A 57,671-nucleotide genomic window follows, 5' to 3' on the forward strand; every position below is an offset into this window, starting at 1 on the left:
GAAAAGTGGGCTTTTTACACTGTCTACTTAGAGGGGATAATATCACAGCTCCGGTCTTTATTCAGCCATTATACTTCCATAATAATTGGGATGATCATCGGTTTACGTTTCGTTTTTTCATACAGGAATTGGTTCAGAGCATCTCGCATTGCCTGCTTCAGCGTTGACCATTCAACATTTGATGTTTCAGTCGCTTCTGTCACAATGGAACGAACAAGCTCAGTAGCCTGTACGATAAGGCCTTCAGACTCTCTTACATAAACAAAACCGCGAGTGATAATTTCTGGTCCTGATACAAGATGTTTCTTTTGTTTATCAAGTGTAATGACAACAATTAAAATCCCATCCTGTGAAAGCAAACGGCGGTCTCTCAATACGATATTGCCGATATCACCGACACCCAAACCATCAATTAAAATATTGCCATACGGAACTTTATCCCCGATTTTTACGTTTTGGCCGCGGAATTCAACGACGTCTCCTTTTTCAATTAAGAAGATATCACTGCGCTTCATGCCGATTTCTTCAGCGATTTTTGAATGGGCTTTTTGCATTCTGTATTCGCCATTTACAGGAATTAAATATTTTGGTTTAAGCAGATTGATCATCAGCTTTAACTCTTCTTGTGAGCCGTGGCCAGATACATGGACACGCTTTTGTGCAAAGATGACTTGTGCACCGGCCCTCGCAAGAAGATCTACTGTTTTAGAATAAATGAGTTCCTGCCCAGGGATTGGAGTTGACGCAATGACAACAGTATCCCCTTCTTCAATGTTCAGCTGTTTGTGGGCTTTGTTTGCCATTCTTGTCAGTGCAGCTAACGGTTCACCTTGGCTGCCTGCTGTAATAATGGCCACTTCGCGCTTCGGATATTTCTTTACATCCTGTACAGAAATAAACAATTCATCATCTGCTTCAATATATCCGAGCTTTCTTGCCAGTTGCAGGACAGACTGAAGATTTTTTCCGGCAACGGCAATTTTTCTGCCATTTTGAGCCGCTGCATGAATGACTTGCTGGATCCGGTTAATATTGGATGCGAAAACAGCAATAATCACCCGGTTCACTGAATTATACAGCGCGTCCGAAATTTCTCCGCTGACAGCAGCTTCCGAAGGTGTATAGCCCGGGCGCTCCGCATTTGCACTGTCGGAAAGCAGGGCAAGTACGCCGCTATTTCCGATCTTGGCGATCTCGCCAATGTCGCACGTTTGGTTAAGTGCAGGCGTTTGGTCAAATTTGAAGTCTCCCGTGCATACAATAGATCCAAGTGATGTTTTAAGACTCACACCTACAGAATCAGGGATGCTGTGAATCGTCCTAAAGAACGATACTTTTGTCGATTCAAATGTAATGACAGATTTGGAGTGAATTTCTCTTAAATCAGTTTTTCGGTTATGTCCGTATTGTTTTAATTTTTCTCTCAATAGCGCAAGCGTCAGTTTTGTTCCGTACACTGGGACGGACAGCTTGTTCAATAAGTAAAAAACGCCGCCGATATTTTCATCGTGCCCGTGCGTTAAAAAGATTGCCTTGACGCGGTCAGCCCGTTCAATCAAATATGATATGTCAGGAATCACCACATCAATACCGAGCATTTCGTTTTCTGGATGCATAAGGCCGGCATCTACAACAAATATGTCTGAGTCAATCTCGATGACATAAAGGTTCTTCCCAATTTCTCCGACACCGCCAAGGGCGATAATTCTAACGTTTTCTGTATTTTTCTTTTTCAAAATCTATATCCTCCTAGTCTCATACCCGTCCATCATCACTTGTTCCTATTATAACTGAAAGTAAATTTAGAAAACAAGATAAAGCAGCAGGTTTAGGGAAAACCAATATGTATAAGAAACGGTCAAGCTCAGCTGAATGTGAGATTGACCGCGTTTGTTTCACTGTATGAAATGTTTCTTACAGTTCGCTGATCGTGCTGCTTAAGCTAAGCCGTTCATCCTCGGTTAAAGGGACGAGAGGAAGACGCACTGAACCAACATCAAGGCCTCTCAGCTGAAGCGCTGTTTTGACAGGAGCAGGATTAGGCGCTTTAAACAGTTCCTTCATAATCGGCAGCAGTTTCTGATGAATCAGTGCCGCATTAGCTGTTTGCCCATTCGTATAATTTTTGATCATTTGCTGCATATCAGAGCCTGCAATATGGCTCGCCACTGACACAACTCCTCTTCCTCCGACTGAGAGAATAGGAAGCGTCAGGGCGTCATCCCCTGAATAGACAGAAAAGTCTTCCGGCGTTTCTGCAACAATTTTTGTAATTGCTTCGAGGTCTCCGCTTGCTTCTTTTATCGCAACTATATTCGGAATGTCTGCCGCCAAACGGATCGTCGTTTCAGGTGCAAGAGAAGCAACTGTACGGCCCGGCACATTATAAAGCATAACCGGAAGAGACGTTTCGGCCGCAATTGCTTTAAAATGCTGGTACATTCCTTCTTGAGAAGGTTTATTGTAATAAGGCGTAACAAGCATGACTGCGTCTACGCCTGCTTCCTCAGCTTTTTTTGTCAGCTTGATGGAATCTTTCGTGTTGTTGCTTCCAGTACCCGCTATAACCGGCACCCGGCCGTTCACTTCTTTTACCGTATATTCAAAAAGCGCAATTTTTTCTTCAGTTGAAAGGGTCGGAGATTCTCCAGTTGTTCCCGCTACTACTAAAGAATCCGTTCCGTTTTTCAACAAGTAATCAATCAGTGTAGACAGTTTTTGAAAGTCTACGTTCCCTTTATTGTCAAAGGGTGTAATCATCGCTGTAGACACATTTCCGAAATTCATTTTATTCACCTCATCATGATTCAATCACATTTACTTGGAAAGTTCAAACACTTCATGCAAAGCGTTTACAGCAGGTCCCATATCCGATTCATGGACAAGCACCCATATCGTCGTATGGCTGTCAGCCGACTGAAGAATCGGAATTTCTTTTTCTGAAAGAGCCGAAACAATTTTTGACGTGACACCAGGAACACCCATAATGCCCGCTCCGACCGCCGATACCTTCGCGCAATTTCTGGTTATCATCGGATCATAGCCCATATCCATTAAAATACGCTGAGCTGTTTCTGTTTTATTCCCGGCCACCGTATATACGATTTCACTAGGTGTAATGTTAAAGAAATCGACACTGATTCCCGCATTCGCCATCGCCTTGAACACTTCAGTCTGGACATTATACTGGCCAATTTTGGCAGGCACTTTGAACTGGCTGACATCTTTGACATGGGCAATTCCCGTAATCAGCCTTTCAAAAACATCGCTTCCGACTTTGGAAGAGTGATGCGATGTCACCAATGTGCCTTTATCTTTCGAATAAGTCGAACGAACGCGGATCGGAACCTTGGCCTGCATCGCAATTTCCACAGCCCGCGGATGAATGACCTTCGCCCCTTGATACGCCAGGTTGCAAATTTCTGTATAAGTCACGACAGGAAGCGGTTTCGCATTTTCCACTACTCTAGGGTCAGCAGTCATCACACCTTCTACATCAGTAAAAATATCGATGTATTCCGCGTCAACTGCTGCTCCAAGTGCGGCTGCGGACGTGTCGCTGCCCCCTCTGCCGATCGTTGTTGTATCACCTTTTTCAGTTGCGCCCTGGAATCCTGCGACGACTACAGCGTCATGATTCGCAAGCACACCGAATAAACGCTCCGGTCTCATTTCAATGATTTTCGCATTGGTATGCTGATCATTCGTTAAAAAGCCAGCCTGAGCCCCTGTCAGCGCAGCTGCTTTCACACCGTTATCAAGCAGCATGCTTGTAAAGACGACAGAGGAAATGGTCTCTCCGCAAGATAAAAGCAAATCCTGCTCCCGTGGAGAGATCGCTGACTGATCGCCGTAAAGCAGCCCAAGCAAAGAATCTGTAGCGTACGGGTCTCCTTTCCGGCCCATCGCTGAAACGACAACGACAACCTTATATCCTTCACTGATTGCTTCTTTAATATGCTCTAAAGCCAGTTTGCGGCCTTTATCATCTTTTACAGATGTTCCGCCGAACTTTTGAACAATTATCTTCACTGTTTTCACTCCAAATTATTCGGACGTAACAGAAGAGAGCAGGCTGATAGTGCCTTACTCTCTTCTATTCGTCTTTAGGAAATTCTCTCTATTATACGAGGTTTAGTTTTTTCAGGCTTTCTGCAATTTGAACAGAGTTCCATGCCGCGCCTTTTAATAGGTTATCAGAAACAACCCATAAATGAAAACCGTTTGCTCTGTCCAAGTCTTTGCGGATGCGGCCAACAAATACATCGTTTTTGCCGACGGCATCAGAAGGCATCGGATAAAGCTGTTGGCTTGGGTCATCTTGAAGTGTCACGCCCGGAGCTTCTTTTAATAGATTTTTAATATCTTCAACTGTAGCGTCATCACGGTCTACCTCAATGTAGACTGACTCTGAGTGCCCAGTTTGAATTGGCAGTCTCACACATGTAGCCGCTACTTGAAGCTCTGGCATGTGCATAATTTTTTTCGTTTCATTTATCATTTTCATTTCCTCAAACGTATAGCCGTTATCTTGGAATTTATCAATTTGCGGAATCGCGTTGAAGGCGATTTGATAGTGTTTTTTGTCACCTTTTACAGGCATGATCGCAGGCTCTATTTCTTCTTGGTTCAAAACCGCCTGTGTTTGGCTGTAAAGCTCTTTTACAGCTTCATTTCCAGCTCCTGATACCGCCTGGTAAGTGGATACGATCACTTTGCTTAAGCCGTATGCTTTGCGGATCGGTTCAAGAGCCGCAACCATTTGGATCGTAGAGCAGTTAGGATTGGCAATGATGCCGTTGTGTTCATGCAAGTCTGCCTCATTCACTTCAGGCACAACAAGCGGTGTATTTTCGTCCATACGAAACGCACTCGTATTATCTATAACAATAGCGCCGCGTTTTACAGCTTCTGGTGCCAATGCTTGTGATACGCTTCCACCAGCGCTGAACAAAGCAATATTTACCCCTTCAAAGCTCTCAGGAGAAGCTTCCTGAACTGTCAGCTCTTCGCCTTTAAACGTGACTTTTGTCCCCGCAGAGCGTTTTGAAGATAGCAATGTAAGTGTATCCATTTCAAAGTTTCTGTCTTCAAGTGTTTTAAGCATTTGTTGCCCTACAGCTCCTGTCGCTCCGACAACAGCTACGTGTAAACCTCTTCCCATCTGTAAAACTCCTTCCGCCAATCAGCCTCATTGAATTGATTTGACTATGATTTTACGTTTTATTTTACCATAGAATATGCGGGTGATGACCGAATTTTTTAGTTTGGGAAAGATTTTCTGTAAATTTAGTCATTTCCCTGATAATTTTCAACAAGAACCGGCTGAAGCTGCTGATGCATTAGTGCCTTTTCAATAGTTTGCGGAAGCAGATCCATTTTGGCTACCATTGAATTCGGTTTTTTAAATGGATCGTCTTGCCCGAATGGAATAAAAAAGATATTTTTTGTTGACATGAGCCTCATTAAATTTGTTCCGTTTAAACCGAGAGCATCATTTGTCGAGATGCCAAGAACGACCGGCCGATTGTTTCGGATTGTCGCTTTTGCCGCCATCAGCACCGGACTGTCCGTCATGGCATTTACCAGCTTGCTCATTGAATTGCCGGTTAAAGGAGCAATGACCATACAGTCAAGGGGCAGCTTCGGCCCAAGGGGCTCTGCCTTTACAATTGAATCAATGGCCTCATATCCAGTCAGGTCTTCGATTTTTTTCACCCACTCTGCTCCCTCTCCAAATCGGGTATTTGTGGATTTTACGTTAAATGTGACAACCGGACGAACTTCCGCTCCTTCGTTGACCAGCGCCTCAATTTGCGGGAAAACCGCTTCATATGTGCAATGCGATCCGGTCAGTCCAAACCCGATCCTTTTTCCTTGTAATGAAGACATCCTTATTTTCCCTCCTTAGCTTGTATTTCAGCTAAAAGCTTGCTCAAGACGTTTGCGAGGATTTGCCCGGCTGTTTTAGGTGCGACAATCCCTGGAAGGCCAGGGGCAAGAAGCGCTTTAATCCCCTGTTTTTCGGCATATTTAAAATCCGTTCCCCCGGGACGTGAGGCCAGATCCAATATTAAAGTTTTTGGTGTCATGCTAGAAAGAACCGATTGATTTAAAATCATACTCGGTATTGTATTAATACAAATATCTATATCTTTTACATGCTCTTTCAGCTCATCGGTATGAAAAGGGACGAGCCCCATTTCAGTGATGCGTGCCAGATGCGCTGAGCTTCTTGCCCCCACTTTTACATTCGCCCCAAGTGCGGCAAATGTACGGGCAATCGTCATCCCGGTGCGTCCTAGACCAAGAACTACCACCTGAGATCCGTGTATCGTATAATCCGTGTGCTGAATAGCCAGCATGATCGTTCCTTCTACTGTCGGAATAGAATTGTATATCGCAATGTCATCCCGCTCAAACAGCTTAACAAGTTTTCTGTTTGCTTGAGCTGCAATGTTTTCTAAATATGCGTTAGAAATTCCTGAGAAAATGACACAATGTCCAGGCGTTTTGTCGAGATGGTCCTGTTTTAAAACAACCTCTTCATTCGAAAATACCGTCGATACGACACCTTCTCCTGTTGTTGCAGACACTGGAAGAATAATGCTGTCTATTTGCTGAAAAGGAATTTCATCAATGTTGCATTTTACTGCTCCGGTAAAACCGTGATCCAATTGGTCAAAACCGACAAGATAGATGTCAGCCTGCTGTTCAGTGAGCTTTCTTATAATTTCGAGCTGTCTTGCGTCACCGCCGATAATTGCAATTTTCAATCCGGTTAACATACTAAACGTTCACCTTCTTTGTATATACTGGATCTCTAGTTGTTAAGCTCCCCTTCATCTTATGATCAAAAGGAAATACCGGTGAATTAAATCATGCGCTTTTTTCATATAAAAAAACATCGGCTGCCAAAAGCCGATGTTTCAGATGTTTACTTAGAGCCCGCACCACAGTCATCAGGGGCTTTTTTCATTTACTCTTGTCGAGGAGCCATTTCCTCAGGTACGTCTAATATGATCATATCTGATCCGATCTTTTGAATATGATGCCAGGGGACACGAATGTCATGACCGTGTTTTCTCAAACCAAACCATTTAACTGTAGGAATGAGGAGTGCTGTAATTTGCCCATCCTGTTCATTGATTTCTAAATCGGTCTGGCCAAGCACTCCCAGCCGTTCAGCTCTTTTGATGTCTACAATTTCCTTTCCTGATAATTCACTGAGCCGCATGTCTGTCACCCCCTTGTACTATGTATGATCAAAGGGATAAAAAAATGCCTGCTCCGTTATGGGGCAGGCATTTTTTTAAGACGGCATATTGCCGGAAGGGCTGATGAGTGCCAGTGCATAATCATCAGTAAACAATTGTCTGGCAAGGCCATTGACACGCTCTAAGTTCACGGCGTTTAATTCATTGATAATCTCATCTAAAGTTTTATGTTTGCCGAGCAGCAGTTCATTTTTCCCGTTCCGGCTCATTTTGCTGTTTGTGCTTTCTAAGCTCAGCATCAGGTTTCCCTTCATTTGCTCTTTGCTGTTTTCCAGCTCTTTTGAGGTAATGCCGTCGCGTTTTAATGTGGCAAGGGTTTCTTGAATTGTTTCTGACAGCTGCTGAAGCTGATTTGCACCCGTTCCTCCGTAAATGGTCAGCATTCCGCTGTCCTCATAAGAGCTGTGATAGCTGTAAACAGAATAAGCGAGACCTTTATCTTCTCGTACATCTTGGAACAGCCGGCTGCTCATGCTGCCTCCGAGGACATTATTAAGGACGATTAAATCATAAATGCGTTCATGGCCAACCTGAAGGCCCTTAAATCCAAGGCACAAATGAGCCTGCTCTGTTTCTTTTTTTCTCGTCAGTTTTTCCGTGTAGAAATCGGGTGTTTCAAGGCCTGTTGCTTTGCCTTTCGCCTCATATGACCCGAACCATTTTTCTACATCTTTGATAAAACTGTCAGATATATTGCCCGCTACCGAAATGACCACTCGGTCCGGCGTATAATAATCATGCATGTATTGTCTGAGGGAGTCACCGTTGAAGGAAGCAAGCGTTTCTTCCGTGCCTAGAATTGGGTAGCCTAAAGAATGGTTGCCGTAAGTGGCTTTGCTCAGTAAATCATGCACAATGTCGTCTGGCGCATCTTCGTACATTTTAATTTCTTCATATACTACATTTTTTTCTTTTTTCAGCTCGTTTTCATCAAACGTTGAATGAAAGAACATATCTGCTAATACGTCCAGCGCGTAATTCGCATGCTCGTCAAGCACCTTAGCATAGTAGCAGGTATATTCCTTTGAGGTAAACGCATTGACCTGACCGCCAATACGATCAAAAGATTCTGCTATTTCGCGTGCAGATCTTGTGCTCGTCCCTTTAAAGAACATATGCTCTAAAAAGTGCGAAATCCCGTTTATCTCTGGCGTCTCGTGCCGCGAACCTGTGCCAATCCATACTCCGATCGCAACAGAACGGACTGTCGGGTTATTTTCCAGCACAACTCTTACACCATTTTGACACGTATATCGTTTAATCAAATTTGTTCCTCCTATTCAAAGACAAGCTGCCTGCATCTGTTACTTCAACAGTCTTGTTTCATCCATTAGTTCAGTGACTGTTCCAAGCGCGTATCCTTTATCTTTTATCTTTGTAATCAGCACTTCAAGACTTTCCGCCGTGGAGTCAGTCGGATGCATTAAAATCATGGCACCATTATGTATTTTGCTTAACACTCTCGTTTGAAGTGCAGACGGAGCCGGCTTTTGCCAATCAATTGTATCAACTGACCACATCACTGTTCCCATCTGTTTTTCAGCTGCAATGTCGACAACCTCTTTTCGGAAACTTCCGCTCGGCGGAGCGAACCACTTCGGCTTAACGCCGATCGTTTGTTCTATTTGCTCATTTGTCTTGTCGAGCTGCTCGGAAATTCTTCCTGTAGTCAGTTTGCTCATATCTGGATGATTGTATGAATGATTTCCGATTTCATGTCCGTCTTCCGCAATCTTCTTAGCGAGCTGTTCATTGTTTCTCACCCAATTGCCTTCTAAAAAGAAGGTAGCCTTGACTTGGTGCTTTTCCAGGATAGGGAGCATTTTTTCCAAATACTCATTTCCCCATGCCACATTAATTAATAAAGCCACCATCGGCTTTTCAGGATTTCCTTTATAAATAGGCTCAGGCTGAAGAGACTCAAGATGAACGCTTGGTTTTACTTGGCTGTATACCAGATCGTTTTCTCGAAACTCGCCGTGTTTTTTCATTTTTTTATATGATTGTTCAATATTGACCTTCAATCCATTGTAGCCGGGAATGCTTTTCCACACTTTATCGATTCTGGCATCCTGGGGCTTGACTTCGTACTCAGGCGCTTTTTGAAGCAATTCTTCATATAACGGGTCTTTGGACGCCGTGACAGTCACCGTATCTTTTTTCATTGCCCCTATATAATCAAGTGTGTGCGGATTTTTCATCATCTCAAATGAGACAAAAAAAAGAAATAGAAAAACGGCAAACGGCACAAATTTTTTGTACATGTTCTGTCCCCCCTCACCTCACATTATGAAAGAGAAGGACAAGGTAGAACCCGCCTGCTTTTTAAAAGCTTCAAAATAAAGAAGCCGGGTCTCCCAGGCTCCTTTTTATGTTTTCATTTAAGATTGTTGTTTTTCTTTCTCTTCACGGAGCACCGCTTTACGGGACAAATTGACTCGTCCTTGTTTATCAATTTCAGTGACCTTAACAAGAATCTCGTCTCCGATTTTCACAACATCTTCAACTTTTCCTACACGTTCAAGCGCAAGCTCTGAAATGTGCACCAAACCGTCTTTTCCGCTGAAAATTTCAACGAAGGCTCCGAATTTTTCGATTCGTTTTACTTTACCTAGGTAAAGTTGGCCGACTACAACCTCTCTGACAAGGTCTTCGATGATTTTTTGCGCTTTTTGGTTGCTGCTTTCATCTGTTGACGAAATAAAGATTGTGCCGTCCTGCTCAATATCAATTTTAACACCGGTTTCTTCGATGATCTTATTGATTTGTTTTCCGCTTGGCCCGATGACATCGCGGATTTTATCAGGATTAATGGCCATTGTTAAAATTTTAGGCGCATATTGAGAAAGCTCTTTTCTTGATTCGCTTAATGTCGCAAGCATGCTATTAAGGATTTCCATTCTTCCTTTTTTCGCCTGCTGAAGCGCTTCTTCAAGGATCTCTCTTGAAAGGCCTTCAATTTTAATGTCCATTTGCAGCGCTGTTACGCCTTTTTCGGTTCCGGCTACTTTAAAGTCCATATCTCCAAGCGCGTCTTCCATGCCTTGAATGTCAGTCAGAACAGTATAATGTTCGCCTGATTTGACAAGACCCATCGCGATACCCGCAACAGGGGCTTTGATTGGTACACCGGCATCCATCATTGCAAGTGTGCTTGCGCAAATACTTGCTTGAGAGGTAGAACCGTTTGATTCAAGCACTTCTGATACAAGGCGGACAGTGTAAGGGAAGTCTTGCTCAGACGGAATAACTGGCTCAAGCGCACGCTCACCCAGTGCTCCGTGCCCAATTTCACGGCGTCCCGGCCCACGCATTGGTCCTGTTTCCCCAACGCTGAATTGCGGGAAATTGTAGTGATGCATAAACCGTTTTGACTCTTCAACTCCTAAGCCGTCAAGAATTTGCACATCTCCCAGCGCACCTAGCGTACATACGCTGAGGGCCTGTGTTTGTCCCCTTGTAAACAGACCTGACCCGTGCGTTCTTGGCAAGAGACCGACCTCAGAAGAAAGCGGGCGGATTTGATCGACACCACGGCCGTCCGGTCTTACTTTCTCTTCAGTAATCAGGCGGCGCACTTCATTTTTCACCAGCTTGGATAAAATCTGCTTCACTTGCTTGATTGTGTCTTCATCATGCTCTTCATCCTCGAATTTTGCCACAACTGTGTTTTTCACTTCATTAATGGCATCTTCGCGGGCATGCTTTTCATGAACTTGGATGGCTTTCAGCAGATCTTCTTCTGCTAAAGCTTTTACTTTATCACTAAGCTCTTCATCAATTTCATAAAGCACAATTTCTGATTTCTCTTTGCCGACTGCTGCTACAATTTCTTCTTGGAATGCAATCAGGCGTTTAATCTCTTCATGGCCGAACATTATGGCTTCAAGCATGGTTTCTTCAGGAACTTCGTCCGCTCCAGCTTCTACCATGTTAATGGCATCTTTCGTGCCGGCAACGACAAGATTGATGTCGCTTTTCTCAAGCTGATCGACTGTCGGGTTAATGATAAATTGATCATCAATGCGTCCGACAGTAACCCCTGCAATCGGTCCTTCAAACGGAATATCGGATACGGATAGAGCAAGAGATGAACCGAACATGGCAGCCATTTCAGAAGAGCAGTCTTGGTCAACACTCATGACAATGCTGATGACTTGAACCTCATTACGGAATCCATCTGCAAACAAAGGACGGATCGGACGGTCGATTAAACGGCTGGCAAGAATCGCTTTTTCACTTGGACGTCCTTCTCTTTTAATAAACCCGCCCGGAATTTTCCCTACCGCATATAATCTTTCCTCATAGTTTACAGTAAGCGGGAAGAAATCAAGCGGTTTTGGTTCTTTTGAAGCGGTTGCTGTACTAAGTACTGCGGTATCACCGTAGCGGATCATCACAGCACCGTTTGCCTGTTTGGCAAGCTGGCCGGTTTCAACGGTAAGCGTTCTTCCGGCCCAATCTATGGTAAAGACATGTTTTTCTTGTCCCATACGATTACGAACTCCTCTCTTCGTTGTGTGAAATAATCAATTACTCCTATTATGAACGAAATGAATTGAACATATCAATGTCAAAGTAGTATGTAAAAGGATTTCAATGATTTGTTATAAGAATTTTCGCTTTAATACGATAAAAAAGCGGGAATCCTCCCGCTTTTTACGATTATCGACGTAAGCCTAGTTTGTTAATTAACTCACGGTAACGAGTTACGTCTTTATTACGTAGATACGTAAGAAGATTACGACGCTTACCTACCATTTTAAGAAGACCGCGACGTGAGTGGTGGTCTTTCTTATGAGTACGTAAATGCTCGTTCAAGTTGTTAATTGAGTCAGTTAGGATAGCGATCTGAACTTCTGGAGATCCAGTATCAGATTCGTGTGTTTTGAACTCGTTGATGAGTTGGTTTTTACGCTCTTGAGTAATTGCCATCCTGTTTCACCTCCAAATCATATTTAGCCCCAGTTACCTAGCAACCGTCGGTGACTTCGGATTGCCAAGCAATGGTTTTAAGACTACGAAAACTATAATACTAAAAATCGTGCCCAGATGCAAATATTTTAGAATAAAATTTGTGTACGTTGCATGTTATTTCCGCAAATTGCTGAAATAACGGATGGCTTCCTGCTTATCCTTCTCAATTTGCTCTGTTAATTCTTTGATGCCATTGAATTTTCGCTCGCTCCGAATCCGTTTATACCATTCGATTTTTATAGCGGCTCCGTATACTTCCTGATTAAAATCAAACAAATTGACCTCGATTGAAGGCTGCTCCGGACGTTTTTCATAAAACGTCGGCTTATAGCCGATATTGCAAACGCCATTGTAAACTTTGCCGTTCATTTCCGCTTTTACGGCATATACACCCGTCGGCGGAACGATATAGCTGTTATTTAAACCGACATTTGCTGTCGGAAACCCGATGGTCCGCCCTCTTTTATCACCGTGAATGACAATTCCTTTTATAAAATAAGGCTGTCCGAGCAAGATTCTCGCCAATTCAACGTCTCCGTTTTGAAGCGCGGTACGAATATACGAGGAGCTAATTTTTTTATCCTGCTCCGTTAATTTTTCTACCATTGTGCACTCTGCTTTTCCGTCTAAATCAAGCGGCATGGTTTCCATTGTTCCCTTGCCATATTTGCCATACGTAAAGTCAAAGCCAGCCACTGCGTGTTGTACATTAAGGCCAATTATATACTGATCCACAAACTGCTTAGGAGAAAGAGAAGCAAATGCTTCATTAAATTTAACGACGTACAGAATCTCTGTGCCTAATTGTTCAATTTGGTTTATTTTGTCTTCAAGAGGCGTAATCAGATCCTTTGGCTCCTGATCCCTGCCCAAAACATGAGAAGGATGAGGGTGAAAGGTCATCACAGCTAATGCCAGACCCTTTTCTTCGGCTATTTGCTTCGCTGTGCTGATTACCTTTTGATGCCCAAGATGAACGCCATCAAAATAACCTAACGCCATCACAGACTTTGCCTGCTCCTCTTTGAATAAATGATGAGGATGTGTTATATGTATCGTCTTCACAGAACGGTCACCTTTTTTCTATTGTTCGCTTTTTTGCATCAATACTTTTGCCGGCTTTAACAGCCCTTTTTTTGCAGGATGGGGGAAATAAATCGCCAAACAGCTTCCGGATTCAGTAAAAACGGCTATGCGGTCTTCGCTTGCCATTTCAGAAAACTGCTCGGGCGTCTCAAGCAAGGCCCCATTTTCTACTTTCTTAGCTAATGTATCACTTATGATCCATTTCGGCAAATGATTGAGCGCACGTTCAATAGGAACTGTATGCTCTCCCACGGTTCCGGACTGGACCTGTGCTTCCAGATCTTCAAAGGTAAAGCATTCATCGAGAGAGAAATCTCCGGATGCTGTGCGAATTAAATGAGACATATGAGCCGGATATCCGAGTTTTTCCCCGATCATGACCGCCAGCGTCCTTACATAGGTCCCTTTGGAGCATGTCACTGTAAATCGAAAGCTTGCGGTTTCTCCGTTATGTTTAATCTCTGTCGTCAGTGCGATGTCTTCAATATTAATCATGCGTTTCGGACGTTCTACTTCAATCCCTGCTCTTGCGTACTCGTATAATTTTTTGCCGTTTACTTTTACAGCGGAATACATGGGAGGAATTTGCTCCTGTTTACCCTTTAAACTGTTTAACACCTTTTCTACTTCCGCTTTATCAATGTCTTGATTGACGGGCTTTGTTTCAACCGTTTCGCCGGTTTGATCCTCAGTTGTCGTTGAAAAGCCAAGCGTTATTTCCGCATCATACGTTTTAGACTTTTCAGTTAAGTATTCGACAATTTTTGTCGCTCTTCCCACACAAATCGGAAGCACGCCTGATACTTCTGGATCGAGCGTCCCCGTATGTCCTACTTTTTTTGTTTTTAACAGTTTGCGGATCTTCATGACACAGTCATGCGATGTCATGCCGACTGGTTTATGTAAAAGGAGAACTCCGTTAACCATTTGTCTTTCACTCCTTCTTTTGAGCTTTTCTCTTTAAACGCAGAAAAGAGGACAGACGATATACGCCTATCCTCTCCCTTTTTATTCAGATGGTTTCTCTGAATGTATTTCGTGAATCAGAGTTTCGATGCGATTTCCGTAATCGATTGATTCATCGAATTCAAATTCAATTTCAGGTGTTTTTCGAAGTCTGATGCGGCTGCCAATTTCGGATCGGATAAATCCTTTTGCTTTTTCCAGCCCTTTCAGCGCTTCCTCCCGTTTTTTCTCGTCACCGAGAACCGAGATATACACCTTTGCAATTTGCAAATCACCTGATACACGTACATCCGTTACTGTCAGAAAACCAATTCTCGGATCTTTCAGCTTGCGGCTGATAATATCACCGAGTTCTTTTTTCATTTGCTCGCCGACACGGTTTGCTCTCATACTCAATTCAATCACCTCTAAGTTAAAACCATTCTGTCCTAGTGATCGTCCGTTCAATTTCAGGAAAAGAATCGATAAACGCTAGGACGCGCTGCAGCTCTTTTTCTGTTTGAACGCGAGAGGAAGAAACAGCGGCGATTCCGAAGCTGGTCCTTTGCCATGTGTCCTGATAGCCAATCTCCGAAATCGAAACATTGAACTTGTTTTGAACTCTGGTTAGAATCCGCTTCAGAACGGCACGCTTCTCTTTTAGCGATCCTGCATCATAAATGATGCATTCACACTCCGCAAATCCGATCACGTTCTTTTAATTTCTTGCATGACAAACGCTTCAAGAATGTCACCTTCGCGAATGTCATTGTATTTCTTAATTGTAATACCACATTCATAGCCTTGTGAAACTTCTTTCACATCGTCTTTAAAACGTTTCAGAACGTCTACTTCGCCTTCGAAGATGACGACGCCGTCACGAATTAAACGGAGGCCGCTGTCGCGCGTAATGGTTCCTTCAGTAACATATCCGCCGGCAATTGTACCGATTTTAGATACTTTGAATGTTTGGCGTACTTCTACTTGACCAATTACTTTTTCTTCATATTCAGGATCAAGCATACCTTTCATGGCAGCTTCAATCTCGTCGATTACTTTGTATATGATACGGTGAAGGCGAATATCTACATTCTCGGCTTCAGCCGTACTCTTAGCATTTCCGTCCGGTCTCACATTAAACCCGATAACAATTGCATTGGAAGCAGATGCCAAGATAATGTCAGATTCGGTAATTGCACCAACGCCTGTATGGATGATTTTTACTTTAACGCCCTCTACTTCAATTTTTTGAAGTGCGGCTGTTAAAGCTTCAGCAGATCCTTGAACGTCAGCTTTAACGATGATGTTGATGTCTTTTACATCACCCTGTTTAATTTGCTCGAATAAGTCATCAAGACTCAGCTTCGCTTTATCGCTGCGCTGCTCTTCAAGCTGTTTCGAAGCACGGGCTTCCCCAACAGAACGAGCTGTTTTTTCATCTTTAAAGACAAGGAATTGGTCTCCCGCTTGAGGGACATCATTCAAACCGGTAATTTCAACCGGAGTTGACGGACCGGCAGTTTTCACACGGCGTCCAATGTCGTTAACCATTGCACGGACACGGCCAAATGTGTTGCCGACTACGATCGGATCACCGACATGCAGTGTTCCAGTCTGTACGAGCAATGTCGCAACTGACCCTCTGCCTTTATCGAGTTCTGCTTCAATAACCGTTCCTTTTGCCTGGCGATTCGGATTCGCTTTCAATTCTTCTACTTCACTGACAAGCAAAATCATTTCAACGAGTTCATCAATGCCTTTTCCAGTTAAAGCGGAAAGCGGAACAAAAATTGTTTCCCCACCCCAAGCTTCAGGGACAAGTCCGTATTCCGTCAGTTCTTGCATCACACGGTCAGGATTTGCAGATTCTTTATCGACTTTATTCACAGCAACGATAATTGGAACCTCAGCAGCTTTTGCATGGTTAATCGCTTCTACTGTTTGCGGCATTACACCGTCATCAGCAGCAACAACGAGAATTGTAATATCAGTTACTTCCGCACCGCGTGCACGCATCGTTGTAAATGCGGCGTGGCCCGGAGTATCCAAGAACGTAATTTTCTTGCCGTTCTCTTCAATTTGATAAGCACCAATATGCTGAGTGATCCCGCCTGCTTCTCCCTCAACAACCTTCGTTTTACGGATGCTGTCAAGAAGCGTCGTTTTCCCGTGGTCAACGTGACCCATGATCGTAACGACCGGAGGACGAATTTCAAGATCCTCTTCATTATCAGGCTCTTCGTATTTTTCCAGCTCTGTTTGTTCAAGCACAATAACTTCTTCTGTTTCAACACCATATTCTGATGCAATGAGTTCAATTGTGTCTTTATCAAGCTCTTGGTTAATGGTTGCCATTACGCCAAGGAGCATCAGCTTTTTAATGATTTCTGAAGGCTCTTTACCAAGCTCTTCAGCCAGTGCGCCGACTGTTAATGTGCCAGAGAATGTAATTTTCTCAGGAAGCTCTTTTTTCGGCTTTACAGGCTTTTGCTGATGTTGGTTTTTATTGTTATGGTTGCGTTTATTTTTTTTGTTGTTGTTATTCTTCTTGTTTTTGTTAAATTGATTATTCTGCACGTCATTCTTCTTTCCGTCTCGAATTTTATTTGGTTGATTTCCAGCTGATTGCTGATTGATCCCTTGCGGCTGTTTGTTTTTGTTCGTTTCTGCTGGCTTTTGAGATTTAGCGGCTGCGCCGCCTTTTTTATATTTGGCATCAAGCTGTTTAATGGCCTTTTCCTCAAGCATGGCCATATGATTATTCACTTCTAAATCCATGTTTTTCAGTGCGGTCAAAATTTCCTTACTTGAAACATTTAACGCTTTTGCATATTCGTATACTCTCATTTTAGCCATTCGTTCACCCCCAAAAATATTAATCGAGCAAGCTGATCAGCTTATTCGCAAAACCTTGGTCAGTGACGGCGACAACGACACGGGCTTCTTTACCGATAGAGCGTCCAAGAACCGCGCGACTCTCGACTTTTTTATAAGGGACTTTATAATAATTGCACTTGTCGGTTACTTTTTTCGCTGTGTTAGATGATGCATCCTCTGTAAGCAGGACAAGCTTTGCACGCGCATTCCTGATTTCTTTTATTACCAAGTCTTCGCCTGACACGACCTTACGAGCTCGATTGGCCAGACCCAGCAAGGGAAACCATTCCATTCCAGACATTTTATTTTTTCACCTTTTCCGCCAGTTCCAGCAATTCATCGAAAATCTGGTCATCGATTTGTGATTGAAATTGATTTTGCAAAGTGTTTTTCTTTTTTGCTGTTAAGATGCACTCTTTATCCAGCGTTAAATACGCACCCCGCCCGTTCTTTTTTCCGGTCGGGTCTACTGAGACTTCGCCTTCTTTCGAACGTACAACTCGGATCAGTTCCTTTTTAGGCTTCATTTCACCAGTCACTACACATTTGCGTAGCGGGATCTTTTTGTGTTTATTCACCTAAGGTCACCTCTTATTCATCCGATTCAGCAGTTTCAGGCTCCGTAAAGAGCGGCTCATCGTCTTCTTCAAGTTCTCTCGGATAGATTCCAAGTTCCCTTGCGTCCGTTTCGCTCTTAATATCAATCTTCCAGCCTGTCAGTTTAGCAGCTAAGCGTGCGTTTTGTCCTCTTTTACCAATCGCCAGGGACAGTTGGTAATCAGGAACAATCACAGTTGTCGCTTTTTCTTCTTCATTAACAATGACATCCAGCACTTTCGAAGGGCTGAGCGCATTCGCGACAAATTCTACAGGATCACTGGACCAGTTGACAATGTCAATTTTTTCGCCTTTTAATTCATTGACGATCGCCTGAACACGCTGGCCTTTAGGGCCTACGCATGAGCCGACAGGGTCCACGTCAGGATCGTCTGTTCGAACAGAAATTTTTGAACGGTCGCCAGCTTCTCTGGCAACAGATTTCAGCTCGACAGTTCCATCATAAATTTCAGGCACTTCAATTTCAAACAAACGCTTTAACAGGCCTGGATGTGTTCTTGACACATAAATCTGCGGGCCCTTCGTCGTTTTTTCTACTTTTGTGATGTATACCTTAATGCGATCATGAGGCTTGTAGCTTTCATTCGGCATCTGCTCATTAACCGGCAGCAAGGCTTCAATTTTGCCTAAAGACACGTAGATAAACTTATTGTCCAGGCGCTGAACGATACCTGTCATGATGTCTTCTTCACGGTCGATAAATTCAGAATATATTACACCGCGCTCAGCTTCGCGCACACGTTGTGTGACGACCTGCTTCGCTGTTTGAGCAGCTATGCGCCCGAAATCCTTAGGCGTTACTTCGATTTCAACGACATCGCCGACCATATATTCCGGATGGATGCCCTGCGCCTCTTCAATAGAGATCTCCAGCCTTTGGTCGTATACTTCGTCAACGACATCTTTTCTTGCAAATACACGGATGGAGCCTGTTTCACGGTTTAAATCCACCCGTACATTTTGCGCTTGATTAAAATTCCGCTTATAAGCAGAAATTAACGCAGCTTCGATTGCTTCAATGATAATTTCTTTGCTGATGCCTTTTTCTTTTTCAAGAATCGTGAGAGCATCTAATAATTCACTGCTCATTTAACGGTCTCCCCCCTTAAAACATTTGTATTCATTAGAATGTAACAGCTAATCTTGCATTAGCTATCTTTTCATACGGAATATTAATCCGTTTCTTTCTTGTTTTGATCGTGATCTCAACTGTCACTGTTTGTCCATCAAATTCAGCCAGTTCACCTTCAAACACTTTTACGCCCTCAATAGGCTCATAAGTCTTAATATACACATTTTTTCCAAGTGATTTTTCGAAATCGGCTTTTTTCTTTAGCGGACGCTCAGCTCCCGGAGATGAGACTTCAAGAAAGTAATTTTGGCTGATTGGATCTGCCTCATCAAGCTTTTCGCTTAAAGCTTCGCTTACTTTGGCACATTCCTCAATATCCACACCGTCATCGGAATCAATAAACACGCGAAGGAACCAGCTTTGACCCTCTTTGACAAATTCAATGTCAACGAGTTCCAGCTGAAGGCTGTCTACGATTGGCTGAGCCATTTCTTGAACGGTGTCAGTCACTTTTTTGCTCATGTTCTTCCTCCTTGTGCTGTCGATATCATATTCGTCTCGTCACTCTGCATAAAAACCCTGCTTCAGGAGAGCAGGGGCTAAAAAGTAAACGATGAACATGTCGAGACAAAATTCTCTTGTTCAATACAAAAGAGCGGGTTTCCCCACTCTTTGCCTCGGTAATCGTTAGCATTTCCAATAAAACTATACCATAACCATATTTTTATTGCAAATGAATATACGCTTACCTTCATACCTAAGCAAATGACAGAAACTCTAATATTACGATGGCACTTTTTGTGGATATATATGCATAGAAGCAGAATTCCGAGAGAAATTCTGCTTCTATGTTAGAACAATGACAATTGGTTTTGATCAGGCAGTGATTCGAGGCAGCCGTGACGATCTAAATACTCTAGAATCGTTTTTGACACTTTCCCTCTCTTTTGCAAATCTTCTTTTGAGAGGAATTCGCCTTCTTCACGAGCCTTTACAATGTTTAGAGCGGCGTTCGTCCCTAATCCAGGAATGGAGTTAAACGGCGGGATAAGACTGTTGCCGTCAATAATGAACTCTGTAGCGCTGGAGCGATATAAATCGACTTTTTGGAATGAATAGCCTCTCTCACACATTTCAAGCGCTAATTCTAAAACAGTCAGAAGGTTTTTTTCCTTCGGTGAAGCATCAAGCCCTTTAGAATTAATATCCTCCATTACCGCCTTGATTGCCGTAGAGCCCTTGATCATTGTATCGATATCAAAGTCGTCTGCACGGACGGTAAAATAAGCCGCATAATACAGAAGCGCATGATGTACTTTAAAGTAAGCAATGCGGACTGCCATTAATACATAAGCCGCGGCGTGGGCTTTCGGGAACATGTATTTAATCTTTTTACAAGAATCAATATACCAGTCTGGGACATTGTTATTTTTCATTTCTTCTTCCCATTCAGGCGTTAATCCTTTTCCTTTACGCACAAATTCCATGATTTTAAAGGCAAGGGACGGCTCAAGACCTTGATAGATTAAATAAACCATTATGTCGTCACGGCACCCGATAACCTCACTCAGCTCACAAATATTATTGTGGATGAGCTCTTGCGCATTGCCGAGCCATACATCAGTTCCATGAGACAAGCCTGAAATCTGAACGAGCTCGGAAAAAGTTGTCGGCTTTGTGTCTTCAAGCATCTGCCGGACAAATCTTGTTCCGAATTCAGGGATTCCAAGAGTTCCTGTTTTACAGCCGATCTGTTCTTCTGTAACACCGAGTGATTCGGGTCCCTGGAAAATCTTCATCACTTCAGGATCATCGGTTGGAATTGTTTTCGGATCAATTCCGCTTAAGTCTTGAAGCATCCGAATGACGGTCGGGTCATCGTGTCCGAGAATATCCAGTTTTAACAGGTTATCATGGATGGAGTGGAAATCAAAATGAGTCGTTTTCCACTCTGAACCCGTGGCATCTGCCGGGAACTGAATCGGTGAAAAATCATAAATATCCATATAATCCGGAACTACGATAATACCCCCAGGGTGCTGTCCAGTTGTACGTTTTACACCTGTACATCCCTGTACGAGCCGATCTACTTCGGCCCCGCGCATATGGAGGTTATGGTCTCCGGCGTAGCCTTTTACATAACCGTAGGCTGTTTTTTCTGCAACTGTGCCTATTGTTCCCGCTCGATATACATTGTCTTCTCCGAACAATACTTTTGTGTAATTGTGTGCTTGGGGCTGATATTCCCCTGAGAAGTTCAAATCGATATCAGGTACTTTGTCCCCTTTAAATCCTAAGAACGTTTCAAACGGAATATCATGGCCGTCTTTTTTCAAAGGTGTTCCGCAATGAGGACATAGCTTGTCGGGCAAGTCAAAACCGGAACCGACAGAACCGTCATTAAAGAACTCAGAATGCTGGCACTCAGAGCAGACATAGTGCGGCGGCAGCGGGTTAACCTCAGTAATCTCAGTAAGCGTCGCAACTAATGAAGATCCTACGGAACCACGGGAACCTACGAGATACCCGTCATCTAGTGAACGTTTTACAAGTTTGTGAGAGATCAAGTAAATAACAGCGAAGCCGTGTCCAATGATACTCTTTAATTCTTTTTCAATCCGCGCTTCGACAATTTCAGGCAGCTGTTCGCCGTAAATGCTTCTTGCACGCTGATAGCTCATTTCTCTGATTTCTTCATCGGCGCCTTCAATTTTCGGTGTATACAAATCATCTTTAATCGGCTTGATATCATCGATTAAAGAAGCAACCTTTTGGGTATTGGTAACAACGATTTCCTTCGCTTTTTCTTCGCCTAAAAAAGAAAATGCTTCAAGCATTTCGTCTGTCGTTCTGAAATGCACTTTCGGGAGTTCATGTCTGTTCAACGGATTGGCGCCGCCTTGAGAAGATATTAAAATCTTCCTGTAAATTTTATCCTCATCATTCAAGTAATGTACATTTCCTGTAGCAACAACCGGTTTATTAAGCTTTTCACCCAATTTCGTGATATTCGTAATAATTTCTTTCAGCGATTTTTCATCGCGGACCAGTTCAAGCTCCAGCAAGTGACGGTACACTTCAGGCGGCTGAACCTCAAGATAATCATAGAATGACGCCACATCTTCAACCTCTTCAGGCGATTTTTGCATCATCCCTTCAAAAACCTCTCCCCTGTCACAGGCTGAACCGATCAGAAGCCCTTCCCTGTATTTCTCAAGCTGAGACCTCGGGATACGTGGCACTCTGTAAAAATAATGAATATGCGAAAGTGACACAAGCTTAAATAAATTTTTAAGCCCCGTGCTGTTCACAGCGAGTAATGTTGCATGATACGGTCTAGATCTTTGATAAGCATTGGACTGACCCATATTTTCATTCAGCTCATCATGGTATTGAATGCCTTTTTCAGCTGCGTCCTTCAGCATTTTCAGAAGTAAGTAAGCAGTCGCCTCAGTATCATAGATCGCTCGGTGATGCTGTGTCAGTTCGATATCAAACTTTTTACAAAGTGTGTTCAAACGGTGGTTCTTAAATTCCGGATAGAGAAAACGGCCAAGCTCAAGCGTATCAATGACTGGATTTTTAGCTTTTTCAACTTCAAGAAGCTTTTTATAAGCTACGTTTAAGAATCCCATATCAAAGCTCGCATTATGAGCGACAAGGATATCATCGCCAATCCATTCTCTGAAATCTCTTATCACATCTACGACATCAGGAGCGTCGCGAAGCATATCATCGGTGATGCCAGTCAGCTCTATGATCGTGGCTGAAAGCGGACGGTGCGGGTTCGCAAACGCCTCAAATTTATCAATAATTTCTCCGCCTTTTACTTTTACTGCAGCCAGCTCAATAATAGTATCGTATACAGCAGACAGTCCCGTCGTCTCGACGTCAAAAACAACATATGTTTCTTCCTCAAGCAGACGGTGTGCAGCGTTATAAGCAATTGGCACGCCATCATCAACGAGATTCGCTTCCATTCCGTAAATCATTTTAATTCCATGCTTTTTGGCGGCAGCATACGCATCAGGGAAGGATTGAACGACAGCATGGTCCGTCAAAGCGATGGCCTCATGCCCCCATTTTTTCGCCTGTTCGACAAGCTTTCCAATACCTGTAACAGCATCCATTTGGCTCATCGGAGAATGCAAATGCAATTCCACTCTTTTTTCTCCTTCAGGAGCCGAATCTTCCCGGGTTTTTGCTTTTATTTCGTTTACATCATTTGCGATCATGACGAGATCTCTGACGAAAGTGTCATTTTGAATGCTTCCGCGTGCTTTTACCCACATTCCTTTTTTCAGAGACTTCATTAGTGCCGCATCTTCTTTTTCACGTGCAAACATTTTGATTAAAATACTATTTGTGTAGTCTGTAATTTTGAAGATACACAGCGTACGCCCGCTTTTCAGCTCGCGGGTCTCCACGTCAAACACGTAACCTTGGACTGTAATTCTCCGTTCTTCGTCCATGATGCTGTCAAGCGTCCTGATTTCTTCGTTATCTTTAATTTGGTAACCGATGACAAGAGGCCCAGATGGCACTTGATCTTCATCACTTTCTTTATCTTTCTTCTCCATTTCAATCAGCGCCTGCATGGCCCGCTCTTGGTCTTCTGCAAGCTTTTGCTCCCGAAACTTTTGAACTTCTTGCTCGGATACAAATATTTCAGCGTCAAGCTGAAGGTCTGGGAACCCAAATTGACGGTAGCCGGCTTGTATCATGGAACTGTATTTGTTCTTAAGAGCAGCTGCTTCTGTATCCGTTTTTGTTTTGACAATTAGTTTATTTCCCTTCAGCTTCGGTTTTTGCTGGTTTAAGAGACTGATAATCGGCGGCGAAATGCCTTGCAATTCTTCAATGCATCGTGACCAGTAGTCTTGAACGATACTTTCACTAACCTCGGCATCCTGCACTTCAATTGAAGATGTCACTTTTGCTATGTGGGCAAACGATTGCGTCAGCCTCGTTGTTAATGTGTCATATATTTGAAAAGGCAGCAAAGATTTAAATTGAAAATGAAAATGCCAAGACTTAGAAGCTTTGTGTATTGTCAGCTTTTTAATCTCGCCATCTTCCAAGTATGTCATGAAGGTATCATCTGTCATATTAATCTGCTGCAGAAGAATTTGAAACTGCCTTCTGTTTACTGATAACTGTTCCATTAAGACAGTATCCCTCCCTAAAAACATCATAAGTGAAGGTACCTCAGGCAATGAGGTACCTTCTATTATTTCTATTTTAACATGTTTTTTGATAAATCGTTATGGTGATTACTGCTTGCAGATAAAAGCAGATAATTCGTCTACTGAAACCTCAGTTGACTCACCTGTTTGACGGATTTTCACTTCGACAATTCCTTCGTCCGCACGTTTTCCGACAGTGATGCGGATTGGAAGGCCAATTAGATCTGAATCAGCAAATTTTACGCCGGCGCGTTCAGCACGATCGTCATAGAGCACTTCATAGCCTTCTGCTTTTAAATTAGCATACAGCTTTTCAGCAAGCTCTCTTTGCGAATCGTTTTTCATATTCAAAGCAAGAATATGAAGATCGTACGGCGCAACGCTTTTTGGCCATATTAATCCTTTTTCGTCGTGATGCTGTTCAGCAATAGCTGAAAGCGTTCTTGACACACCTACTCCGTAACAGCCCATCAGCATTGGCTGTGCGCGTCCGTTTTCGTCTAAGTATGTCGCATTCATCGCTTCAGAATAGCGTGTTCCGAGTTTAAAGACTTGTCCAACCTCAATTCCTTCCGCAAAACGGATCGTGCCCTTACCATCTGGTGAAGGATCACCTTCTTTAATGAAACGAAGATCAGCGAATTCTTTAATTTGCGCATCACGGTTCACGTTGACATTTTTATAATGATGATCTCCTTCATTCGCACCGGCAACAGCATTGACCATTGCTTTCACAGCCTGATCGGCATATACTTCAACATCTTGATTGACACCGACAGGACCGACAAAGCCTGGCTCTGTTCCGAGCTGCTGAATGACCTCTTCAGATGTGGCAAGCTCCACAACTTCTGCTTGAAGCAGGTTTTTCACTTTAATATCGTTGACTTCATGGTCGCCTCTTACAAGCACTAAGACAAAACGGTCATCTGCTTTAAACAAGACCGATTTAATACAGGTTTCAGCGGAAACCTGTAAAAACGCAGTCAGTTCTTCAATTGTTTTCACGTTAGGCGTTTGGACTTTCTCTAAAGCTTTAGGCTCTTCATCAGAAGGTACTTCTTGGTAAAGAACTTCAGCCATTTCGATATTAGCCGCATAGTGTGATTCATCTGAATATGCAATTGTATCCTCACCGATTGCAGAAAGTGCCATAAACTCGTGCGTATCCTTTCCTCCCATTGCACCTGAATCGGCAATGACAGGTCTTACATTAATGCCGCAGCGGGCAAAAATATTAGAATAGGCCTCGTACATTTTTTGATACGTTTCATCCAGACTCTCTTCAGATGCATGGAAAGAATACGCATCCTTCATAATAAATTCGCGGCCTCTTAACAAACCGAAGCGAGGACGTTTTTCATCTCTGAACTTAGACTGAATTTGATACAGAGTCAGAGGGAGACGCTTATAAGATTTAACCTCATCGCGAACAAGTGAAGTGATAACTTCTTCATGCGTAGCCCCTAAAGCAAACTCACGGCCATGACGGTCTTTTAGTCTCATCAGTTCAGGACCATACGTATACCATCTGCCTGATTCCTGCCATGTCTCAGCCTGCTGCAATGCGGGCATAAGCATTTCAACGGCATCAATTTTCTCCATTTCTTCACGAACAATCTGCTGAATGTTTTGAATCACCTTATACGCAAGAGGCATATAGCTGTATACCCCGCTCGTATTCTGTCTGATAAATCCTGCTCTCAGAAGAAGCTGATGACTTTTTGCTTCGGCATCAGCTGGAACTTCACGGAGCGTAGGAATAAGCGTCAAGCTTTGTCTCATTTCTTCGCACCTCTGATTGATTTACTTTTCGTTTACAAGAACAGCCGCTGGATATCATTCCATGTGACGACCAGCATAAGAAGCATTAAGAAAGCTACCCCGATAAACACAACAAATGCTTCTTTTTCCCTGTTAATCGGCTTGCCCCGAATTGCTTCAATAAATAGGAATAACAGTCTTCCTCCGTCAAGTGCCGGAATTGGAAGCAAGTTGACAATCCCAAGGTTAATGCTTAAAAACGCAGCAAACTGGAATAAGTTCACTAACCCTGTTTTCGCCACTTGGTCTGTCATGTCATATATGCCGACCGGACCTGACAGCATATCAAGTTTAAATTGGCCTGTTACTAATTTGCTTAAGTTGGTTAAAATGGCTTTGGTGACATCAACTGTTGATGTCGCGCCGTAAGCAACTGCTGATAGAACACCTTTTTCAGTCGGCGCATAGGAACCGAAACGTCCGATTGTTTTTTTGTTCTCATCCTTCACAGCTTCCGGAGTCACTGCAATATGAAGCGTTTTGTCATTTCTTTTTACAGAAACATCCATTTCTTTTTCCGGATTTTCTTTTACAGCGGAGACAATGTCAGTCCATGACCTCATTTTCTCTCCGTTAATGCTTTGGATATAATCCCCTTCTTTTAGCCCCGCTTCGGCCGCCCGGCCATTGTCTGTCAGCTGCCCGAGCACAGGATCATTTGACGGCACGCCTTGAATCAGCCCAAGCATCACTAAAATGACGTAAGCTAAAATAAAGTTCATAATCGGCCCTGCAGCAATCGCTTTAATCCGCTGCCACACAGGTTTGGAACCAAATTGGCGATTATACGGCGCAATCTGCACTTCTTCTCCGTCTACAATGAAAAAGGATGTTTGGCTGACAGTAAAGCTGGAAAGCTCATCCTCTTTCCCCTGTTCATAGCCTGTGATCTTCATGTCATGCTCTAAATCCGCTGTTTCTACTTCGATGACTAAAGCATCCGGGTATTTTTCCTTTTGATTGATGATGACTTTCTCAACTTGATCTTCTTTATTAAACAGAAGCCCAACCGTGTAACCGGGTTTCACCTCAATCATTTCCGGATCTTCGCCAGCCATACGGACAAATCCGCCGACTGGAAGGAGCCTGATCGTATAAACTGTTTCATTTTTTTTGAAAGAAAAAATCTTTGGACCGAAGCCGATCGCAAATTCACGGCAGAGAATTCCCGCTCTTTGGGCTAGCAATAAATGGCCCAGTTCATGGAAGAAAACGAGCGTTCCGAAAATAATGATAAACGCTATAACTGTATTCACGAACATACCACCTTATGTGAGTATTGAATTGACGTATCCCCGGGTATCTTTGTCCACTTCTTGAATGTCCGCCAGACTCGGTTTTTTAACTAGCTGATGGCGGGATAGTGCCTTTTCGATACAGTCTTCAATAGCCAAAAACGGTATCTTGCCGGCTAAAAAGGCAGCGACAGCTACTTCATTTGCCGCATTAAGCACTGTCGGCATTGTTCCTCCTATTTTACCTGATTCAAAAGCAAATTGTAAGCAGCGGAACCTGTCAAAATCAGCTTTCTCAAAATGGAGGCTGCCGATTTCCCATAATTCAAGCCTTTTCGCATCTGGTAATGGCAACCGGTCAGGGTAAGTGAGCGCATATTGAATTGGAACCCTCATATCCGGAGTTCCGAGCTGTGCGATCACACTTTTGTCATGGAACTCAACCATTGAATGGATGATGCTCTCCTTATGTAAGACCACATCAATTTGATCATATGGTATATCGAAAAGCCAATGTGCCTCGATCACCTCTAACCCCTTATTCATCATTGTAGCCGAATCAATCGTAATTTTTGCACCCATTGACCAATTTGGATGTTTTAATGCGTCCTCAACTGTTACTGATTCGAGCTCCTCCCGCGTCTTGTCCCGAAAACTTCCGCCGGATGCCGTAATGATGAGGCGTTCGATGTTTTTAGCCTGTTCGCCTTGCAGCGCTTGAAAAATGGCTGAATGCTCACTGTCAACAGGCAGCAGCGGAACATCGAATTTCTTAGCGTGTTCTTTTACTATATGCCCTGCAGTGACAAGAGTTTCCTTATTTGCAAGCGCAATTGTTTTTTTCTGTTCAATTGCCTTTAACGTAGGGATAAGACCAACACTTCCGAGCAAGGCGTTGACAACGATGTCAACCTCCTCCATTACTGCTGCTTCTATCAGTCCCTCTTCCCCCAGCCCAATTTGGCATTCAAAAGAAAAAGACATTTGTTTTAATTTACGATATGTATCTAGATCACCGACAGAGACAAACTTCGGCTGAAAGGCCTCTATCATTGGGACGGCCTTATCAATATTTCTGCCAAACGACATAGATACCAGCTGAAATTGATCTTGATGTGTACGAAGTACGTCAAGTGTCTGTTCGCCGATTGATCCTGTTGCTCCTAAAAGACAAATATTCTTCAAAGTTGCCACTACTCCTATTCTTTTTGCTGCATAATCAGTCTCATATTCATATTAGACGTTTTTATGAAAAAATGGCAAGCAGAAAGTACAAGAAAGGCATAACAAACAAGAAACTGTCAAAACGGTCTAAGATACCGCCATGCCCGGGAAGAATTGTTCCAGAATCCTTTACATCATAATGTCTTTTTAAGGCGGATTCCACTAAATCTCCAAGTTGTCCGAAGACAGACAAAAACAGCGTGATCAATAACAGATAGATATACGGGACCGGAAGGTGTGCAACAACCTGAAAAATCGTCGCCAATACAAGCGCGATAACAATTCCACCTACAAATCCTTCCACTGTTTTATTCGGACTGATTTCAGGCCACAGTTTTCGCTTACCAAGTGCTTTCCCGACAAAATATGCACCGGAATCAGTGGACCAAATCACGACACACGCGTAAAAAATGTATGTTAACCCGTATTGGTCAAGATTTCTGATTTCTATAAAATAATGAAAACACATTCCGATGTAAATTGCTGCAAGCATAATAAAACCGACTTCATCAAAAGTAAAGGTGTTTTTCACCAACACTGTGTAAGTCAGCAAAAGCAGTACCGCAAACAAAGCGATTTCCATTTTTGAAATACCGTCCGCTTCAAAAAACGAATACTGGCTTGGCAATAAGAACATCCACAATAATAAAAGGCCGATCAAACCCGGCAGTGAAACCAGCTTCAGCTTTTTCATTCGTAAAAGTTCAAAAAGCGCCACACTGCCCATAACATAAATTAATATGGTGAACGGCAATTTCCCGACAATAACCAAAAATAAAAATACAATTGCTGCCAGAACACCTGTCAAAATTCTTTGTTTCATGTGCACCATCCTCTAAATTCCGCCAAACCTCCGGCCTCTTTGCTGATATTCTCCTAACGCCTGTAAGAAGTGATCTTCTTTAAAGTCAGGCCACAAGACGTCAGTAAAGACAAATTCACTGTAGGCAACCTGCCATAGCATAAAATTGCTTAGTCTAATCTCGCCGCTCGTTCGAATTAAAAGTTCAGGATCCTGCAAAGATTCAGTCATTAAATAATTAGAAAAAAGAGATTCATCGATGTCTTCAATATTCAAGGAGCCATCCTTCACTTTTTCCGCGAGTGTTTTTGCAGCAGTGACAATCTCAGTACGGCCTCCATAATTAAGAGCAAAATTAAGAATCATTCCGTCGTTTTGTGCCGTATCCTGTACCGCCTTTTCAATCGCACGTAATGTGTGTGCCGGTAAAGCCGTTTTATCTCCAATGATCCGAACCTGTACATTTTCCTCAACAAGTTCTGGAAGATACGTATTCAAAAATTCTTCCGGAAGTTTCATCAAAAAATCGACTTCCATTTTCGGTCTCTTCCAGTTTTCTGTTGAGAATGCATACAATGTCAGTACTTTTACACCTAATTCGTTTGCAAGCTTCGTTGTCCTTTTTACCACCTTCATCCCTTCATGGTGGCCTGCAATTCGGGGAAGAGAGCGTTTTTTAGCCCAACGGCCATTTCCATCCATGATAATGGCGATGTGTTCGGGAATTTCTCCCTTAAGTATGTCTTCTTTTGTATAACGTTCTAAGTTGGAAGCCGCAGTTTGCTGGTTCTTCCAATTTTTGAGTATGTTGAGCATGAGATTCCTCCGTCACCCAAAAAGGTTGCATTCCCTGCTGATAATCAATGTAATCAACAGTATTAACAAAAAAACCCCCTGTAAACATGAGAGGGTCTTTTCACTATTATCTATTGTACATAGTTTTTCATTAAACTTCCATGATTTCTTTTTCTTTGTCTTTTGTGACACTGTCAATTTTTGACACATATTCATCTGTCAGTTTTTGAACATCTTCAGTTGAAGCACGCAGTTCATCCTCGGTAATGTCTCCGTTTTTCTCAAGTTTTTTGAGATCATCGTTAGCATCACGGCGAACGTTACGGACAGCTACTTTCGCGTCTTCAGCATATTTTTTTACAACTTTCACTAATTCTTTCCGTCTTTCTTCTGTTAACGCCGGTATCGCAATTCGAATCATATTGCCGTCACTTGTTGGCGTAATACCTAGATCAGCTTTTAAAATTGCTTTTTCGATATCGCCGATTGCTGATTTGTCGTACGGCGTTACAACGAGCATACGAGCTTCAGGCACGTTAATAGAAGAGAGCTGATTTAAAGGTGTCTGTGCTCCGTAATATTCAACCGTTACTTTATCTAATAGAGATGGATTTGCACGGCCTGCGCGTACAGTAGCCAATTCACGTTGATAAGCAGCAATTGCTTTTTCCATTTTTTCTTTTGTTTGAGTTAATACTTCTTTTGACACGTTATTTCCCCCTCACGATCGTTCCGATTGATTCACCGATAACGGCACGTTTGATGTTTCCTTCTTCCATAATAGAAAAGACGATAAGCGGAATGTCATTATCCATGCATAAAGATGATGCTGTTGAATCCATGACTTCCAGGCCGTCTTTAAGAACGTCAAGATAAGAAAGTGATTCATACTTAACAGCTGATTCATCTTTTCTAGGATCAGCGTTATACACACCGTCAACATTATTTTTAGCCATTAAAATAACGTCTGCTTCAATTTCAGCAGCCCGCAGTGCAGCTGTCGTATCAGTTGAGAAATATGGGTTTCCTGTGCCCGCAGCGAAAATAACGACACGTTTTTTCTCTAAGTGGCGTATCGCTTTTCTTCTTATGTACGGTTCAGCAACTTGTCTCATTTCAATGGATGTTTGCACTCTGGACTGGATTCCGAGTGTTTCCAAGCTGTCTTGGAGAGCAAGCGAATTCATAACTGTTGCCAGCATTCCCATATAGTCAGCAGTTGCACGGTCCATGCCCAGGTCACTTCCTGTTTTTCCGCGCCATAAGTTGCCGCCGCCTACTACAACAGCCACTTCGACTTCAAGCTCAGCGATTTCTTTCACTTGCTTTGCAATGGATTGAATGACAGTTGGGTTAATTCCGTTTCCCTGTTCTCCTGCCAATGCTTCCCCGCTAAGCTTTAATACGATACGTTTGTATTTTGGTTTTTCCATGATAACCTCCAAGTGTAAACATTGCCGTTTTCTATTATGCAAGAGAAAAAAAGGTTTGTAAATATAGTTTTAAAAATAGGGAACACAAAGTGTGTCCCCTATACTGCCTGAAAAGACGCGACTTGGCCGCGAAATCTTTTCGCCATTATTTTTTCACTTGGTTCATTACTTCTTCAGCAAAGTTTTCTTGACGTTTTTCGATGCCTTCTCCAACTTCATAGCGTACATAAGTTTGAACAGTTGCGTTTTTCGCTGCAACCACTTGTTTCACTTTTTCATCTGGGTTTTTAACGAACGCTTGGTCTAAAAGACAAATTTCTTCGAAGAATTTGTTCAGACGGCCTTCAACCATTTTCGCTACGATGTTTTCAGGTTTACCTTCTTGAAGGGCTTGCTGAGTTAAAATTTGACGCTCATGATTTCTTTCTTCTTCAGATACTTGATCACGAGAAATGTAACGAGGGTTAACCGCAGCAACGTGCATTGCGATATCTTTCGCAGTTTCTTCGTCAGTTGTACCGTTTAGAACAGTTAATACGCCGATGCGGCCGCCCATGTGTAGGTAAGCACCGAATGCAGAGCTGTCGTCTTTTGTAAGAACTGTAAAGCGGCGAAGAGTGATTTTCTCACCAATTTTAGCAACTGCACTTGTGATGTATTCTTCAACAGTAGAGCCATTTTCCATTTTTTGAGCCATTGCTTCTTCAACATCTGCTGGAGCATTTGCAAGAAGGTGGTCAGCTAAAGTGTTAAGTAGCTCTTTGAAGCCTTCGTTTTTCGCAACGAAGTCAGTTTCAGAGTTTACTTCTAAGATAACGCCTTTGTTGCCGTCAGTTTTAATAAGAGTAGAACCTTCTGCCGCGATACGGTCAGCTTTTTTCGCTGCTTTCGCAATCCCTTTTTCTCTTAAAAGGTCAATTGCTTTGTCCATATCTCCGTCAGTTTCAGTTAACGCTTTTTTACAATCCATCATGCCCGCGCCAGTTTTTTCACGCAGTTCTTTTACTTGCTGTGCAGTAATTGCCATTTGTATTCCTCCTTATATGTTAAAACAAGAGTATGTATATTACACATTTTTCTTGAAAAAAGGTGATAAAAGGCAGTCCCTCTTATCACCTTTTGAATAGGTTACGCAGTTGTTGTTTCTGTTTCTGGTGCAGTTTCTTCAGCAACTTCTGCTTCTTCTTCGCCTTGCTTCGCTTCTAAGATTGCATCTGCCATTTTAGAAGTTAGAAGTTTAACAGCACGGATAGCGTCATCGTTCGCTGGGATGACAACATCGATTTCATCTGGATCACAGTTAGTATCTACGATACCGATGATAGGGATGTTTAATTTGCGAGCTTCCGCAACAGCGATGCGCTCTTTACGAGGATCGATGATGAACAATGCATCAGGAAGATCCTTCATATCTTTAATTCCGCCCAGGAATTTTTCAAGACGCTCTAATTCTTTTTTCAATTGAACAACTTCTTTTTTAGGAAGTACATCAAACGTACCGTTTTCTTGCATTTTTTCAATGTCTTTAAGACGTTTAATACGTTTTTGGATTGTTTCAAAGTTTGTTAATGTACCGCCCAACCAGCGTTGGTTGACATAGTACATGCCAGAGCGTTGAGCTTCTTCTTTAACAGAATCTTGAGCTTGTTTTTTTGTTCCGACGAAAAGGATTTTTCCGCCTTCAGCAGCAAGATTTTTAGTGAAGTTGTAAGCTTCCTCTACTTTTTTGACTGTTTTTTGAAGGTCAATGATGTAAATTCCGTTACGCTCCGTGAAAATATAACGCTTCATTTTTGGGTTCCAACGGCGTGTTTGGTGACCGAAGTGAACACCAGCTTCAAGCAATTGCTTCATAGAAATGACTGACATGTTATTTCCTCCTAATATAATGGTTTTTTTCCTCCGCTTAGGTCATTTTTGTGCAGAACTGCCGCCTGCAGCACCCTCTGCATAAATCGTTAAGCGTGTGTATTTAACACCAAGACATAATATAACACAGCTTTATCCGACAATCAAGAATCCTTTACACCTTTGGAGCGAAATTTTAAAAATAGCTCGATTTCTGTCTTTCCGCTCTTCAGTTTCTGAGCAATTTGACTGGCCGAATACCCCTGCTCATATAATTCTATGACCCGGTCTTCAAATGATTGGGCAATGCTGTTTACACTCTCTTCCTGACGCTCAACCTCAGTAATCAGACCTTTAAGAGGATTCTCTTCTTCTCGAGCAGCATCCTGCTCTGAATCTTTTTCAGGGTGCCGAAGGTCTGAATTTTCGGTTTCTTCTTCCGTATGACTTGAAGGTGAACCGATATTTTCTATCAGTTTCTCATTTTCTTCTTTTAATTCAAGAAGAAATGCAGCCAGTGTGTTTTCCGTCTCTTCAAGTATCTTCTTTTGCTGTTTTTCTGTTTCCTTCACAGCCGCGAGCCTCGTATACAAGATAATGACAGCGTACAGAAGAACGCCATGGAGCGTAAAGCTTAAAAGCCATAATAGTGTTGACATGTTTTTCACTCGCTAACCATGAATTTCTTTATTGAATCACTTTTTCCAGCAGATTCTTTAATTTAAATAATGCCTTTGAATGGATCTGTGATATGCGGGACGTAGAAAGATTTAATACTTGTCCGATTTCTGTCAATGTCAGCTCCTCTTTGTAGAACAAACTGACAACAAGCTGTTCTTTTTCAGAGAGTTCGTGAATTTTTTCAGCAAGTTGTGCAATCAGTTCATCCTTCATAATCTTTTCTTCAGGCGGAATATTCTTGTCATCTCTGATCATGACCTGAATGTTTTCACCGTCATCTTGATCATGGAGCTTTTCATCAATTGACAGCAGATTTGCAAAAAAACCTTCATTCATTGTTGACACGACATCCTGTACCGTCATTCCGAGTTCCTCTGCAATTTCTGCGGGCGATACATTCCGAAGATAACGCTGTTCAAGCTTTTCAATTGCTGCTTCAACCTTCTTTGTTTTTTCGCGTGAGGTTCTGGGCAGCCAATCTTCTTTACGAAGCCCGTCTATGATTGCGCCGCGAATTCTAAACGAGGCGTAGGTATCAAATTTTAAGTCCCGGCTGGGGTCAAATTTTTCAAGGGCATCATATAAACCAAGCATACCAAGGCTCATAAGATCGTCTTTATGCACTGATTTCGGCAGCCCGACAGAAATTCTGCCTACATGATATGTAACAAGCGGCATGTAACGGCGCATTAAATCGTCACCGGCTTTAGGATCTTTCCACTCTTTCCAGCGCGTCCAAAGCACCTGATCTTCATAATTCAAGGATTGCATTGTTATCCCCCTAATACCTTAATTAAATCGTTTTTTCACCTTGTTTAACAGTTCGAATATGCAGCATGCAGGACTTCGGTTCAAATTCTATCGTCCGGCCGCTTGAGCCGCCCGTATCTTCACTAATGATAGGAATATTATATAAAGACAGCTGTTCTTTTATCGCTAATACATTTCTCGGTCCTATCTTCATCAAATCATTTGTCGATTTAAATTTAAACATCTCTGATCCGCCGGCCAGCTTTGCTTTTAATGCGAATTTCCGGCATCCGGCTTCTATCAACATATCAATCGTGGTCTTTACGGCTGTGTCAGCATACTTAGCCCGATTGAGTTCGGCAGTTTTCGATAACGTCGAATCAGGAAGCATGACATGAACAAGCCCCGCCGTCTGCTTTTCTTTATCATAAAGCACCAGTCCCACACATGATCCCAACCCAGAGGTCCTGATGGTGTCCGGGAAGCTGGCGATCTTCACGTCAGCAATTCCAACCTTTACAACAACAGCCTCAGTTGTACTCATAATGATGCACCCAAGGCAACAAAGAGCTTTTCAAATGAATCATAGTCCGGCAGCATAAACATATGCGCTTTCAGCTTTTGCTGATGGCTCTGGTCAAAAATTGACGTGTCCACAACAATAGCGTGTTCTCCGACCTGACTGAGTTCCATCAACCCTTCGCTAATCACAGCGCCGAACATGTCAAGTGAAACTTCAGGAACACTTGGATAAAGCTGGAGTTTCGTCAAATCCGCCAAAGCTGTTAAATATGATCCTGCTAAAATATTGCCCAGTTCATGCAAAGCGGATGAGCTCATATGATCTTCGCCTAAGTCCTCTATATCAAAATCGGGGTTTCCAATCAGCTCTCTGATAAACTGCTCCGCCTGATAAAAAGGCATTATAAAGAACATTGAACCCGTTAAATCGCCTTCCATTCTTAAAAAGATGCTGGCAACCGGGATATCGGCGCCGCCGAAAAAATCGACAAGCTCATCGAAAGACAACAGCTTTGCAAATGGGACTTCCATATCTATCTTTCTATTTAACAGCTGTGCCATTGCAGAGGCGGAGTGGCCAGCGCCTATATTGCCGACTTCCCGCAAAATGTCCATCTGCTCTTCTTTGATTCCATTAAAAATACTCATGTCATAACCCCTTTAAGATTAAGCTTGATCGGGCACAGCGGACTGAGATGATTCTTTATCCAAAACCGCGTTCGCATCAATAATATTTAAGAGTCTGTTCTCTTGTTTCACAATCTGTTCGATCGACACATCCGTATCTTTCTGGATGCTTTCTGGAGCGGATTCGATTTCACTTTCTTGTACGGTAATCACATCATTAGCTTCATCCACGATCCAGCCGATTTCAGTATCACGATAAGCAATAATGATAATTCGTGTTTCATCGGTAATTTCATACTCTGGCAAATTCAGGCGTTTTCTTAAATCAATAACCGGAGTCACTACCCCGCGCAAATTGATTACTCCGCAAATATATGGTTCGACGCCAGGCACTCTCGTTGGCTTTTGCCATTTTTCAATTGATTTCACCTGAGTGACGGAAATGGCATATTCTTTGCCATTAACCATAAAGACAATCATTTTTTCGCCCGTTTTAATTTCTGCAGTCATGTGAGACACCTCCTCGAATGGTTAAATAATCAGTGCATTACAATCAATAATGAGCGCTACTTCTCCATCTCCTAAAATAGTAGCTCCGGAAATTGCAAAGACATTTGTTAAATAATCTCCGAGTGATTTCAGCACAACTTCCTGTTGGCCAATAAAGGAGTCCACCACAAATGCAGTAGGTTTGTCGCCTTTTTTCACGATAATGATATGGAGCTGTTCCGCATCTTGTCTTGTATCTTCTATTTTAAACTCTTCTTTTAAATAAACGACAGGGACAATATGCCCTCTAAAGTCAATCACTTCACGGTCATGCGTTTGCAAAATGTCTTTTCTGTCAATAACTGCCGTTTCAATAATTGAAGAAATTGGAATAGCAAATGTCTCTTCTTCCAATTTGATCAGGAGAACTGAAATAATGGACAAGGTAAGCGGAAGCTGGATGCTGAATAGAGAGCCTTGACCTTCTGCAGATTTCACACTGACTGAACCGCCCAGAGACTCCAGTTTGTTTTTTACAACATCAAGTCCGACACCACGGCCGGAAATATCAGAAATCTGATCAGCAGTAGAGAACCCTGGAGCAAAGATCAATTCGTAAATTTCATTGTCTTCCAAGGTTTCAGCTTCTTTTTCCGTAATGACCCCGCGCTCAAGCGCTTTTTCAAGAATTTTTTTACGATTAAGGCCTGCACCATCATCCTCTACCTCAATAAAGACATGGTTGCCGCTGTGATAGGCTTTAAGCACAACTTTTCCAGATTCCGGTTTTCCCTTTTGCAAACGTGTTTCCGGTGACTCGATACCATGATCAATACTGTTTCTGATCAAGTGAACGAGAGGATCTCCGATTTCATCAATTACTGTTCGATCCAGTTCAGTTTCCGCACCGACAATCGAGAGTTCGATTTTTTTATTCAGCTCTTTTTGAAGCTGGCGAATCATTCTCGGGAAGCGGTTAAAAACGGTTTCAACCGGAACCATTCTCATATTAAGAATAATCGATTGCAAATCCCCAGAAATTCTCGTCATTCGTTCAACCGTTTCAGTCAGTTCATTGTGCTCAAGCTCTTTTGCAATCTGCTCGAGACGCCCGCGGTCAATGACAAGCTCTTCAAATAAGTTCATTAAAGAATCAAGTCTGTCAATGTTGACACGAATTGTTTTAGAACCGCCGGCTGTATGCTTCGCCTGTTCTTCGTTTTTAGCAGGCTGTTTTGGTTTCTCCTGCTTCACAGGTACAGGTGCTGGCAAATCTGCCGGCTTAGATTCTTCCGGCTTTTCAGCTGTTGTTAAAGGAGCCCCTTGAATGACTTCAACATGCTCAATTTCTGAGACGCCATTGATTAATTGAGCAATCTCTTCCGCTGATTGATGTGTTAAGAAACAAACTTGAAAGTCAGTGCCGAAATCTTCTGTTTCAAGCACTTCCGCACTCGGAACTGTTTTGGCTACTTCTCCAATTTCATTAAGTTTCTCAAACACCATATAGACACGGACTGCTTTTAACATACAGTTTTCGTTTAGAGAAATCTTGACTTCATATCGTTTGAAGCCTTGCTCCTCCGCTTCTTGTATGACAGTCCGCTCAAATTCATCATATTTCCAATCAGATGCTGTATTCTGTGCTTCTGCTGGTTCCGCAGAGGCAGCTATTTCAGTGTGTGCACCATTCACATCAAGCTTTGCACTCACTTCTGAGATATCTCTTTTACCATCCCCGCCATCAATAATAGATTGAACCATGGCTTCCAGGTGATCCAGGGCTTCAAACAAAATATCCAGCCATTCTGGGGTAACTGCCATGTCTCCGTTTCGGATTGCATCCAGCACATTCTCAAGCAGGTGGGTTAGATGTGCTAAGTCGGTATAGCCCATCGTTGCGCTCATTCCTTTTAATGTATGGGCAGCCCTGAATATATCATGAACGAGCTGAAGGTCAGTCGGGTCTTTCTCTAAAAGGAGAAGCTTTTCATTACATGTTTGTAAATGTTCTTTACTCTCATCAATAAAGACATCTAAATACTGATTCATATCCATTTGAATCACACCCTCTCTTTTTTCACACAGCTTGTGATGGATGCTGCGATATCTTCCACATGTTTAATCTCATGGATGAGCCCCGCTTTAACAGCTGCTCTCGGCATCCCATATACGACACAAGATTCTTCAGACTCCGCGATGGCTTTCACATTGCCGGCCGTAAGCATATCCCTTAAGCCGGCAGTGCCGTCACTTCCCATTCCGGTCATGATAACCGCTACTTTTTCATAGTCTGCCAGTTTTCCGACAGAACGGAATAAATAATCAGCTGATGGTTTATGACGGCTTGGCGTATCGAGATTATCAAGCACGATCTGGAGTCCTGCGCTGTTTTTGATAACGGATATGTTTTTGCCTCCCGGTGCTATGTAAACACAGCCGTTAAGAGCTGTTTCACCATCTTTTGCTTCTTTAACTTGAATGTCAGATAAATGATTCAGCCGCTCAGCCAATGAAGCAGTAAAACCTTCAGGCATGTGCTGAACAACAACCACTGGTGCGCTTAAATCCTTAGGGAGCTTCGGTATCACCTTTTGTAACGCTCTTGGACCGCCTGTTGAAGTGCCGATACATACAATTTGTCTGCCTGTGCCGGGTTTCGGCTTGCTTAATTCAGGCTTTACAGCACGCACTATAGGTTCGGGCCGAACTGCCTGTGAAACAGGCTGTTTCCGCTTGCCGGAAAGCCCAGCCGCGATGACACGTTCAACTAATTGTTCTTTAATTTTGTACAAATCCAGAGATATGGAGCCTGATGGTTTTGTGATAAAGTCAAAGGCGCCGATCTCTAAACAATTAATAGTGCACTCTTTACCTTTCTCTGTCTGGCTTGACACCATGATGACCGGCAAGTTATAAATCTCAATAATGTTGCGCAGTGTGTCTGTCCCGTTCATGACCGGCATTTCAACATCAAGAGTAATAACATCGGGCTTCAGTAACTTAATCTTCTTAAGCGCTTCTTCTCCGTTTCTCGCAGTTCCGATTACCTCTATCTGCTTTTCCTCGGTTAAAAAATCACTTATCATTTTTCTCATGAAAGCTGAATCATCAACTACAAGCACACGAATCAAATTAAGCCCTCCTCATTAAAAAAGAAGATAATTTCTCAATAAATGTCTGTTTGTCTTCTTTGTGTCTTGTTTCTTCTCTTTCAAACAAGGCGTCCGCTAAAAGACGGACTGACCGGCTGGCTTTTGCCTGAGGACTTTTTATGAAAAAAGGAACCTGTTCGACAACTGCTTTGCTCACGATCGCATCGTCAGAAACGGAACCGGCAAACTGAACCTGAGCATCTAAAAACATACGAATCGTGCGGGAAAGGCGGGTAAAAGCGTCTAGCCCTTCCTTTTGATCACGGCACCGATTGACAGCCACCTTCATGGAAAGTTTATTTTCTGTCAAAACCAAGTGCTTGACAGCGCTGTATGCGTCCATGATGGCCGTCGGTTCGGGAGTTGTTATGATCAAAATATCTTCTGCCGATAAAATAAAAGGCAGCTGATCTTTTGATAAGCCCGCTCCCATGTCAAACAGCACATAATCGAACTGGCTTAACGCATGAGAAAGCTCATTAGCAAAAAATGCCCATGTTCTCTGGTCCAGCTGAAACATTACATCCAGACCGGTTCCCCCTGGTATATACCGCAAACCCTTTGGTCCATTGGATAATGACTGCATCAAAGGCTTTCGATCGGTTAATACATCGATAATTGTCGCGGACGATGAGGTTCCCATTAATATATCAATGTTCCCCATCCCAATATCAAGATCAATAAGCAGTACCTTCTTACCTTTATCCTGCAGCGCAAGGGCCATGTTTAAAGTAATATTGGATTTGCCGACACCGCCCTTGCCGCTGATGACAGCAAGTGTCTTCGCTTTTTGTGAATAAACCATTGGCAGAACACGCTGACGCTTTTCCATTTTCGCCCGTAAAGTTGCTGCTTGGTCAAATCTGTTCATCTGCACAGCATCCTTACAAAATCAAGCGGAGATACAGTCTGTATATCCTCCGGCACATTCTGGCCATTCGTGATAAACCCGGCCCCTATTTTTGATTCTGCCAGTATATTAAATACAGAGCCTAAGGAAGTAGTCTCATCTATTTTCGTAAAAATAAACTGATTGACAGGGACGGATGAAAACCGTTTGACAATATGCTTCATATCTTCATATTTTGCAGTCGCGGATAAAACGAGAAATGATTGAATGCTGCTCTCAAAAGGAATCGTTTCTTTCAATTCATCAATGTATTGCTGCTCCTTGAAGTTTCTTCCGGCTGTATCAATGAACACATGATCAAACTCAGAAAATAACTCCTTCGCCTGCTGGAATTCTTCTTTTGTATAGCAAACTTCCAGAGGAGCCTGCAGCAGTTCAGCGTATGTTTTCAACTGTTCAACAGCTGCTATTCGATACGTATCTGTTGTAATAAAAGCGATTTTTTTCTGTTTTTCAAGCATAGATATGGCTGCGAGCTTAGCCAGCGTTGTTGTTTTTCCAGCCCCTGTTGAACCAAACAGCACGATATACTTTGAGTGAATAGGCTCCTGCCACTTGTCTGCTGAGGGCAGCGTATCGCATAGTATATCCTGAAGTTTATCGACCACGTTTTCTTCCGTCAGACCTCCCGCTTCCACAGAGCAGCGAAGCAATTTTTTCAGCGCGCTCGTCTTGGTCGACTCTTTAATCCCCGTTTCTTGCAGAAGCTTTTCTGCTTTTCGCAGCGGCTCAGGAAGTACAGATTGATAAGCTGAAAAATCAGCGGGCTCATGTTGTGCCGGAATTTGAGCGGGATATGTCCTCTCCTCTATTTTCGGACTGCTGAGAGGAGTTTTTAATGTTTGTTTCGGCTCATCTGCTTTCTGTAGCGTTTTATTCTCAAGAAAGCCCTGATCCAATACGGCAATGACTTCAACAGCAGGCTTGTTGATGAGCCCGAACCATTTTCGCTTTTTAATTTTTTTCGAATTTAATATGACCGCTTCATTACCTAACTCTTTTCTAATGAGAAGTGCCGCTTCTTGCATTGAAGCAGCAGTAAATTTTTTTATTTTCATTAAATATCCACCACTCCAATGCTTTGTACCTCAACATTCGCCTCTAATTCGTTATAAGACAGTACCGGAAGATCAGGGAAGTATCGCTCCAGAAGCTGTTTCACATACATTCTGACAGGCGGCGAGCAGAGAAGAATCGCAGTTTCCTGACGTAATGAGAGCTGTTCGGCTTCTTTAGCAACAGAGCGCACAATACTTTCTGAAACATCTGGTTCAAGCGACAAATAATTCCCGTGTTCCGTTTGCTGCACACCATCTGCAATTGCCTTTTCTACACGACCCGAACAGGTAACAACCTTCAACACTTCATTTTCTTTGGCAAACTGGGCTGTAATTTGTTTAGCCAATGCCTGTCTTGTATACTCGGTCAAAAGATCAGAATCTGTTGTTAATTTTCCATAGTCGGCAAGGGTTTCAAAAATCGTTACTAAGTTTCGGATTGAAACTTTTTCTTTTAAAAGCTTAGCCAGCACCTTTTGAATATCACCGACAGACAACGGATTTGGCGTAACCTCTTCCACAAGGACTGGATACGTTTCTTTCAAGTGGTCAATCAGTTGTTTCGTCTCCTGTCTTCCGATCAATTCGTGGGCATACTGCTTAATTTTCTCCGTGATATGGGTCGAAACGACTGAAGCGGGATCGACAACTGTATAACCAAGCATGTCAGCTTCATCTTTTACCGATTCGCTAATCCATTTTGCCGGCAGTCCGAATGACGGTTCCACTGTTTCAATCCCTTCAATGAGATCGTCTTCAGGTGTAGGCGACATCGCTAAATAATGATCAAGCAACAGCTCGCCTTTTGCTACTTCGTTACCTTTAATTTTCAATCGGTATTCATTAGGCTGCAACGCTATATTGTCTCTGATGCGCACGACAGGAATGACAAGCCCGAGTTCCAGAGCCAACTGACGGCGTATCATGACAATTCGGTCTAATAGATCACCGCCTTGATTGGCATCAGCAAGCGGTATCAAACCATACCCAAACTCAAATTCTATTGGATCGATGTGCAGAAGCTGAACAACGCTTTCAGGGCTTTTAAGATCGTCAACCTCAGCCTCTTCCTCGAGAATCTCTTCCACTTCTTCTTTTTCCTTACCTGATTTAGATAGCATATAAGCGCCGAATGCAAGCAGCCCTGCAAGCGGACCCGTCAGAAAAATGCCAATCGGAGTGAAAATACCAAGAAGCAAAATCGTAGATGCTGCGACGTATAAAAGCTTTGGATAAGCAAACAGCTGACCTGTAATGTCATGCCCTAAGTTTCCTTCAGAGGCAGCTCTTGTCACGACAATACCCGTAGCTGTAGAAATTAACAGCGCCGGAATTTGCGAAACAATTCCATCCCCTACAGTCAGCATCGTAAATTGTGAAGCGGCCTCTTGAATGGACATCCCCTGCTGAAGCATTCCGATCACGATACCAAAAAGAATATTGATCATCACAATGATGATCCCGGCTATTGCGTCACCTTTTACAAATTTACTGGCACCGTCCATTGCTCCATAAAAGTCTGCTTCTCTTGCCACTTTTTCGCGGCGGTGCTTCGCTTCCTGTTCGGTAATCATCCCTGCGTTTAAGTCAGCATCAATACTCATCTGCTTCCCTGGCATTGCGTCCAGCGTAAACCTTGCTGCAACCTCGGAAACACGTTCAGCGCCTTTCGTAATGACGATAAACTGAATAATAATGAGGATGATAAATACAACGAGTCCAACTAATACATTTCCGCCGACAACGAAATTTCCGAAAGTCTCGACGACTTTTCCTCCTTCACCATGTGAAAGAATAGAACGGGTAGTTGATACGTTCAAGCCCAAACGAAATAAGGTTAAAAGCAGCAACAGTGACGGGAAAATCGAAAACTGAAGCGCTTCTTGCATATTCATTGTGGTAAGAAGCACGATCAATGCAAGAGAAATATTAATAATGATTAAAATACTTAACAGCCATGGAGGAAATGGAATCACCAGCATCGCCACAATGAGGACAACACTTATTAAAACGGATAAATCTCTTGTTGACATGCTGTTTTTTCTCTCCTTCTAAATCGAAAAATTCAATATACTTTTTGTTTTGTTTTATATACGTAAGCCAGAATTTCTGCCAAGACTTTAAAAAATTCTTCCGGCACTGCCTGGTCAATTTCTACCTGGTCATATAACGCACGGGCAAGCGGTCTGTTTTCTACCATCATGACATCATGCTCTTTAGCAATTTTCCTGATTTTTAACGCCAGATGGTCGACACCTTTTGCAACAATATAAGGAGCGTCCATTTTTTCTTCATCATATTTCAGGGCAATCGCATAGTGGGTCGGGTTTGTGATAATGACATCAGCTTTGGGAACTTCTTGCATCATCCGCCTCATTGCCATTTCCCGCTGTCTTTGTTTAATTTTAGACTTGATAATCGGGTCTCCTTCAGATTTTTTGTACTCATCTTTTATATCTTGCTTTGACATTTTGATATTTTTCTCATAGTCAAATCTCTGATATAAATAGTCGAGACCAGCAAGTATCAACAAAGCCCCTGCACCACTCAGCCCCATCCACAAGGTGAGTTTTGAAACAAAAGAAAGTGCCTCTTCGGGTGTCAGGAGCGGGAGCCGGAGAATTTCTCCATAGTGCAGCCAAAGCACAGCAAAAGCCGCAAAACCGACAACAGTGATTTTCAATATGGATTTAATTAGCTCTACAATCGCCCTCATACTGTATATTCGTTTAAAGCCTTTGATCGGGTCCAGCTTTTCAAGCTTGGGCTTTATCACTTCAGCAGAAAACAAGTACCCAACCTGTATATAGTTGCTGACGACCCCTGCGACAAGAGCCACAAGCATAATAGGTGCAAGCACAAAGGCAGTATCCTTTAATAAGCTGATAAACAGTGTATGAACATTTGATTCTGAGAGCTTCATTGTGAGCGACTCGGTATAAAATGTTTCTAAAAATGACAGCAGCCTGTCCCTCATAAACGGACCAATCGCAATGAACGAAAGGAATATCACTAATAACGAAACGGCCGTATTGACATCTACGCTTTTGGCAACCTGTCCTTTTTTTCGCGTATCCTTCCGTTTTTTCGGAGTAGCTTTCTCTGTCTTCTCTCCAGCAAAAAACTGCAGGTCAATTCTAAGGTTCATGAAGAAACACCGACCAATGCTAAAAGATTCCGCATCGTTTCAATCGTTAAACTGAAGACATTCCGCACAACGACGAACATAACAGACATACACACAATGAGCATGATGAAACTGATAGCGATCTTTAAAGGCAGACCGACCACAAATACATTTAATTGCGGAACAGATCGAGCCACGATACCTAATGCTAAATCAACAAGAAACAAACTAGCGACAACCGGCGCTGACATTTGAAAAGCAATAATAAACATCGCATTAAAGCTTTTTGCGATAAAATAAGCAAACTTTTCATCGCCGAAATTCGGAAATGCCTGATCAACTGAAATATACTGAAAGCTGTAGTAAATACCGTCCAGTAGTAAATGATGGGCATTGACACTCAGCATAAACAAAAGTGCCATCGTATAGATAAACTGGCCGATTAACGGACTTTGTGCACCTGTTTGAGGATCAATAACGTTCGCAATTGAAAATCCCATTTGAAAATCAATAAACGAGCCGGCAATCTGTACTGCAGCAATCATCATATAAGCAATTAAGCCTAGACAGAGGCCAACCAAAGCTTCTTTAAACGTCAAGAGCATATACTGCCCATCTATCTCCAAAGAGGGAGGTTTATCAATGGTGCTGAAACAAATGACCGCGAGAAAAAAAGCAAATCCAATACGATGAACTGCTGGAACATTTCGGTGTCCGAAAAGCGGAATCGTTACAAAAAAAGCAGAGATTCTAATAAAAACCAATAAAAAAGCAGGAAATAAGTCAATAATTGAATTCATCTCTACATTACCCTGCAAAACGGTTTAAATTAGAAAACAGCTCTGTTGTAAATGAAAGAATGGTGGACAGCATCCATGGACCAAAAAAAATCAGGGCCAGAAGAACCGCCACGATTTTCGGAATAAACGCCAAAGTCTGTTCCTGGATTTGAGTTGTCGCCTGAAATATGCTGACGATTAAACCGACCAGTAAAGCGATAGCCAATAATGGCCCGCTGATCATCAGCGTTACGTATACGGCTTTTTCCGCCATAGAAATTACAAATTCTGAACTCACGTTTAGCACCTACCCTAAAAGCTCTGAAGCAAAGATTTCACAATTAAATACCAGCCGTCTACTAAAACAAAAAGTAATATTTTAAAGGGCAGAGAAATCATAACTGGAGGGAGCATCATCATTCCCATAGACATTAAGACACTTGCCACTACCATATCTATAATTAAAAATGGGATAAAAATCATAAAACCTATTTGAAACGCTGTTTTGAGCTCCGATATGGCAAAAGCGGGAACCATTGTTGTTAGCGGAATATCTTTTAATGATTCGGGTTTATCCATTTTCGCGTAATTCATAAACAGCGCCAGATCCTTCTGCCTTGTGTGTTTACTCATAAATTCTTTAATCGGTTCCTCAGCTTTCGAATACGCTTCGTCCAAGCTGATTTTGTTGTCCATCAATGGGGTCAGCGCTTCTTTATTAATCTCTGAAAAAGTAGGAGCCATAATAAAGAACGTTAAAAACAGCGCAAGTCCGATAAGAACCTGGTTTGGCGGCATAGATTGCGTCGCCAGTGAAGTCCTGACAAATGACAGAACTATGACGATGCGAGTAAAACAAGTCATAAGAATCAATATTCCAGGCGCCACTGAAAATACAGTTAACAATAATAGTAATTTAACAGTTGAACTTACGTTTTCCGGATCGCTTGAACTAAAAATATTTATAAACTCATTCATGATGACGTGGGCCTTTCTTCTTTCCTTCAGAACGGTTTTGTTTTAACTCTTCAAGCTGCTCTTTCAATGCTTTTGAAAATGAAGGCATCTTTTGCTGCGGCTGTTGTTCAGGGCCCTTAAGCGGCTTCACAAGCTTTTGCCACTCTATTTTGCTTGACATTGCCTCTTCATGCTGGCTGAGAATCACTTCAATCTCTGTTTCATCCTCAATTTCTTTTAACAGCTGGATCGTCTCTCCTACTCCGACGACGAGCACACTTTTTCCGACTTTAATCAATTGGATGGATCTGTTTTGGCCGACCGGTGTGCCGCCAATATTTTCAACATATTGAAAAGGCTTTAGAAGCCGATTTCTTTTGTTCATGAGCTTAACCAGCCCGTAAATCAGCACGATAACAAACAGTAAAGCGAAAATCATTTTCACAAAATCAAAAGCTGAGACAGAAGGAGCAGCCGCTCCCTCCGTCTCATCAGCAATTTGTGTTGTTTTTTCTTCCTTTTGCTCTGACTTATCTGCAGTTTTTTCATCTTTCTTTTGAAACCATTCGTTTACAGTTGAATTATCAGAGTCTGCCGCGGCAGCAGCAATCGGATGTACACTGAATAAAATGAAAAAACTAATAAAAGCAATGAAATATTGACTCTTTTTCAACAGTCGTACACCCTTTAACTTAATGTTTTGTTGATTGCTTCAAGCACACGGTCTGCCTGGAAAGGTTTTACGATAAAATCCTTGGCGCCTGCCTGAATAGCATCGATAACCATTGATTGCTGTCCCATAGCCGAACACATAATGATTCTTGCCTGTGCATCAATCTGTTTAATTTCTTTTAATGCTGAAATACCGTCCATTTCTGGCATTGTAATATCCATAGTAACGAGGTCAGGGGAATGCTCTTTATATTTTTCTACTGCCTGTGCTCCATTTTCAGCTTCCGCTACTACTTCAAAACCGTTTTTCACCAAAATATCTTTAATCATCATTCGCATAAATGCTGCGTCGTCTACAATTAAAATTCTGTGTGCCATAATCTATCTCTCTCCTTGTGTTTCGTTATTTTAAATTATTAATGCGCTCTGCCTGGCTTAAAATGTCAGTGACTCTTACTCCGAAGTTTTCTTCAATGACAACGACCTCGCCTTTGGCAACGATACGCTGATTAACTAAAATATCTACCGGCTCACCGGCTAATTTATCAAGCTCAATAATACTTCCGGCAGAAAGCTCCAAAATTTCTTTTACGCTTCTCTTCGTTCTGCCAAGCTCAACAGTAATCGAAAGCGGGATATCCAAAAGCATATCCAGATTGTTAATAGGAGCTTGCGAAGCCTCGTTTGGATCAAACGCGGAAAATTCAACCGGTGAAACCTGAACTGGGGCTGCTTTTTTCGGTGTTCCTTGCCTTTTTGGCGGCAGCTGCTGTTGCTGCTGTGGTTCAATACGTGGCTCTGGCGTCACAGGCTCTTTCGGCTGCTCATATGTAACATCAGGCGGCGGTGTTGTATCTTCCTCTGCATTTCCTGTATTCATAAGGCTTGAAATTAAATCTTTCGCAAATGTCAGCGGGTAAAGCTGCATAATACTGGAGTCTATTAATTCTCCAACTTTTAAATTGAAAGAAACTTTCACCAGCATTTCATCATCCGGAATACGGTCAGTTCCCTTTTCTTCAGTGACATCGAGCAATTCAACCCGAGGCGGTGAAATATCAATTTTTTTACTGAATACAGTAGACATTGATGTAGCTGCCGATCCCATCATTTGGTTCATCGCTTCTTGAACCGCACTTAAATGGATTTCACCCAGTGAAGGGTCGGCGCCTTTTCCGTCTCCCCCAATCATTAAGTCAGCAATGATTGCCGCGTCATTTTGTTCCACGACCAGCAGGTTGCTGCCGCTGAAGCCCTCCGTATAATTTACTTCAATCGCTACATACGGTTCAGGAAACGCATCGCTGATTTTACTTTTAGGAATGACAGTTACGCTCGGAGTCGTAATATCGACCTTTTGATTTAAAAGCGTTGATAGTGCTGTCGCAGAACTGCCGAATGAAATATTTCCGATTTCACCGATCGCATCACGCTCCATTTCCGATAAGTCATGTACTTCCGGAACCTCTGGCTCATCCAGCGTGCTGCCTGTGCCGTTAAGAAGCGCGTCAATCTCATCTTGAGATAATCTATTATTCTCCATCTTGTTCACCTCTTATGTCGTGATCTAAAATTTGCACTGCCTGTTTTCGATTCACCCGGCCGGCTTGTCCTAAAAATTTCGGCTTATCTCCGACCAATACAGTAAGAGGATCCGTGACTGATTTGTCCAAAGTTATGCAGTCTCCGACTTCTAAACTTAAAAACTCTTCTATTGTCAGTTCAGATGTGCCGAGCTCGGCCACGACAGGTATTTGTGCTGTCATGATACGTTTTTCAAGCGACTTTGTTTCCTCAGGCTTTGGCTCATTTCTATCTGATTGCATCCAATAGTGGACTGAAAGCTTCGGTATGAGCGGCTCGAGGACGATATGCGGGATACAGAGATTTATGACACCGCTGATTTCACCGATTTGGGTATTGAGTGAGATCACCACGACTGTTTCATTAGGAGATACCATCTGAACGAATTGCGGATTCACTTCAAACTCAGTCATTTCCGGTTCAATATCAGCAATTGACTGCCACGCTTCTTTATAATTTCCCAGTGCATTTTCAAATAAATTAGAAATGATACTTGTTTCAATTTCTGTCAAACTGTCAACCTTATTATGACTGATTCCAATTCCGCCCATTACCCGATCCATCATCGTATATGCAATTGTCGGGTTAACCTCCATCATAATTCTGCCTTCCATCGGATGGACGTCAAACAGATTCAAAATCGTCATGTTTGGGATGGATCTGATAAATTCCTCATAAGGGACCTGGTCAACAGAGCTGACAGATATGTGAATATAGGTCCTGAGCTGAGCAGAAAAGTGAGTAGTAAGAAGTCTTGCAAAATTGTCATGAATTCTCGTTAGACTGCGGATCTGATCCTTGGAAAACCGCAGCGCACGTTTGAAATCATAAACTTTCACTTTCTTTTCTTTTTCTTCTTTTTTCAGCTCTTCAGCGTCCATTTCACCGGTTGATATGGCAGAAAGCAGCGCATCTATTTCATTTTGGGAGAGAACTTCTCCAGACATTTTCCTCACCTCCGTATTCTGTCAAATTATTGTTTATTGCAGATTAAAGGAGGTAATATACACTTTTTCTACTTTTCCTTCTTGGAGGTAGCTATTTAATTTTTCTTTTAGTTCCTTCTTAAAGGCTTCTTTTCCCTTGTCTCCCTCAATCTCATTAGCTTTCGTATCAGCCAGCTGTGATATGACAGCGTCCTTCACTTGAAAATCACGTTTTTCAAGTTCTTCTTTTGATTTATCAGAGTCAGTTTCAAGTTTAATAGCAAGCCGGATAATGTTATCAGACTTTAAATTTGTTGTGATCTCTTCTATTTCAACAGTAGATGCAACGATTTCATCAATACTTTTTTTTGCTTCACTTTTTTCTCCGGACTTTCCGCCTAAAACAAAATAAGCCGCCGCCCCAAGAGCACCAATTACGATAAGAATAATTAGTAAAATGATCATTAGTTTTTTCTTCATTCCGGTTCCTCTATTCCTTGATCCATTGAAAATATTTGTATTTTTCGGTAGAAAGATGCGATCTTTTCCAGAACAGCTTCTTCATCTTCTTTTACTACAAACTTTTTACCGTTTGACAGAGTGATTGTAGTATCCGGAAAGCATTCAATCTGTTCAATAAATAGCGCATTCAGTGTAAAGGGCTGCCCATTTAAACGGGTTACTTTAATCATAAAACAGCGGAGAAGCGATTACTCGCCTCCCCTCCCTCCTTAACGTTTAAGGTTAACCAGCTCTTGAAGGATTTCATCCGATGTTGTAATAATCTTGGAGTTTGATTGGAACCCGCGCTGAGCAACAATCATTTCAGTAAACTCATCAGTTAAATCAACGTTAGACATTTCTAGAAATCCTGACTTCAAGGCACCTGTACCGCCGTCACCAGGCTGATTAGCTGCACTAGCAGTTCCAGAGTTCAAAGATTCACGATACAAGTTGCTTCCGATTTTATCTAACCCGTCACTGTTTGCAAAAGTAACAATCCCGATCTGTCCGCCATCTTGCGGTTTACCGCCAGCATCAACAATTGACACTTTTCCATCAGATCCGATACTAAAGCTTTGAGCATCTAGAGGAATATTTATTGTTCCTCCCGTCATATTTAACACATGGTAGCCATCACCAGTCACCAATGTTCCGGTATTATCTAAATAGAAGTTTCCGGCTCTTGTGTAAGCCGTTCCATCACCTGTATCGATTTGAAAATAACCGTCGCCGTCAATCGCTAAATCAAGCGCTCTTCCTGTGCTTTGTGTTGCGCTTGTTGAATGGATGGTATCAATTGTGCCAGATGATGAACCTAAACCGATCTGCTTAGAGTTAGTTCCCCCGATTGTCGCACCAGCAGCAGAACCGCCGGCAATCGTTTGACTTACCATATCTTTAAAGGTAACCCGGCTCTTTTTGAATCCCACTGTATTTACGTTGGCAATATTATTGCCGATAACATCAAGTTTTGTTTGAAAGTTTTTCATACCGCTGATTCCAGAATAAAGTGAACGTAACATAATATACTCCTCCAGATGTTTTTATTTATAAGATTGTCCCACAGACATGACATTCGCCGGACTGATCTCGGTCCCATCATCAAGAACGAGATAATAATTTCCTTTAGAATGTTTAATAGAGCTTACTGTACCCGTTTTATCTGTTGCACTTTTACCATCAGTCCAAGATACTTCTTTTCCTATCCAATCAACATAAGTTGTAAACGGATCTTGGTTTTCAACGAATTTAGTCATCGTCGTATTCAGATTCATCATCTGTTCCAGGCTTGAAAAAGTCGCCATCTGGCTGATAAATTCTTTGTCATCAACCGGATTAAGCGGATCTTGGTTTTGAACTTGAGTCATTAATATTTTTAAAAACTCGTCTTTCCCCAGGTTGCTGTTGCTTGCAGTGGCAGTGCTGCTTGTTTTTTCAGGCAATTTATATTCTGAGCTTATTGATGTCATTCTTCTTCCTCCAATTCAACCATTGACACTTCATCAAGCAAGTCTCCAAACTCGTTTGATTGCTTTTTCTGTCTTTGCTGTCTCTGCCCCTCCTGCTGCTGTTTCTGTTCATCAGAAAGCTGGCCGTATATCGGCTGATCTCCGCTTTGGACTGGGAGAGTAAAACGGTCAATTTGGACGGCCATATTCGGCAATGATTGCTTCAGCTGAGGCAAATGTTGTTCGAGCAACTCTTTTGCAGATTGGCTCGATGCAATGATTTTACTCTGGAACATTCCATTTTCATTTGTCAGCTTAATTGTGACAAAACCTAAATGTTCAGGGTTCAGCCGAATGGTGAAGCTTCCCGTCGATCTACCGAATGGCGTATATTTCATCTGCTTCCATGCATTGATCACTTGATCAGCCACTGTTTTTGTTTCGGGAGTCGGTAAATCAGATGACATTTGCTGCAGATCAAGTGCTTGAATTCCTCCTATGCCCCGGTACCCTGAAAATAGCATTTGGAGTCCTGATTTACTATCTACAGACTGATTACCTCCAGATGCGTCCGATGCAATTTTGCTGGATAAACTTTGCGAGAGCGGTGCGTGGACACGCTTTTCAAAGTCTTGCGATGATTTGGATGATTTCGATAACAAGAAAGCTTTCAGCTGACTTTCAGCTAAATTCCATTCTTTACTCCCTTTTTGAGGGAGCATAGACATTTGTTCCAACAAGCTTTGAAAACTTTTCAGCTCTGACGCTGTCATCGAATAAAGTTTTGAACTTGACTCATCTTTAGTGAATATTTGCTGTTTAAGATCCTGAATCAGCTGTTGAGATACGCCCCTATTTTCTAATGCAGAAAGAAATTGATCTCCATTTTGATAAATGACATGAGCTTCATTGCCATTTCCGTGGTCAGACAGCTTATTCCCTTCTAGCAGCTGACTAATGAACATCTGGATAAGGACGAGTTCTTTAGCACTCTCAGATATTTCATTCTCTTCTGTATCAAACTTCAGTTCTCCATTAATGTCAGCAGCAGAATCATTGGCAGCCAGAGCCGTTTTACCTACTGAAATGATTTTCTTCACTTCTGCAAGTAATTGATCCGTTCCGCCGGACATTTTTGATTCAACTGCTTGCAACAGATTCTTCAGCATTTGCTGAGCGGTTTCATCCAACTGCTTCCCTGTTAGTTTGCTTAGTGTTTGCAGAAGTTCCGCTTTTTGTTTGTCTTGTTCTTCATGACTTGCATGTAGCCAATCACTGATTTTTTTAAGCGCATCTGCTAAAAGCCGATCACTGGAAGCAGGAGTTCCCTTTCCTTGTTCTGAGAGTTCCTTCAAACCAGCCTCAGACATAAGCCAGTTTTGAAAAACTCCCTGGTTGCTTTTCATAGTTTTAGCCGCAGTACCCGCTGTGGTTTTCAGCAAAGGTCCCGCAAATTCAAGCAGCTTCACCGTTAATTCCCCCTACTCTTGGCTGGCAGCAATTTTTTCTGTATAAGTTGCTGCTTGCTCAGGAGTCATTTTCGCCAATATGTCAGCAAGCTGCTTTTTGCTTAGGCCATTCAATATTTTAAGCGCTTCTTCCTCCTTTAATTGGGCAATAATTTTAGCAGCCTTTCCGCTGTCCATGCTTTTATATACACTGATCACTTTGTCATTTGCAGAAGAAGAATTCGAGCCTGAGGCATTTTCAGTCTTATCTTCTGCTGTCTTTTTTTGATCCTCCGCCGTCTTTTCAAGTGAACGGATCTTTTGATTGAGCCTGTCGATTTCTGATTTACTCGTTTCTAAATCTTTATTCAATATACTGATTTCACTTTTTTGATCCTTAATGGTCTTTTCCAGAGCTGCCGTATTACTGCTATCCTTGCTTGAAGATGTGTCTTTTTTATTTTCGGTTTCAGGAACCAGTTCTTTTAGAACCGGCGTTTTTGCCGCAGCTTCCTGTATCGGCTTTAAAACATTGACACCAGCAGCCCAAAGAACAATCCCCCCTGCGATAAGAAGAAACATCAGCGGGAGAATAATGATAAGCAAAACCGAACGGAACTTACCTGATTCTTTCTTTTTGCCGGACATTACATTCGCTCCTAATGGCCTTGAATCATAAACTGCTTAATCGAAATATCATCCATTTCCTTCATCTCAGCAGCTTTGTCTTCAATAGCAAACATTTTAAACTGTTTTTCACGCATTTTTTCAAACTTTTTCACTTCAATATTTTTCTCTGTCAAAATTTCTTGTTTTTGATTCATTTGATTTCTTTTCATAATAACAAGCTTTTGATAGTGATAAATTGTATTTTCAAGATTCGAGACAAATTGCTGGTAATGCCTCATTTCTTGTACACTCATGCCGCTTTTTAATTTCTTTTCCTTATCTTGTTCAAGCAATTCCTTTTTGCTCATATTCTCATATAATTTTTCAGCAACGTTTTCAAATTCAGAAACGGATTGCTGATATTCGGATAAGGATTGATCTTTCTCATTTTCTTTTAGTTCCAGCAGCTTCTGGAATCTAAATTGATAAGCCACGGTTATTCCTCATTTCCTGTCAAACTAGTTAATGAAGCAATACTGTCTTCCAATAATGCTGATTCGTCTGTTCCCTGTTTTAAAAATTGAATAAGTTGCGGATAAAATTGTATCGCTTCATCAATTTCTCTTGACGATCCTCTTTTGTAAGCTCCGATATTAATGAGATCTTCCGAATTTTGATATGTCGATAAAAGTTCACGGAATTTATTTGCTGCATCTAGGTGTTGCCTTGTCGATATGTTTGACATCACCCTGCTGATGCTTTTCAGTATATTAACTGCAGGAAACTGGCCTTTATTGGCAAGCGCCCTGTCCAATACAATATGTCCGTCTAAAATTCCGCGAACAGTGTCAGCAATCGGCTCATTCATGTCATCCCCGTCTACCAATACTGTATAAAACGCGGTAATGGTTCCGTGCTCATTTGCACCAGTTCGTTCTAATAAACGAGGTAAAACAGCGAACACAGAAGGTGTATAGCCTTTTGTCGTCGGAGGCTCTCCGGCGGCTAGTCCAATCTCACGCTGCGCCATTGCCACCCTTGTAACAGAATCCATCATAAACATGACATTTTGGCCTTTATCGCGGAAATACTCAGCAATTGCTGTTGCTGTATATGCCGCTTTCAATCTCATTAATGCTGGCTGATCTGAGGTGGCAACGACAACAATTGATCGTTTCAAGCCCTCATCCCCAAGATCTTTTTCAATAAACTCCCTAACCTCTCGCCCGCGTTCCCCAACAAGTGCAATGACGTTTAAGTCTGCCTCTGTCTGCTTGGCGATCATCCCCATTAATGTGCTTTTTCCGACACCGCTTCCTGCAAAAATGCCAATCCGCTGGCCTTTGCCGACTGTCAGCAAGCTGTCAATTGATCTGACTCCGACACCCATCTTTTCGCGGATAGGGGGCCGTTTCATCGGATTAGGTGGTGATTGCTCTGTCGATACAGACGAAAGCCCTTTGGGCAAAAGCTTGCCGTCAAGCGGCTCTCCAAAAGCATCGATGACTTGTCCGATCAGTCCGGCTCCGACTTTAACCCGAAGAGATTCACCAGTGGCTTCTACAATGCTGCCGGGTGCAATGCTTGCAGCCTCTAAATAAGGCATAAGCAATATATTTTCTTCCTGGAAGCCGACAACCTCAGCTTTAATGACATTCCCAGATTGCCCTTTTGCATAAATCAGGCACACGTCGCCAATTGAGCTTGCAGGCCCTTTTGATTCAATCATCAGGCCGATCACCCGCTTGACTTTTCCGTATCGTTTATACGAGTCCGTCATTTCTATACAATCTATCAGACTCTGTATCTTCATTCAGCTGCCCCCGCTTCCAGCGCTGTCAGAAGTTTATCTTTCAATTGCATCAATTGTGTGTCAACACTCGCATCTATCCTGCCAAAAGGAGTTTCAATATAACAGGATCCTTTTTGAGCTTTTTCATCAGCATATATGCCAAGCCGGCATTCTTTATAAAGCAGCTGCTGGATTTCATCTTTTTGCTGAAAGACTGTCTCGTAGTAATATGGATCCACATATATTGATATATCGTCATATTCCTTTACTTCGTTTATAACCTGTTTCACTAGCAGGAGAAAAGCTTCTTTATCATCTGACTTTTGCTGCCAAACTTTTTTAGCTAGTGCAACGGCAAGCTCAACGATTTCTTCATTAGCGTCTTCAAGCTTATCCTCAACAGCTTTTCTGGACATTGCAGTTATGCTGTTTGCTTGGTCGATCAGCTCGCCATACTGTTGAAGCGCCTCAGCTTTTCCTAATGCCAAACCTTGTTCAAAGCCCTCGGCTTTTGCTTTCTCAATAAGCTTCTGTTTTTCAGCCGCCCAATTATTTTTTTCCTGCTCAATTTGACGGCGAATAATTTCTATATGGCTGTTTGCCTGCTCCGAAATCCGGTCAGCTTCCGCTTTCACTCGGGCCATTAGCGCTTCTGGGTTCTCGTCAGCCTGCAATAGGTGAGAATGGTCAATACGCACCTCTTGGACAGAGAGTTTTCTTCTTTCCTTTTGTGGAGAAAAAGATGATTCCTGTTTAATGATATTAGACAATAATATCGTCTCCTCCGCCTCTTGCTATCACAATTTCACCGGCTTCCTCAAGCTTTCTGACGATGCTTACAATTCTTGATTGTGCATCTTCTACATCTTTCAAGCGAACAGGGCCCATAAATTCCATTTCTTCTTTAAAGGTTTCTACCATACGCTGTGACATATTGTTGAATACAATTTCTTTGACTTCTTCGCTTGCAACCTTTAATGAAAGGAGCAGATCGTCGTTTTCAACATCGCGAATGACTCTCTGAATTGCGCGGTTATCAAGTGTAACAATATCTTCGAAGACAAACATCCGCTTTTTAATTTCTTCAGCAAGATCGGGATCCTGAATTTCCAATGAATCTAAGATCGTCTTCTCTGTTCCTCTGTCTACCCCGTTTAACACTTCAACAACAGCTTCAATTCCGCCTGTTTGAGTATAATCTTGAGTAAATGCAGAAGATAATTTTTGTTCCAGAATCCGTTCAACCTCATTAATAATTTCAGGTGATGTTCTGTCCATCACCGCGATTCTTCTCGCAACCTCAGCCTGCACTTCAGGATTCAGCTCGGATAAAATTTGCCCAGCTTGCACAGGATCCAAATAAGACAAGATTAAAGCCATCGTCTGCGGATGTTCTTGCTGTATAAAATTTAAAATTTGTTCGGGCTCCGCTTTTCTGGCAAAATCAAATGGTTTAACCTGCAAAGAAGAAGTCAGCCTGTTTAGAATGTTTTCCGCCTTATTCTCTCCAAGCGCCTTCTCAAGAACTTGTCTCGCATAGCTTAGGCCGCCTTGAGAGATATAATCTTGCGCAATGGCTATATTATGAAATTCTTCTATAATTTCATCCTTTTTTTTATGATCGACACTTCGAACACCTGATATTTCCAGGGTAAGCCTTTCAATTTCTTCATCGGTTAAGTGCTTATATACAGAAGCTGACACATCTAACCCCAAGGAAATCATGAGAATGGCTGCTTTTTGTTTTCCTGTAAGCTTATCTTGATCACGTCTCGCCATTTCTAATTCCTCCTAATCCTCGGCCAGCCAGCTTCTCAGCAGTTTTGCAAAATCTTCCGGCTTGTCTTTCGCCATCTTTTCGAGCTGTTTTCGTCTGACTGTTTCCGCTGTTTCATTTTCCTCTTCATTGATATCAGGCAAATTGATTGGTTCTTGAGGAACTTCATACTCATATTCCTCAAATTCATCCTCTTGCGCCCGTTTCTTTCTGACAAGCATAATGATCAGAACAATGATCGCTGCGATTAAAACACCGCCTACGATATATGCCCACAGCGGGATACCTGAAGGTTTTTCCGTATTTGTATCCAAGTTGACTTTCCCGTCAAATGGCTGAACGGAAACGACAATTTTATTATTAATATCTTCATCAGAAAGGTTCTGGTTTTGTGTTGCATCCTTATCTAGTGATGTTCTGACTACAGTTGAAAGGATTTTTTGTATATCATCCTGTCTTTCTGTTGATAGCGACGCTGTATTTTTGGCGTCAGGCGGCTCTACCATTACTTGAATTCCTAAATCTCTGACCTTATACGGGCTTTCAGCGATTTCTTTATGGATTCGGTTAACCTCGTAATTGATTTTATTGCTGCTTTTTTCGTAGTTCCCACTGTTAGAATTCGCATCGGTTTCGGCATAACCTGGCGTATCTTCGTCG

The 57,671-nt window shown here is 42.4% G+C and carries 59 protein-coding genes (1 of these 59 running past the window's edge); all 59 read right to left on the reverse strand.

Going from position 1 to position 57,671, the window contains the following annotated elements; translation table 11 throughout:
* Positions 1-68: 68 nt before the first annotated feature.
* Complete coding sequence (rnjB, locus tag MOF34_RS11120) at positions 69-1,736, reverse strand: ribonuclease J2 (protein ID WP_268400184.1); 1,668 nt, start codon at positions 1,734-1,736, stop codon at positions 69-71.
* A 178-nt stretch (positions 1,737-1,914) separates the two neighbouring features.
* Positions 1,915-2,787: a 4-hydroxy-tetrahydrodipicolinate synthase gene (gene dapA, locus MOF34_RS11125; RefSeq protein ID WP_019714448.1), complete on the reverse strand. Its 873-nt coding sequence runs from the start codon at positions 2,785-2,787 to the stop codon at positions 1,915-1,917.
* Between the two features lie 30 nt (positions 2,788-2,817).
* A complete protein-coding gene (gene dapG / locus MOF34_RS11130) occupies positions 2,818-4,032 on the reverse strand; it encodes an aspartate kinase (protein WP_268400185.1) in 1,215 nt (404 codons plus the stop codon).
* Between the two features lie 91 nt (positions 4,033-4,123).
* Positions 4,124-5,164: an aspartate-semialdehyde dehydrogenase gene (gene asd, locus MOF34_RS11135; protein WP_268400186.1), complete on the reverse strand. Its 1,041-nt coding sequence runs from the start codon at positions 5,162-5,164 to the stop codon at positions 4,124-4,126.
* Positions 5,165-5,289: 125 nt separating this feature from the next.
* Entirely contained in the window at positions 5,290-5,892 is a 603-nt protein-coding gene (gene dpaB / locus MOF34_RS11140; protein WP_268400187.1) for a dipicolinate synthase subunit B, read from the reverse strand.
* A gap of 2 nt (positions 5,893-5,894) precedes the next feature.
* Complete coding sequence (dpaA, locus tag MOF34_RS11145) at positions 5,895-6,788, reverse strand: dipicolinic acid synthetase subunit A (protein ID WP_019714444.1); 894 nt, start codon at positions 6,786-6,788, stop codon at positions 5,895-5,897.
* A gap of 191 nt (positions 6,789-6,979) precedes the next feature.
* Positions 6,980-7,237 (reverse strand): YlmC/YmxH family sporulation protein, encoded by a 258-nt coding sequence (locus tag MOF34_RS11150; protein WP_268400188.1) that lies wholly within the window; start codon positions 7,235-7,237, stop codon positions 6,980-6,982.
* A 75-nt stretch (positions 7,238-7,312) separates the two neighbouring features.
* On the reverse strand, positions 7,313-8,542 hold the full coding sequence (locus MOF34_RS11155; protein WP_268400189.1) for a M16 family metallopeptidase: 1,230 nt from the start codon (positions 8,540-8,542) through the stop codon (positions 7,313-7,315).
* 39 nt (positions 8,543-8,581) lie between these two features.
* On the reverse strand, positions 8,582-9,541 hold the full coding sequence (locus MOF34_RS11160; RefSeq protein ID WP_019714441.1) for a polysaccharide deacetylase family protein: 960 nt from the start codon (positions 9,539-9,541) through the stop codon (positions 8,582-8,584).
* 117 nt (positions 9,542-9,658) lie between these two features.
* Positions 9,659-11,770, reverse strand: coding sequence for a polyribonucleotide nucleotidyltransferase (gene pnp / locus MOF34_RS11165; RefSeq protein ID WP_268400190.1), 2,112 nt, complete (start codon positions 11,768-11,770; stop codon positions 9,659-9,661).
* 172 nt (positions 11,771-11,942) lie between these two features.
* Positions 11,943-12,212 (reverse strand): 30S ribosomal protein S15, encoded by a 270-nt coding sequence (gene rpsO, locus MOF34_RS11170; RefSeq protein WP_003220957.1) that lies wholly within the window; start codon positions 12,210-12,212, stop codon positions 11,943-11,945.
* Positions 12,213-12,368: 156 nt separating this feature from the next.
* On the reverse strand, positions 12,369-13,319 hold the full coding sequence (gene ribF, locus MOF34_RS11175) for a bifunctional riboflavin kinase/FAD synthetase (protein ID WP_268400191.1): 951 nt from the start codon (positions 13,317-13,319) through the stop codon (positions 12,369-12,371).
* Between the two features lie 18 nt (positions 13,320-13,337).
* Positions 13,338-14,267 (reverse strand): tRNA pseudouridine(55) synthase TruB, encoded by a 930-nt coding sequence (truB, locus tag MOF34_RS11180; protein WP_268400192.1) that lies wholly within the window; start codon positions 14,265-14,267, stop codon positions 13,338-13,340.
* Positions 14,268-14,348: 81 nt separating this feature from the next.
* On the reverse strand, positions 14,349-14,702 hold the full coding sequence (rbfA, locus tag MOF34_RS11185) for a 30S ribosome-binding factor RbfA (protein WP_003220952.1): 354 nt from the start codon (positions 14,700-14,702) through the stop codon (positions 14,349-14,351).
* A gap of 16 nt (positions 14,703-14,718) precedes the next feature.
* A complete protein-coding gene (locus tag MOF34_RS11190; RefSeq protein ID WP_003220950.1) occupies positions 14,719-14,997 on the reverse strand; it encodes a DUF503 domain-containing protein in 279 nt (92 codons plus the stop codon).
* A complete protein-coding gene (gene infB, locus MOF34_RS11195) occupies positions 14,994-17,141 on the reverse strand; it encodes a translation initiation factor IF-2 (RefSeq protein ID WP_268400193.1) in 2,148 nt (715 codons plus the stop codon). Before infB ends, MOF34_RS11190 begins: the two co-directional genes overlap by 4 nt.
* A 19-nt stretch (positions 17,142-17,160) precedes the next feature.
* Positions 17,161-17,463 (reverse strand): YlxQ family RNA-binding protein, encoded by a 303-nt coding sequence (locus MOF34_RS11200; RefSeq protein ID WP_003220946.1) that lies wholly within the window; start codon positions 17,461-17,463, stop codon positions 17,161-17,163.
* 1 nt (position 17,464) lies between these two features.
* A complete protein-coding gene (gene rulR, locus MOF34_RS11205) occupies positions 17,465-17,740 on the reverse strand; it encodes a glucose-induced regulator RulR (protein WP_019714436.1) in 276 nt (91 codons plus the stop codon).
* 13 nt (positions 17,741-17,753) lie between these two features.
* Entirely contained in the window at positions 17,754-18,869 is a 1,116-nt protein-coding gene (nusA, locus tag MOF34_RS11210) for a transcription termination factor NusA (protein WP_003231912.1), read from the reverse strand.
* Positions 18,870-18,903: 34 nt separating this feature from the next.
* The gene (gene rimP, locus MOF34_RS11215; protein WP_003220940.1) at positions 18,904-19,374 is read right to left on the reverse strand and encodes a ribosome maturation factor RimP; all 471 of its coding nucleotides are present in this window, start codon (positions 19,372-19,374) and stop codon (positions 18,904-18,906) included.
* A gap of 329 nt (positions 19,375-19,703) precedes the next feature.
* Positions 19,704-24,017, reverse strand: coding sequence for a PolC-type DNA polymerase III (locus MOF34_RS11220; RefSeq protein ID WP_268400194.1), 4,314 nt, complete (start codon positions 24,015-24,017; stop codon positions 19,704-19,706).
* Between the two features lie 108 nt (positions 24,018-24,125).
* On the reverse strand, positions 24,126-25,820 hold the full coding sequence (gene proS / locus MOF34_RS11225) for a proline--tRNA ligase (protein ID WP_268400195.1): 1,695 nt from the start codon (positions 25,818-25,820) through the stop codon (positions 24,126-24,128).
* Positions 25,821-25,852: 32 nt separating this feature from the next.
* Entirely contained in the window at positions 25,853-27,121 is a 1,269-nt protein-coding gene (gene rseP, locus MOF34_RS11230; RefSeq protein WP_268400196.1) for an RIP metalloprotease RseP, read from the reverse strand.
* Positions 27,122-27,127: 6 nt separating this feature from the next.
* A complete protein-coding gene (dxr, locus tag MOF34_RS11235; protein WP_268400197.1) occupies positions 27,128-28,279 on the reverse strand; it encodes a 1-deoxy-D-xylulose-5-phosphate reductoisomerase in 1,152 nt (383 codons plus the stop codon).
* Between the two features lie 61 nt (positions 28,280-28,340).
* Positions 28,341-29,150, reverse strand: coding sequence for a phosphatidate cytidylyltransferase (cdsA, locus tag MOF34_RS11240; RefSeq protein WP_268400198.1), 810 nt, complete (start codon positions 29,148-29,150; stop codon positions 28,341-28,343).
* Between the two features lie 3 nt (positions 29,151-29,153).
* Positions 29,154-29,936, reverse strand: a complete 783-nt coding sequence (locus MOF34_RS11245; RefSeq protein WP_268400199.1) for an isoprenyl transferase — start codon at positions 29,934-29,936, stop codon at positions 29,154-29,156.
* 130 nt (positions 29,937-30,066) lie between these two features.
* A complete protein-coding gene (gene frr, locus MOF34_RS11250) occupies positions 30,067-30,624 on the reverse strand; it encodes a ribosome recycling factor (RefSeq protein ID WP_003220926.1) in 558 nt (185 codons plus the stop codon).
* Between the two features lies 1 nt (position 30,625).
* On the reverse strand, positions 30,626-31,348 hold the full coding sequence (gene pyrH, locus MOF34_RS11255; protein ID WP_003220923.1) for a UMP kinase: 723 nt from the start codon (positions 31,346-31,348) through the stop codon (positions 30,626-30,628).
* 145 nt (positions 31,349-31,493) lie between these two features.
* Positions 31,494-32,375, reverse strand: coding sequence for a translation elongation factor Ts (gene tsf / locus MOF34_RS11260; protein ID WP_019714429.1), 882 nt, complete (start codon positions 32,373-32,375; stop codon positions 31,494-31,496).
* 101 nt (positions 32,376-32,476) lie between these two features.
* The gene (gene rpsB, locus MOF34_RS11265) at positions 32,477-33,217 is read right to left on the reverse strand and encodes a 30S ribosomal protein S2 (RefSeq protein ID WP_003220918.1); all 741 of its coding nucleotides are present in this window, start codon (positions 33,215-33,217) and stop codon (positions 32,477-32,479) included.
* A gap of 143 nt (positions 33,218-33,360) precedes the next feature.
* Entirely contained in the window at positions 33,361-33,855 is a 495-nt protein-coding gene (locus tag MOF34_RS11270; protein WP_268400200.1) for a DUF6115 domain-containing protein, read from the reverse strand.
* 28 nt (positions 33,856-33,883) lie between these two features.
* On the reverse strand, positions 33,884-34,648 hold the full coding sequence (gene sigD / locus MOF34_RS11275; RefSeq protein WP_019714427.1) for an RNA polymerase sigma-28 factor SigD: 765 nt from the start codon (positions 34,646-34,648) through the stop codon (positions 33,884-33,886).
* A 22-nt stretch (positions 34,649-34,670) separates the two neighbouring features.
* Entirely contained in the window at positions 34,671-35,171 is a 501-nt protein-coding gene (gene cheD, locus MOF34_RS11280; protein ID WP_268400201.1) for a chemoreceptor glutamine deamidase CheD, read from the reverse strand.
* Positions 35,168-35,797 carry a CheY-P phosphatase CheC gene (gene cheC / locus MOF34_RS11285; RefSeq protein ID WP_019714425.1) on the reverse strand — a complete coding sequence of 210 codons (630 nt, stop codon included), beginning with the start codon at positions 35,795-35,797 and terminating at the stop codon, positions 35,168-35,170. Before cheC ends, cheD begins: the two co-directional genes overlap by 4 nt.
* Before the next feature lie 18 nt (positions 35,798-35,815).
* A complete protein-coding gene (gene cheW, locus MOF34_RS11290) occupies positions 35,816-36,286 on the reverse strand; it encodes a chemotaxis protein CheW (protein WP_003220905.1) in 471 nt (156 codons plus the stop codon).
* Between the two features lie 21 nt (positions 36,287-36,307).
* Entirely contained in the window at positions 36,308-38,323 is a 2,016-nt protein-coding gene (gene cheA / locus MOF34_RS11295) for a chemotaxis protein CheA (RefSeq protein ID WP_268400202.1), read from the reverse strand.
* 5 nt (positions 38,324-38,328) lie between these two features.
* Entirely contained in the window at positions 38,329-39,399 is a 1,071-nt protein-coding gene (gene cheB / locus MOF34_RS11300) for a protein-glutamate O-methylesterase CheB (protein ID WP_268400203.1), read from the reverse strand.
* Position 39,400: 1 nt separating this feature from the next.
* A complete protein-coding gene (gene flhG / locus MOF34_RS11305) occupies positions 39,401-40,297 on the reverse strand; it encodes a flagellum location/number ATPase FlhG (protein ID WP_268400204.1) in 897 nt (298 codons plus the stop codon).
* Positions 40,288-41,388: a flagellar biosynthesis protein FlhF gene (gene flhF / locus MOF34_RS11310; RefSeq protein WP_268400205.1), complete on the reverse strand. Its 1,101-nt coding sequence runs from the start codon at positions 41,386-41,388 to the stop codon at positions 40,288-40,290. The genes flhG and flhF overlap by 10 nt, the downstream gene beginning before the upstream one ends.
* Positions 41,388-43,421: a flagellar biosynthesis protein FlhA gene (gene flhA, locus MOF34_RS11315; protein ID WP_268400206.1), complete on the reverse strand. Its 2,034-nt coding sequence runs from the start codon at positions 43,419-43,421 to the stop codon at positions 41,388-41,390. The genes flhF and flhA overlap by 1 nt, the downstream gene beginning before the upstream one ends.
* Positions 43,422-43,453: 32 nt before the next feature.
* Entirely contained in the window at positions 43,454-44,536 is a 1,083-nt protein-coding gene (gene flhB, locus MOF34_RS11320; protein ID WP_268400207.1) for a flagellar biosynthesis protein FlhB, read from the reverse strand.
* Positions 44,533-45,315 (reverse strand): flagellar biosynthetic protein FliR, encoded by a 783-nt coding sequence (gene fliR / locus MOF34_RS11325; protein ID WP_268400208.1) that lies wholly within the window; start codon positions 45,313-45,315, stop codon positions 44,533-44,535. Before fliR ends, flhB begins: the two co-directional genes overlap by 4 nt.
* Positions 45,316-45,322: 7 nt before the next feature.
* Positions 45,323-45,592 carry a flagellar biosynthesis protein FliQ gene (fliQ, locus tag MOF34_RS11330; protein ID WP_003220888.1) on the reverse strand — a complete coding sequence of 90 codons (270 nt, stop codon included), beginning with the start codon at positions 45,590-45,592 and terminating at the stop codon, positions 45,323-45,325.
* Positions 45,593-45,606: 14 nt separating this feature from the next.
* Positions 45,607-46,272 (reverse strand): flagellar type III secretion system pore protein FliP, encoded by a 666-nt coding sequence (gene fliP / locus MOF34_RS11335; RefSeq protein WP_003220886.1) that lies wholly within the window; start codon positions 46,270-46,272, stop codon positions 45,607-45,609.
* The gene (fliZ, locus tag MOF34_RS11340; protein ID WP_268400209.1) at positions 46,265-46,924 is read right to left on the reverse strand and encodes a flagella biosynthesis regulatory protein FliZ; all 660 of its coding nucleotides are present in this window, start codon (positions 46,922-46,924) and stop codon (positions 46,265-46,267) included. Before fliZ ends, fliP begins: the two co-directional genes overlap by 8 nt.
* A 14-nt stretch (positions 46,925-46,938) precedes the next feature.
* Complete coding sequence (gene cheY, locus MOF34_RS11345) at positions 46,939-47,301, reverse strand: chemotaxis protein CheY (protein WP_003220882.1); 363 nt, start codon at positions 47,299-47,301, stop codon at positions 46,939-46,941.
* A 25-nt stretch (positions 47,302-47,326) separates the two neighbouring features.
* Positions 47,327-48,466, reverse strand: a complete 1,140-nt coding sequence (gene fliY / locus MOF34_RS11350) for a flagellar motor switch phosphatase FliY (protein WP_268400210.1) — start codon at positions 48,464-48,466, stop codon at positions 47,327-47,329.
* On the reverse strand, positions 48,456-49,454 hold the full coding sequence (fliM, locus tag MOF34_RS11355) for a flagellar motor switch protein FliM (RefSeq protein WP_268400211.1): 999 nt from the start codon (positions 49,452-49,454) through the stop codon (positions 48,456-48,458). The genes fliY and fliM overlap by 11 nt, the downstream gene beginning before the upstream one ends.
* A 33-nt stretch (positions 49,455-49,487) precedes the next feature.
* Positions 49,488-49,913, reverse strand: a complete 426-nt coding sequence (gene fliL / locus MOF34_RS11360) for a flagellar basal body-associated protein FliL (protein ID WP_019714414.1) — start codon at positions 49,911-49,913, stop codon at positions 49,488-49,490.
* Complete coding sequence (swrD, locus tag MOF34_RS11365; RefSeq protein ID WP_003220876.1) at positions 49,910-50,125, reverse strand: swarming motility protein SwrD; 216 nt, start codon at positions 50,123-50,125, stop codon at positions 49,910-49,912. The genes fliL and swrD overlap by 4 nt, the downstream gene beginning before the upstream one ends.
* Before the next feature lie 39 nt (positions 50,126-50,164).
* Positions 50,165-50,959 (reverse strand): flagellar basal body rod protein FlgG, encoded by a 795-nt coding sequence (flgG, locus tag MOF34_RS11370; RefSeq protein ID WP_268400212.1) that lies wholly within the window; start codon positions 50,957-50,959, stop codon positions 50,165-50,167.
* Between the two features lie 21 nt (positions 50,960-50,980).
* Positions 50,981-51,406 (reverse strand): flagellar hook assembly protein FlgD, encoded by a 426-nt coding sequence (gene flgD, locus MOF34_RS11375; RefSeq protein ID WP_268400213.1) that lies wholly within the window; start codon positions 51,404-51,406, stop codon positions 50,981-50,983.
* Complete coding sequence (locus MOF34_RS11380) at positions 51,403-52,854, reverse strand: flagellar hook-length control protein FliK (RefSeq protein WP_268400214.1); 1,452 nt, start codon at positions 52,852-52,854, stop codon at positions 51,403-51,405. Before MOF34_RS11380 ends, flgD begins: the two co-directional genes overlap by 4 nt.
* A 12-nt stretch (positions 52,855-52,866) precedes the next feature.
* A complete protein-coding gene (locus MOF34_RS11385) occupies positions 52,867-53,481 on the reverse strand; it encodes a MotE family protein (protein WP_268400215.1) in 615 nt (204 codons plus the stop codon).
* A gap of 11 nt (positions 53,482-53,492) precedes the next feature.
* Positions 53,493-53,936 carry a flagellar export protein FliJ gene (fliJ, locus tag MOF34_RS11390; protein WP_003220866.1) on the reverse strand — a complete coding sequence of 148 codons (444 nt, stop codon included), beginning with the start codon at positions 53,934-53,936 and terminating at the stop codon, positions 53,493-53,495.
* Positions 53,937-53,938: 2 nt separating this feature from the next.
* Complete coding sequence (fliI, locus tag MOF34_RS11395) at positions 53,939-55,255, reverse strand: flagellar protein export ATPase FliI (protein ID WP_268400216.1); 1,317 nt, start codon at positions 55,253-55,255, stop codon at positions 53,939-53,941.
* Entirely contained in the window at positions 55,252-56,004 is a 753-nt protein-coding gene (gene fliH / locus MOF34_RS11400; protein WP_019714408.1) for a flagellar assembly protein FliH, read from the reverse strand. The genes fliI and fliH overlap by 4 nt, the downstream gene beginning before the upstream one ends.
* Complete coding sequence (gene fliG / locus MOF34_RS11405) at positions 55,997-57,013, reverse strand: flagellar motor switch protein FliG (RefSeq protein WP_019714407.1); 1,017 nt, start codon at positions 57,011-57,013, stop codon at positions 55,997-55,999. The genes fliH and fliG overlap by 8 nt, the downstream gene beginning before the upstream one ends.
* Before the next feature lie 12 nt (positions 57,014-57,025).
* Positions 57,026-57,671 carry the final stretch of a flagellar basal-body MS-ring/collar protein FliF gene (fliF, locus tag MOF34_RS11410; protein ID WP_268400217.1) on the reverse strand. Its footprint extends 965 nt past the window's final position, so the window shows 646 of its 1,611 coding nt (coding positions 966-1,611); its start codon lies off the right edge, out of view; its stop codon occupies positions 57,026-57,028.

Source organism: Bacillus sp. T17B1, assembly GCF_026796395.1.
Taxonomy (GTDB): domain Bacteria; phylum Bacillota; class Bacilli; order Bacillales; family Bacillaceae; genus Bacillus; species Bacillus spizizenii_A.

Bases quoted from the DNA above. Each gene is read 5' to 3' on its own strand.
- dapA (WP_019714448.1), bottom strand. From the start codon at position 2,787: ATGAATTTCGGAAATGTGTCTACAGCGATGATTACACCCTTTGACAAT.
- asd (WP_268400186.1), bottom strand. From the start codon at position 5,164: ATGGGAAGAGGTTTACACGTAGCTGTTGTCGGAGCGACAGGAGCTGTA.
- dpaB (WP_268400187.1), bottom strand. From the start codon at position 5,892: ATGTCTTCATTACAAGGAAAAAGGATCGGGTTTGGACTGACCGGATCG.
- dpaA (WP_019714444.1), bottom strand. From the start codon at position 6,788: ATGTTAACCGGATTGAAAATTGCAATTATCGGCGGTGACGCAAGACAG.
- MOF34_RS11150 (WP_268400188.1), bottom strand. From the start codon at position 7,237: ATGCGGCTCAGTGAATTATCAGGAAAGGAAATTGTAGACATCAAAAGA.
- MOF34_RS11160 (WP_019714441.1), bottom strand. From the start codon at position 9,541: ATGTACAAAAAATTTGTGCCGTTTGCCGTTTTTCTATTTCTTTTTTTT.
- pnp (WP_268400190.1), bottom strand. From the start codon at position 11,770: ATGGGACAAGAAAAACATGTCTTTACCATAGATTGGGCCGGAAGAACG.
- rpsO (WP_003220957.1), bottom strand. From the start codon at position 12,212: ATGGCAATTACTCAAGAGCGTAAAAACCAACTCATCAACGAGTTCAAA.
- truB (WP_268400192.1), bottom strand. From the start codon at position 14,267: ATGGTTAACGGAGTTCTCCTTTTACATAAACCAGTCGGCATGACATCG.
- infB (WP_268400193.1), bottom strand. From the start codon at position 17,141: ATGGCTAAAATGAGAGTATACGAATATGCAAAAGCGTTAAATGTTTCA.
- MOF34_RS11200 (WP_003220946.1), bottom strand. From the start codon at position 17,463: ATGTCTGGAATGGAATGGTTTCCCTTGCTGGGTCTGGCCAATCGAGCT.
- nusA (WP_003231912.1), bottom strand. From the start codon at position 18,869: ATGAGCAGTGAATTATTAGATGCTCTCACGATTCTTGAAAAAGAAAAA.
- rimP (WP_003220940.1), bottom strand. From the start codon at position 19,374: ATGAGCAAAAAAGTGACTGACACCGTTCAAGAAATGGCTCAGCCAATC.
- MOF34_RS11220 (WP_268400194.1), bottom strand. From the start codon at position 24,017: ATGGAACAGTTATCAGTAAACAGAAGGCAGTTTCAAATTCTTCTGCAG.
- proS (WP_268400195.1), bottom strand. From the start codon at position 25,820: ATGAGACAAAGCTTGACGCTTATTCCTACGCTCCGTGAAGTTCCAGCT.
- rseP (WP_268400196.1), bottom strand. From the start codon at position 27,121: ATGTTCGTGAATACAGTTATAGCGTTTATCATTATTTTCGGAACGCTC.
- cdsA (WP_268400198.1), bottom strand. From the start codon at position 29,150: ATGGTGCACATGAAACAAAGAATTTTGACAGGTGTTCTGGCAGCAATT.
- MOF34_RS11245 (WP_268400199.1), bottom strand. From the start codon at position 29,936: ATGCTCAACATACTCAAAAATTGGAAGAACCAGCAAACTGCGGCTTCC.
- pyrH (WP_003220923.1), bottom strand. From the start codon at position 31,348: ATGGAAAAACCAAAATACAAACGTATCGTATTAAAGCTTAGCGGGGAA.
- tsf (WP_019714429.1), bottom strand. From the start codon at position 32,375: ATGGCAATTACTGCACAGCAAGTAAAAGAACTGCGTGAAAAAACTGGC.
- rpsB (WP_003220918.1), bottom strand. From the start codon at position 33,217: ATGTCAGTCATTTCTATGAAGCAATTGCTTGAAGCTGGTGTTCACTTC.
- MOF34_RS11270 (WP_268400200.1), bottom strand. From the start codon at position 33,855: ATGTCAACACTATTATGGCTTTTAAGCTTTACGCTCCATGGCGTTCTT.
- sigD (WP_019714427.1), bottom strand. From the start codon at position 34,648: ATGCAATCCTTGAATTATGAAGATCAGGTGCTTTGGACGCGCTGGAAA.
- cheD (WP_268400201.1), bottom strand. From the start codon at position 35,171: ATGAGTACAACTGAGGCTGTTGTTGTAAAGGTTGGAATTGCTGACGTG.
- cheC (WP_019714425.1), bottom strand. From the start codon at position 35,797: ATGAGTATTTTTAATGGAATCAAAGAAGAGCAGATGGACATTTTGCGG.
- cheW (WP_003220905.1), bottom strand. From the start codon at position 36,286: ATGACTGCAGAAATTAAAACGGGCGAAAAAATGATTGTCTTTATGGTT.
- cheA (WP_268400202.1), bottom strand. From the start codon at position 38,323: ATGGATATGAATCAGTATTTAGATGTCTTTATTGATGAGAGTAAAGAA.
- flhF (WP_268400205.1), bottom strand. From the start codon at position 41,388: ATGAAAATAAAAAAATTTACTGCTGCTTCAATGCAAGAAGCGGCACTT.
- flhA (WP_268400206.1), bottom strand. From the start codon at position 43,421: ATGTCAACAAGAGATTTATCCGTTTTAATAAGTGTTGTCCTCATTGTG.
- flhB (WP_268400207.1), bottom strand. From the start codon at position 44,536: ATGAACCTTAGAATTGACCTGCAGTTTTTTGCTGGAGAGAAGACAGAG.
- fliR (WP_268400208.1), bottom strand. From the start codon at position 45,315: ATGAATTCAATTATTGACTTATTTCCTGCTTTTTTATTGGTTTTTATT.
- fliP (WP_003220886.1), bottom strand. From the start codon at position 46,272: ATGAATGAGTTTATAAATATTTTTAGTTCAAGCGATCCGGAAAACGTA.
- cheY (WP_003220882.1), bottom strand. From the start codon at position 47,301: ATGGCACACAGAATTTTAATTGTAGACGACGCAGCATTTATGCGAATG.
- fliY (WP_268400210.1), bottom strand. From the start codon at position 48,466: ATGGAGAATAATAGATTATCTCAAGATGAGATTGACGCGCTTCTTAAC.
- fliM (WP_268400211.1), bottom strand. From the start codon at position 49,454: ATGTCTGGAGAAGTTCTCTCCCAAAATGAAATAGATGCGCTGCTTTCT.
- fliL (WP_019714414.1), bottom strand. From the start codon at position 49,913: ATGAAGAAAAAACTAATGATCATTTTACTAATTATTCTTATCGTAATT.
- swrD (WP_003220876.1), bottom strand. From the start codon at position 50,125: ATGATTAAAGTAACCCGTTTAAATGGGCAGCCCTTTACACTGAATGCG.
- flgG (WP_268400212.1), bottom strand. From the start codon at position 50,959: ATGTTACGTTCACTTTATTCTGGAATCAGCGGTATGAAAAACTTTCAA.
- flgD (WP_268400213.1), bottom strand. From the start codon at position 51,406: ATGACATCAATAAGCTCAGAATATAAATTGCCTGAAAAAACAAGCAGC.
- MOF34_RS11385 (WP_268400215.1), bottom strand. From the start codon at position 53,481: ATGTCCGGCAAAAAGAAAGAATCAGGTAAGTTCCGTTCGGTTTTGCTT.
- fliI (WP_268400216.1), bottom strand. From the start codon at position 55,255: ATGAAGATACAGAGTCTGATAGATTGTATAGAAATGACGGACTCGTAT.
- fliG (WP_019714407.1), bottom strand. From the start codon at position 57,013: ATGGCGAGACGTGATCAAGATAAGCTTACAGGAAAACAAAAAGCAGCC.